The organism is Massilia sp., from assembly GCF_032106685.1.
Taxonomy (GTDB): domain Bacteria; phylum Pseudomonadota; class Gammaproteobacteria; order Burkholderiales; family Burkholderiaceae_D; genus Telluria.
In genome coordinates this window covers 1-57,671 of record NZ_DAMCPG010000034.1, presented here as the reverse complement: position 1 = coordinate 57,671, position 57,671 = coordinate 1, and the positions used below count along the sequence as shown (strand labels likewise).

Annotated in this window: 47 protein-coding genes and 1 tRNA gene (1 of these 48 running past the window's edge); 15 read left to right on the top strand and 33 right to left on the bottom strand. The window is 64.0% G+C overall.

The window, feature by feature from the left end:
* Nucleotides 1-2,442, top strand: partial view of a glycosyltransferase gene (locus RT688_RS17475; RefSeq protein WP_313706120.1) — the 3' portion only. Its footprint begins 2,391 nt before the window's first position; the window shows 2,442 of its 4,833 coding nt (coding positions 2,392-4,833); the start codon falls outside the window, past its left edge; it ends in the stop codon at nucleotides 2,440-2,442.
* Between the two features lie 46 nt (nucleotides 2,443-2,488).
* Here the strand turns inward: RT688_RS17475 and RT688_RS17470 are convergent, their stop codons facing one another.
* From RT688_RS17470 to rfbG, 11 genes are all read right to left on the bottom strand, one after another.
* The gene (locus tag RT688_RS17470) at nucleotides 2,489-4,360 is read right to left on the bottom strand and encodes a hypothetical protein (protein ID WP_313706119.1); all 1,872 of its coding nucleotides are present in this window, start codon (nucleotides 4,358-4,360) and stop codon (nucleotides 2,489-2,491) included.
* A gap of 37 nt (nucleotides 4,361-4,397) precedes the next feature.
* A complete protein-coding gene (locus tag RT688_RS17465; RefSeq protein WP_313706118.1) occupies nucleotides 4,398-4,937 on the bottom strand; it encodes a hypothetical protein in 540 nt (179 codons plus the stop codon).
* A complete protein-coding gene (locus tag RT688_RS17460) occupies nucleotides 4,934-6,031 on the bottom strand; it encodes a hypothetical protein (protein WP_313706117.1) in 1,098 nt (365 codons plus the stop codon). Before RT688_RS17460 ends, RT688_RS17465 begins: the two co-directional genes overlap by 4 nt.
* Before the next feature lie 43 nt (nucleotides 6,032-6,074).
* On the bottom strand, nucleotides 6,075-8,033 hold the full coding sequence (locus RT688_RS17455) for a hypothetical protein (RefSeq protein WP_313706116.1): 1,959 nt from the start codon (nucleotides 8,031-8,033) through the stop codon (nucleotides 6,075-6,077).
* A gap of 73 nt (nucleotides 8,034-8,106) precedes the next feature.
* Nucleotides 8,107-9,621 (bottom strand): hypothetical protein, encoded by a 1,515-nt coding sequence (locus RT688_RS17450; RefSeq protein ID WP_313706115.1) that lies wholly within the window; start codon nucleotides 9,619-9,621, stop codon nucleotides 8,107-8,109.
* Between the two features lie 23 nt (nucleotides 9,622-9,644).
* Nucleotides 9,645-10,949 carry an NAD(P)/FAD-dependent oxidoreductase gene (locus RT688_RS17445; protein ID WP_313706114.1) on the bottom strand — a complete coding sequence of 435 codons (1,305 nt, stop codon included), beginning with the start codon at nucleotides 10,947-10,949 and terminating at the stop codon, nucleotides 9,645-9,647.
* A gap of 10 nt (nucleotides 10,950-10,959) precedes the next feature.
* Entirely contained in the window at nucleotides 10,960-11,979 is a 1,020-nt protein-coding gene (locus RT688_RS17440) for a lysylphosphatidylglycerol synthase transmembrane domain-containing protein (protein WP_313706113.1), read from the bottom strand.
* The gene (gene rfbF / locus RT688_RS17435; protein WP_313706112.1) at nucleotides 11,979-12,752 is read right to left on the bottom strand and encodes a glucose-1-phosphate cytidylyltransferase; all 774 of its coding nucleotides are present in this window, start codon (nucleotides 12,750-12,752) and stop codon (nucleotides 11,979-11,981) included. The genes RT688_RS17440 and rfbF overlap by 1 nt, the downstream gene beginning before the upstream one ends.
* A gap of 15 nt (nucleotides 12,753-12,767) precedes the next feature.
* On the bottom strand, nucleotides 12,768-13,712 hold the full coding sequence (locus RT688_RS17430; RefSeq protein ID WP_313706111.1) for a glycosyltransferase family 2 protein: 945 nt from the start codon (nucleotides 13,710-13,712) through the stop codon (nucleotides 12,768-12,770).
* 35 nt (nucleotides 13,713-13,747) lie between these two features.
* Nucleotides 13,748-14,581: an NAD(P)-dependent oxidoreductase gene (locus tag RT688_RS17425; protein ID WP_313706110.1), complete on the bottom strand. Its 834-nt coding sequence runs from the start codon at nucleotides 14,579-14,581 to the stop codon at nucleotides 13,748-13,750.
* The gene (rfbG, locus tag RT688_RS17420; RefSeq protein WP_313706109.1) at nucleotides 14,578-15,660 is read right to left on the bottom strand and encodes a CDP-glucose 4,6-dehydratase; all 1,083 of its coding nucleotides are present in this window, start codon (nucleotides 15,658-15,660) and stop codon (nucleotides 14,578-14,580) included. The genes RT688_RS17425 and rfbG overlap by 4 nt, the downstream gene beginning before the upstream one ends.
* Nucleotides 15,661-15,867: 207 nt before the next feature.
* Here rfbG and RT688_RS17415 point away from each other — a divergent pair, with 207 nt between their 5' ends.
* On the top strand, nucleotides 15,868-16,269 hold the full coding sequence (locus tag RT688_RS17415; protein WP_313706108.1) for a GtrA family protein: 402 nt from the start codon (nucleotides 15,868-15,870) through the stop codon (nucleotides 16,267-16,269).
* Between the two features lie 34 nt (nucleotides 16,270-16,303).
* Nucleotides 16,304-17,053, top strand: a complete 750-nt coding sequence (locus RT688_RS17410) for an SDR family NAD(P)-dependent oxidoreductase (RefSeq protein ID WP_313706107.1) — start codon at nucleotides 16,304-16,306, stop codon at nucleotides 17,051-17,053.
* A 210-nt stretch (nucleotides 17,054-17,263) separates the two neighbouring features.
* Here the strand turns inward: RT688_RS17410 and RT688_RS17405 are convergent, their stop codons facing one another.
* On the bottom strand, nucleotides 17,264-18,556 hold the full coding sequence (locus RT688_RS17405; protein ID WP_409521938.1) for an FAD-dependent oxidoreductase: 1,293 nt from the start codon (nucleotides 18,554-18,556) through the stop codon (nucleotides 17,264-17,266).
* Nucleotides 18,550-19,980, bottom strand: coding sequence for a UbiA family prenyltransferase (locus RT688_RS17400; protein ID WP_313706125.1), 1,431 nt, complete (start codon nucleotides 19,978-19,980; stop codon nucleotides 18,550-18,552). Before RT688_RS17400 ends, RT688_RS17405 begins: the two co-directional genes overlap by 7 nt.
* A 344-nt stretch (nucleotides 19,981-20,324) precedes the next feature.
* Between RT688_RS17400 and RT688_RS17395 the strand changes: the two genes are divergently transcribed.
* Nucleotides 20,325-21,998 (top strand): histidine kinase famiy protein, encoded by a 1,674-nt coding sequence (locus RT688_RS17395; RefSeq protein WP_313706105.1) that lies wholly within the window; start codon nucleotides 20,325-20,327, stop codon nucleotides 21,996-21,998.
* A gap of 131 nt (nucleotides 21,999-22,129) precedes the next feature.
* Here the strand turns inward: RT688_RS17395 and RT688_RS17390 are convergent, their stop codons facing one another.
* From RT688_RS17390 to RT688_RS17375, 4 genes are all read right to left on the bottom strand, one after another.
* Nucleotides 22,130-23,602, bottom strand: coding sequence for a DEAD/DEAH box helicase (locus RT688_RS17390; protein ID WP_409521937.1), 1,473 nt, complete (start codon nucleotides 23,600-23,602; stop codon nucleotides 22,130-22,132).
* 567 nt (nucleotides 23,603-24,169) lie between these two features.
* On the bottom strand, nucleotides 24,170-24,910 hold the full coding sequence (locus RT688_RS17385; protein WP_313706104.1) for a hypothetical protein: 741 nt from the start codon (nucleotides 24,908-24,910) through the stop codon (nucleotides 24,170-24,172).
* 7 nt (nucleotides 24,911-24,917) lie between these two features.
* Nucleotides 24,918-25,538 carry an LON peptidase substrate-binding domain-containing protein gene (locus RT688_RS17380; RefSeq protein ID WP_313706103.1) on the bottom strand — a complete coding sequence of 207 codons (621 nt, stop codon included), beginning with the start codon at nucleotides 25,536-25,538 and terminating at the stop codon, nucleotides 24,918-24,920.
* 55 nt (nucleotides 25,539-25,593) lie between these two features.
* Nucleotides 25,594-26,064: a hypothetical protein gene (locus RT688_RS17375; RefSeq protein WP_313706102.1), complete on the bottom strand. Its 471-nt coding sequence runs from the start codon at nucleotides 26,062-26,064 to the stop codon at nucleotides 25,594-25,596.
* Nucleotides 26,065-26,266: 202 nt separating this feature from the next.
* Between RT688_RS17375 and RT688_RS17370 the strand changes: the two genes are divergently transcribed.
* Nucleotides 26,267-28,561 (top strand): CHASE domain-containing protein, encoded by a 2,295-nt coding sequence (locus tag RT688_RS17370; RefSeq protein WP_313706101.1) that lies wholly within the window; start codon nucleotides 26,267-26,269, stop codon nucleotides 28,559-28,561.
* Nucleotides 28,562-28,676: 115 nt separating this feature from the next.
* On the opposite strand, the gene RT688_RS17365 is transcribed toward RT688_RS17370, so the two are convergent.
* Nucleotides 28,677-29,639 (bottom strand): homocysteine S-methyltransferase family protein, encoded by a 963-nt coding sequence (locus tag RT688_RS17365; protein WP_313706100.1) that lies wholly within the window; start codon nucleotides 29,637-29,639, stop codon nucleotides 28,677-28,679.
* Between the two features lie 503 nt (nucleotides 29,640-30,142).
* Between RT688_RS17365 and RT688_RS17360 the strand changes: the two genes are divergently transcribed.
* Nucleotides 30,143-31,429 (top strand): cytochrome P450, encoded by a 1,287-nt coding sequence (locus tag RT688_RS17360; protein WP_313706099.1) that lies wholly within the window; start codon nucleotides 30,143-30,145, stop codon nucleotides 31,427-31,429.
* A 15-nt stretch (nucleotides 31,430-31,444) separates the two neighbouring features.
* Here RT688_RS17360 and RT688_RS17355 read toward each other — a convergent pair whose 3' ends face one another.
* On the bottom strand, nucleotides 31,445-33,337 hold the full coding sequence (locus RT688_RS17355; RefSeq protein ID WP_313706098.1) for a diguanylate cyclase domain-containing protein: 1,893 nt from the start codon (nucleotides 33,335-33,337) through the stop codon (nucleotides 31,445-31,447).
* Between the two features lie 233 nt (nucleotides 33,338-33,570).
* Here RT688_RS17355 and RT688_RS17350 point away from each other — a divergent pair, with 233 nt between their 5' ends.
* Nucleotides 33,571-33,942 carry a YbaN family protein gene (locus RT688_RS17350; protein ID WP_313706097.1) on the top strand — a complete coding sequence of 124 codons (372 nt, stop codon included), beginning with the start codon at nucleotides 33,571-33,573 and terminating at the stop codon, nucleotides 33,940-33,942.
* A gap of 4 nt (nucleotides 33,943-33,946) precedes the next feature.
* Here RT688_RS17350 and RT688_RS17345 read toward each other — a convergent pair whose 3' ends face one another.
* Nucleotides 33,947-34,327: a hypothetical protein gene (locus RT688_RS17345; RefSeq protein WP_313706096.1), complete on the bottom strand. Its 381-nt coding sequence runs from the start codon at nucleotides 34,325-34,327 to the stop codon at nucleotides 33,947-33,949.
* Between the two features lie 102 nt (nucleotides 34,328-34,429).
* Between RT688_RS17345 and RT688_RS17340 the strand changes: the two genes are divergently transcribed.
* The 7 genes from RT688_RS17340 to RT688_RS17310 all read left to right on the top strand — a co-directional run bounded on the left by RT688_RS17340 (nucleotide 34,430) and on the right by RT688_RS17310 (nucleotide 40,712).
* On the top strand, nucleotides 34,430-35,377 hold the full coding sequence (locus tag RT688_RS17340) for a ribonuclease Z (protein ID WP_313706095.1): 948 nt from the start codon (nucleotides 34,430-34,432) through the stop codon (nucleotides 35,375-35,377).
* Nucleotides 35,378-35,596: 219 nt separating this feature from the next.
* Nucleotides 35,597-36,220 (top strand): c-type cytochrome, encoded by a 624-nt coding sequence (locus RT688_RS17335; protein ID WP_313706123.1) that lies wholly within the window; start codon nucleotides 35,597-35,599, stop codon nucleotides 36,218-36,220.
* Nucleotides 36,217-37,515: a c-type cytochrome gene (locus RT688_RS17330; RefSeq protein ID WP_313706094.1), complete on the top strand. Its 1,299-nt coding sequence runs from the start codon at nucleotides 36,217-36,219 to the stop codon at nucleotides 37,513-37,515. The genes RT688_RS17335 and RT688_RS17330 overlap by 4 nt, the downstream gene beginning before the upstream one ends.
* A gap of 49 nt (nucleotides 37,516-37,564) precedes the next feature.
* The gene (locus RT688_RS17325) at nucleotides 37,565-37,738 is read left to right on the top strand and encodes a hypothetical protein (RefSeq protein WP_313706093.1); all 174 of its coding nucleotides are present in this window, start codon (nucleotides 37,565-37,567) and stop codon (nucleotides 37,736-37,738) included.
* Nucleotide 37,739: 1 nt separating this feature from the next.
* A complete protein-coding gene (locus RT688_RS17320) occupies nucleotides 37,740-38,303 on the top strand; it encodes a cytochrome C oxidase subunit II (protein WP_313706092.1) in 564 nt (187 codons plus the stop codon).
* On the top strand, nucleotides 38,290-39,921 hold the full coding sequence (locus tag RT688_RS17315) for a b(o/a)3-type cytochrome-c oxidase subunit 1 (RefSeq protein WP_313706091.1): 1,632 nt from the start codon (nucleotides 38,290-38,292) through the stop codon (nucleotides 39,919-39,921). The genes RT688_RS17320 and RT688_RS17315 overlap by 14 nt, the downstream gene beginning before the upstream one ends.
* Nucleotides 39,918-40,712: a c-type cytochrome gene (locus tag RT688_RS17310; RefSeq protein WP_313706090.1), complete on the top strand. Its 795-nt coding sequence runs from the start codon at nucleotides 39,918-39,920 to the stop codon at nucleotides 40,710-40,712. The genes RT688_RS17315 and RT688_RS17310 overlap by 4 nt, the downstream gene beginning before the upstream one ends.
* A gap of 18 nt (nucleotides 40,713-40,730) precedes the next feature.
* Here the strand turns inward: RT688_RS17310 and RT688_RS17305 are convergent, their stop codons facing one another.
* The 9 genes from RT688_RS17305 to RT688_RS17265 form a co-directional block, all read right to left on the bottom strand.
* Entirely contained in the window at nucleotides 40,731-43,319 is a 2,589-nt protein-coding gene (locus RT688_RS17305; protein WP_313706089.1) for an EAL domain-containing protein, read from the bottom strand.
* Nucleotides 43,320-43,695: 376 nt separating this feature from the next.
* On the bottom strand, nucleotides 43,696-44,031 hold the full coding sequence (locus RT688_RS17300; RefSeq protein WP_313706088.1) for a hypothetical protein: 336 nt from the start codon (nucleotides 44,029-44,031) through the stop codon (nucleotides 43,696-43,698).
* Between the two features lie 413 nt (nucleotides 44,032-44,444).
* On the bottom strand, nucleotides 44,445-45,644 hold the full coding sequence (locus tag RT688_RS17295; protein WP_313706087.1) for a GIY-YIG nuclease family protein: 1,200 nt from the start codon (nucleotides 45,642-45,644) through the stop codon (nucleotides 44,445-44,447).
* Nucleotides 45,637-47,757, bottom strand: a complete 2,121-nt coding sequence (locus RT688_RS17290) for a DEAD/DEAH box helicase (RefSeq protein ID WP_313706086.1) — start codon at nucleotides 47,755-47,757, stop codon at nucleotides 45,637-45,639. The genes RT688_RS17295 and RT688_RS17290 overlap by 8 nt, the downstream gene beginning before the upstream one ends.
* A complete protein-coding gene (locus tag RT688_RS17285; RefSeq protein WP_313706085.1) occupies nucleotides 47,754-50,570 on the bottom strand; it encodes a DNA methyltransferase in 2,817 nt (938 codons plus the stop codon). The genes RT688_RS17290 and RT688_RS17285 overlap by 4 nt, the downstream gene beginning before the upstream one ends.
* A gap of 41 nt (nucleotides 50,571-50,611) precedes the next feature.
* Nucleotides 50,612-51,190, bottom strand: coding sequence for a recombinase family protein (locus tag RT688_RS17280; protein WP_313706084.1), 579 nt, complete (start codon nucleotides 51,188-51,190; stop codon nucleotides 50,612-50,614).
* A gap of 248 nt (nucleotides 51,191-51,438) precedes the next feature.
* Nucleotides 51,439-52,023, bottom strand: coding sequence for a hypothetical protein (locus RT688_RS17275; RefSeq protein WP_313706083.1), 585 nt, complete (start codon nucleotides 52,021-52,023; stop codon nucleotides 51,439-51,441).
* Nucleotides 52,024-52,844: 821 nt separating this feature from the next.
* On the bottom strand, nucleotides 52,845-53,660 hold the full coding sequence (gene trfA, locus RT688_RS17270; RefSeq protein WP_313706122.1) for a plasmid replication initiator TrfA: 816 nt from the start codon (nucleotides 53,658-53,660) through the stop codon (nucleotides 52,845-52,847).
* A 78-nt stretch (nucleotides 53,661-53,738) separates the two neighbouring features.
* Entirely contained in the window at nucleotides 53,739-53,969 is a 231-nt protein-coding gene (locus RT688_RS17265) for a DNA-binding protein (protein WP_313706082.1), read from the bottom strand.
* A gap of 81 nt (nucleotides 53,970-54,050) precedes the next feature.
* On the opposite strand from RT688_RS17265, the gene RT688_RS17260 reads away from it, so the two are divergent.
* A complete protein-coding gene (locus RT688_RS17260) occupies nucleotides 54,051-55,022 on the top strand; it encodes a helix-turn-helix domain-containing protein (protein WP_313706081.1) in 972 nt (323 codons plus the stop codon).
* A 23-nt stretch (nucleotides 55,023-55,045) separates the two neighbouring features.
* Here the strand turns inward: RT688_RS17260 and RT688_RS17255 are convergent, their stop codons facing one another.
* From RT688_RS17255 to RT688_RS17240, 4 genes are all read right to left on the bottom strand, one after another.
* On the bottom strand, nucleotides 55,046-55,582 hold the full coding sequence (locus tag RT688_RS17255; RefSeq protein ID WP_313706080.1) for a hypothetical protein: 537 nt from the start codon (nucleotides 55,580-55,582) through the stop codon (nucleotides 55,046-55,048).
* 62 nt (nucleotides 55,583-55,644) lie between these two features.
* Nucleotides 55,645-56,727 carry a site-specific integrase gene (locus RT688_RS17250; RefSeq protein WP_313706079.1) on the bottom strand — a complete coding sequence of 361 codons (1,083 nt, stop codon included), beginning with the start codon at nucleotides 56,725-56,727 and terminating at the stop codon, nucleotides 55,645-55,647.
* 106 nt (nucleotides 56,728-56,833) lie between these two features.
* Nucleotides 56,834-56,912 (bottom strand) — tRNA-Ile (locus RT688_RS17245).
* Between the two features lie 131 nt (nucleotides 56,913-57,043).
* Nucleotides 57,044-57,671, bottom strand: a 628-nt coding sequence (locus tag RT688_RS17240) for a sigma-70 family RNA polymerase sigma factor (RefSeq protein WP_313706078.1), incomplete at its 5' end; no start/stop codon positions are given.

Below are 57,671 nucleotides of genomic sequence, written 5' to 3'. Positions count from 1 at the left end.
GAGGTGGCGCGGGCACTGGGCGCCAACGCCCGCCCGCAGGGGCTGCGCCAGATGCTGGTCGATATCTCGGCCCTGGTACAGTCCGACTACAAGACCGGCATCCAGCGCGTGGTGCGCAGCGTCCTGCATGCCTTGCTGGAAGCGCCGCCGCCGGGCTGGCGCATCGAACCGGTCTACACCAGCGGCGCCGGTACGCCCTACCGCTACGCGCGCCGCTTCACCGCAGGCATGCTCGGCATTACAGACTGGCAGCTCGACGATGCGCCGATCGATGCCCTGCCGGGCGACATCTTCCTCGGCCTGGACCTGGCGACGCACTGGACTCGCCTGAACGAGGGCCGCCTGCGCCAGTTTCGCGAACGCGGCGTACAGGTGTATTTCGTGGTCTACGACATCCTGCCGATCCTGCGCCCCGACGTCTTCCTGCCGAACGCGGAGCACGACTTCAAGGCCTGGCTGCCGATGCTCGCGCGCGTCTCCGACGGCCTGCTGTGCATCTCGCGTGCGGTGGCCGACGAAGTCGCCGGCTACCTGGGCACCCTGCCGCCGCTCGATCGCCGCCCGCTCAAGCTCGGTTACTTCCACCTGGGCGCCGACATCCAGGCCAGCGCCCCGACCACCGGCCTGCCGCCCGGCGCCGACGAGATCCTGGCGCGGCTCGCGCAGCGCCCGAGTTTCCTGATCGTCGGCACGCTCGAACCCCGCAAGGGCCACCTGCAGGTGCTCGGCGCCTTCGAGCAGTTGTGGGCCGAGGGCCTGGACGTCAATCTCGTCATCGTGGGCAAGCGCGGTTGGATGGTTGAAACCCTGGCCGCGCGCCTGGAAGCGAGCCCGCAGCGCGGCGAACGCCTGTTCTGGTTCGAGAATGCCAGCGACGAGATGCTGCTCAAGCTGTATGCCGCCTCGGACGCGCTGCTGGCCGCATCCGAAGGCGAAGGCTTCGGCCTGCCGCTGATCGAGGCCGCCCAGCACGGGGTGCCGATCATCGCGCGCGCGCTCCCGGTCTTCCGCGAAGTGGCCGGCGAATTCGCCTACTACTTCGACGGCCCCGCGCCGGCCGACCTGGCGGCGGCCATCCGTGCCTGGCTGGCGCTGCAGGCTGAGGGCCGGGCGCCGGCATCGAAAGGCATGCCCTGGCTGAACTGGGCCGAGGCGACCGGGCAGCTGCTCGACTGCGTGCTCGGGCAGCGCTGGTACCGCAGCATGTACGAGTCCAGTGCGGCCGACGTGTCCGCCCTGAATACCCGCGCGTCGCGCCAGCTGCTGGTCGACGTTTCGACCATCGCGCGCAACGACCTGCGCACCGGCATCGAACGCGTGGTGCGGGCGCAGCTCTACGCCCTGCTCTGCAACCCGCCGCCGGGCGTGCGCGTCGAGCCGGTGTTCCTGAACCTGGAAGGCGGCCAATGGCGTTACCGCTATGCGCGCCAGTATGCCGACCGGCTGCTGGCCGGCGCCGGCGGCGCGCTCGACGAAGCCCCGGTCCAGGTGGCGCCCGGCGACTGGCTGTACTGCGCCGACTACAATCCGGACGCGGTCACCGGTGCGGCCGCGCAGGGCCTGTATGCGCAGTGGCGCCAGGCCGGGGTCAATATCAACTTCCTCGTCCACGACCTGCTGCCGGTGCTGCGCCCCGAGTTCTTCCCACCCGGCGCCGAGCAGGCCCACGGTCGCTGGCTGGCGGCGGTGGCTGCCAGCAGCGACCGCGTGATCTGCATCTCGCGCGCGGTGGCCGATGAGTTCCGCCAGTGGGTCCAGGGACGCGATGGCGCGGACGTAGAGCTGGCGGTCCTGCACCATGGCGCCGACCTTGGCGCCTCGGCGCCGAACGCGGGCCTGGCCGATGACGCCGAACAGGTACTGGCGCGCATCGGCGCCACGCCGAGCTTCCTGATGGTAGGCACCGTCGAGCCGCGCAAGGGGCACCTGCAGGCCCTGGCCGCCTTCGATGCCCTGTGGGCGGCCGGGAGCGAGGCGCAGCTGGTCGTCGTCGGCAAGGAAGGCTGGTCGGGGCTGCCCGACAGCCAGCGCCGTACCATCCCCCAGATCGTCGAACGCCTGCGCAAGCACCCCGAGCTGGGGCGGCGCCTGATCTGGCTGGAAGGGATCAGCGACGAGTACCTCGAACGCGTCTATGCGGCCGCGGCCTGTCTGCTGGTGCCGAGCGAAGGCGAAGGCTTTGGCCTGCCGCTGATCGAAGGCGCCGGTCATGGCCTGCCGATCCTGGCCAGGGACCTGCCGGTGTTCCGTGAAGTGGCCGGGGAACACGCCAGCTACTTCGCCGGCACCGGCGCGGACCAGCTGGCAGGGGCGATCCGGGAATGGCTGGCCCTGCACGCCGCCGGCAAGGCGCCGGCCTCGGCCGGCATGCGCTGGCGCTCCTGGGGCGACAACGCGCGCGACCTGGTCGATATCCTGGAAGGCAGGACGGCGCCGGCCTGAATCCGGCTGCTGTCCCCGGGCACGGCACGCGCCGTGCCTCGGGCCCTCATTCCCCGGCGCTGACCGCGCGCAGCCGCAGCGCGCGCAGCTGCACCTGGCCGCGCCCGCGGCTCCAGCCGCCCAGGCCGACGGCGATCCGGACCGGTTCTCCCTGCGTGCGGAAATACGTGGTCAGCTGCCTGCCGGCGGCGCGCGACGGGGCAATCCGTATCAAGGTGCGCCGCCCGTGCAGCGAGACATGCGCGGCATGCGTGCCCGCCTGCGCGGCCTGCACGTCCCAGTCGAGCGTCAGGTCGAGCCGGTACAGCCCGGCCGGCAAGGCGATTTCTTCCGACACCAGGGCGGCATCGGTATCGACCTCGGACGCGACCAGGCGCCGCGCTCGGTTGAAGTGGGCCGCGCCGAATTCCTCAAAGCCGAGGTTCGGCAGTTCGCGCACCGTCCGGTAGCCGAGCGGGCCGTTGTAACCCGGCACCAGGTACTGCCCTTCCAGCTTGCGGTAGGGGTGGCCGACGATGTCGGGAATCCCTATAGTCCGGCTGTCGGCCATGCGCGGCAGGATGAACGCTCGCACGATTTCCGAGGCCGGCGTCGCCAGCCCGGCGAGCAGGCACAAGGCGAACGGCAGCTTGCGCCAACCGTGCGGCGGCGCCGCCAGCGCCTGGCTGCCCACCAGGGCGAGCACCGCCAGGGCCGGACCCGAGCCGCGCATCAGGAGGTCGTTGTAGACGCCGACGCTGACCAGCGACAGCAGCAGCAGGAAGGCGCCGTTCGCCAGCACCAGGCTGCGGCTGGCCGGGCGCATCAGCAGCAGCGCCAGTACCGGCAGGACAAATTCCAATAGCACGAACTCGATCCACAGCGCGGCCGTGAAATCCTTCGTCTGCCAGACAAAGCTGGACGGAATGCGCTGCGCGGCGCCGCGCGTGAGGTACCAGGCGGCCGCGAGGAGCAATACCGGCCCGGCCAACAAATTGACCTTGCTCCACAGCGCACGCAGGCCGCGGCGTGCGATGCTCCACGCGAACAGCGGCGCCAGGCCGACGGCGCTGAATGGCGACCAGATCGCGACCGCCGCCAGCAGCACCGCCCCGCCCCGCAGGGCCTGCGCCGGATAGCGCAACAGCAGAAAAGCACCGATCCAGGCGGACAGCGCGTGCTGAGGCGTCCAGATCAGGCTGGTCGCGATGGAAGACAGCTGACCGAAGCCCGCCCACCATTCGAAATGCATAACGAGAGGATGTTTGCTGTCGTTAATCCAGGTGCCGACGATGTCGGCGCCGCTGAACAGCAGAAAGGCCAGGCAGGGGAACAGGCGCGCCGCCAGCCGGCCACGCCGCACGCCGAAGGCGAGCGTCAGCGCCAGCCAGGCGCCGAAGGCGGTCCAGGCGAAGATCGCGGGGCCGAGCCAGGCATGGCCGCCGAGCTTGGCCACCAGCGCCGGCACCACGTAGTAGCTCAGCGAATACCTGAGCGTGGCCAGTCCGTCGTCGGTCGGAATCGGCGGCGGCCAGCCCTGGCCGATCAGTTCATTGAACAGCGCATAGTGCTTGGCCCAGTCGAGGTTCTCGCCGAAAGGCGGCAGCGCGCCGGCGAACCAGACCAGGGCGGCGGCCAGCAGCGCATGCGGCCACGTTGCGCCCAGCGACGGCGCGGTCGTTCCGGCGGGGGCGCCTTGGCTGCCGCGCAGCATCCACCAGCTGGCGGCGGCGCCGGCGGCCAGCACCGGGATGGCGACGAAGGCGCGCTGGAAGTCCGCCAGCACGACCAACGTCGGCAGCAGCAGGTATAGCCATGCGAGACAGAAGATGGTGCGCGCGTGCCGCCCGAAGACGGCGGCCGGATCGCCGAAGCGCGCGTCGCCGGGGGGCGCCGGCGGCGTGCCGCACGTCGGCGTAGCGGCGGCCACCGTGGTCATTCGCGCGCTCTCGCCCCGGCGTCCGTCATGCCGTCCCCTATTCGATCCGCAGCGACTTGAAGGCGAGCGCCAGCAGGCGTGGATCGCCGCTGCCCGGGCTGTGCGCGCCGGGCAAGTCGATCTCGAGGATGTTTTCGCCCGCGCGCAGCAATCCCGGCTCGAACGCCAGGCGCAGTTCGGTTTCGCGGTCGAGCTCGCGTACGGCAAGTTGGCGCCCGTTCAGGCGCCAGGTGATCGCCTGCGTCCCCAACGGCGCGACGTGCAGCACCAGCGCGTGCGCGCCGGCGCCGGCGGCGTCCAGGCGAAAAATCAGCCGGACCCGCTTGCCGTTGCTCCAGCGGTGGCTCGGCTCGGGCGCGGACCAGCCGTCGAAGCCGAGCGCCGCTTCCTGGTGGCCATAGGCCCGGCCCGGCTGCAAGGGAGCCAGCCCCTGCCTTTGCGCAATCGACAAGTCGGTCGTCTTCAGGATGTAATAGTCGCGATATTCCTGGCTGACGCGCGGATTGGCGACGGCATACACGAGGAAAAGGTAGAACGCGGCGAGCAGTACGATCGCCGCCCGGACGATGGCTTTCATATGACGAATCCTTTACCGCCGAGCCAGGCGAGATACATGTGGGTCAGCCCGGCCGTCGCCCCGCCCAGGTAGACCACCCAGGCCAGCCGGTTCCGGAGCAGCATCGCCAGCGCCAGCAGGACCGGCGCTTGCCACCAGATATAGCGCGGCATGGCCCAGAGCCCGGTGGACAGGGGGATCAGCGTGCATCCGAGCGAGTACAGCGCCAGTTCGAAGCGCTTGCTCCAGGCGAAATAGAGCGGCACCAGCAGGGCCAGCGCCGTCATCACCGCCCAGTAGCGGTTCATGGCGTCGGCACGCAGGCCGGCCGCGATGTAGGCAAACGGATTGCCCGGCACGCGGTCCCAGGCGCGCTGGATGTGCGAGAACGCGAGAGCGTCGCCGCTGAGCCAGTACAGGAAGGCCATGAACAATCCCAGGCCGAGCGGCAACAGGAGCAGGCCGAGCAGGATGCGCTCGCGCGCCGCGGGCTCGCGCCGCCAGGCGCCGGCGGTGCGCACCAGGTAGGAAAACACGGCCAGCACCCCGACGACGCGCGCGGCGCTCAGTGCGCCGCCCATGATGCCTGCGATCACCAGGTTGCCGCGCCGGAGATGGTAGAAGAAGGCGCAGCTAAGGAGCAGGAACAGGGATTCGGTATAACCGACGTTGCCGTAGATCGCATACGGATTGAGCGCCGCGATGCTCGCCAGGGCGATCGGGTCGAGGCGCTCGTCATAGGCGCGTGCGAACTTCACGAAAGCGAAGATCGCCAGCAGGAAAAACAGCTTGGACGCCAGCACCAGCGAGAGCTGCGGCGCAAACCCGGAGAAAAAGGCGAGCGCGCGCGCAACCAGCGGCAACAGAGGAAAGAAGGCCCAGTTCGCGGCGTCGCCGCGCGCATGCCCATGGGGAGAGAGGTCGTAGCCGCTCTGGACGATGCCGGCATACCAGCTGCAATCCCAGTTGCACAATTTGTCGTAGCCCTGGCCGGAGAGCAGCACCGCGGTCCACTCGATGAACTGGTTGGCCGCGAACAGGGCCGCCGATACCAGCAGCAAGCCGGCGTTATTACGGAACCACGCTGTGTGGCGCAGCCTCTGGATGACATTCATGGATGATCCTGCCTCGTGTCTGTGTTGATGGCGCACAGGCGGCTCAGCCGGCCGTGATTTCCAGGCTGGCCAGGCCGACCCCGAGCTGGCGCGAGTCGCCCGACAGGCCCAGGCTGGCCGGCGACGCCGCACCAGGCAGCTTCAGCCGGATCTTGTAGCGTCCGGCGCGGCAATTCTCCGGCGGCACTGCAAAACGCACGACCTGCTCCGCTCCCTCGAGAGTGCCTTCCCATAATGTACCGCCGGAACCAATGATCGTCACCTCCTGGCGGCCGAAGGGCCGCAGCGCCAGCGCCAGCGTGAACTTGTGCTCCGGCTTGAAATACTGCTGCTCGTTGCAAGGCAACAGCAGGGCCGGCTGGGTGCCTTCGGACCACACGCCCCAGGATTCCGGCTGGTTCCAGCCACTGCCAAGGAAGACCGCGCCGTCGCCCCCCTGCCCCATGCCGTGCGGCCCCGGGGCCACGCGCATGCGCAGGCTGTCCGCCTGCTCGGCGGAGATACGGGCATAGGTTGTCTCTCCTCCCGTGCCGGCCATCAGCGCTTCGAAGGCGGGCGAGGCGGCAAAGGCGTCGAGTCTAGCCGCGTCCATCATGCATTCGGTCGGGGCCAGTGCGCCGTGCCGACCGGCGCCAGGTAGCAGCAGGATCTTGCGGCAATCCGGTCCCAGCAAGGCGCGTACGTTCTTCCCGTACACCGCCTCGCCGACGCCGGAATAGCGCTCCAGGAACACCTCGGCCGGCGGGCTGTAGAGGAATGGCAGTTTCGTCTGGATCAGCTCGGACAGCATCGACGGCGTGGCGTAACGCTCATGGCGGCGCGGATTGTTGACGCCCATCGACACGATCGTCAGCAGGACGAGGACGACGCCGGCGGCCAGCGTACGCTTCGAGCGCAGCGCGAAATGGCCGAACACCCACAGGAACACCGGGAAAGCCAGCGGGAGGTACCAGAGGGCGTAACGCGCCAGGCCAGGGGTGGCGCCGGAATTGAGATTGGTCGTGGACGAGTGCGCGAAGAAGTTGATGGCGCAGCAGGCGAGCACGAAGGCGGTCACGCGCCAGGTACCCGGGCCGGCCAGGGAGACCGGCTTGCGCAGGTAGGCAACCAGTGCGGCCAGCAGGACCAGCAGGCCGAGCGGCCAGTTGGGCAACAGGCCCAGGTCCGGATCGACGATCCAGACATAGAACGTCCAGATATTGCCGCCCAGCGCAGCGCCGCCGGCCAGCAACTGCGGGGTGACCACGCCGTAGCGGGCGAAATAATAGACCGGGTGCGCCAGCACCGCGACCACGACAGCCACCGCCATCGCGACCTCGAACAGGCTGTAGCGCCGCTCGCGCTGCAGCACGACCCGGTAGAACAAGGGAATGCAGGCCACCAGCGCGAAGCTCGGATTCTGGGTCGATGCCAGGGCGATGAACAGGGCGGCCGCGAGGTAGCGCTCGACCATGACCAGGATCACGGCCGACAGAACCAGGCACACCGTCATGAATTCGGTATGCACCTTGTCGACGAACCAGAACATCGGCGAGGCCAGCAGCATGACGACCGCTGCCAGCAGGCCGCGTCCGCCAAAGTGACGGTAGGCCAGGCCCAGGCTGACCGCGGCCAGCACGGCGTGCAGCGCGAGGAAGCTGCCGTGCGCGCCCAGCTGCAGGCCGACCAGGGCGGCCAGCTTGCCGCACAAGGCGGCCAGCAGGCTGTAGAACCAGAAATGGTTGAAATCCGAGGTCGGGCCAACGCGCAGGGCCGTGAACCAGTTCGCGAGCGCATCGGCCGGCACCATGTCGCGGATCGCACCGGACTGCACCAGCTGGCCATAGGCCTCGTAGGCGGGTGCGATCATCCAGGGCCGGTGGGTCAGCTCCCACGCATAGTACAGGGCGTAGTATTCGGAACCGTCGCCCACGCGCACTGGTTGCAGGCGGGCCAGCAGGACGAACAGGATCACGAGCGCCAGCACGATGGCGACATAGGGTTTGAGACGGGTGGATTTCACGATGGGAAGCATGGGCTGGGATGACTGTGTTAGGGAGGCGCGGGCGCGCCGGCGGCTGCCGCGCGCGGCCTGCTTACGGCCGCGGTTCCTGTGCCGCGAGCGGCGCCTGGTGCAGGCAGGCGGCATCGAGGACAAGCAAGGGACCGCCGGCGATCGTCGAGCAGTGCGCCCTGCCGGCGAACCGCGCGGCGTTGCGTGAAGTGACGATCAGGCCATAGCGCTCCAGCGGCCCCAGGGTGGCGCCGGTCATTTCCAGCCACGCCACGTTGCGCGGCGCGTGGGCCACGCCGATCGACAGCATGTAGCTGATCACCGACGGCAGTCCGTCGAGGTCGACCACCACGTTGCTCCTGTCCGGCGCCGGCGTGGACAGGACCGTGCCGCGCAGCGCGGCCACCTGGCGTTCGGCGGCAACGACGGCAGGCACGTCGAGCCGGTCGGCTGGGCGCTGCTTGATGCGCATCGCCGGCGTCAGCGCCAGGGCGAGAACCAGGAAGGCGACCGCGGGCCGGTCCAGCGCGCGCGCCAGCGCCGGCCGGGCCGCCAGGCGCCGCTCCGCCGCCGCGCCTGCCCAGAGGGCGATGCGCACGAACAGGAAGCTGCACAGGCCGGCCGCGTATTTCTTGACCGCGTAGTCCGAGCCCAGGCCGGCGTAGCGTAGCGCCATCTGCAACAGGCACAGGCCGGCGATCGCGGCGCCGTACAGCGCCAGGTACTTGTACATGCGGTAGCGCTGCGGGTCGCCATGCCAGGTACGCAGCAGCGAGGCCGCGCTGGCCAGCACCAGCAGGCAGACGATCCCAATGGCCCAGATCTTGCCGAGCGGGCCAAGCGACAGGCCGCCGTTGTGCTGCGAGATCTCGCGCATGGTGGCGAAGGTGGGATGCAGGACGATCAGCGCGATGCCGGCCGCTACCGCCACGAGCGCACGCACGGCCGCACCGCCGCGCTCTTCGCGCGGCGCCTTCCAGGTATCGAGCAGCGCCAGGCCGGCCAGCACGCCCAGCAGCTCGAGCGCGGGCAGCAGGTGCGCCTGGATGATGAGGCCGATCGCCGCGAGCAGGAAGACGTAGACCGCTGCCTTCGGCAAGCGCGCCTCGATCCGGATCGCGCAGGCGATCGCCAGCACGGCCAGGGCCTGCGCCAGCAGTTGCGCGAAATGGTAGTCGTGCGACAGCTCGGTGCCATGGATGCGTACCGCGCCATGGTTGATCCACATCAGCAGCGCCAGGACCAGCGCCGCGAGCATGCCGCTGCGCCCTGGGGCCGCATACAGGATCAGCAGGAAGCTGGCCCAGACCAGCGCCAGCGCGCCCAGCGCCACCAGGTGCAGGCCCATGAACGGCGAGTCCGCCAGCAAGCCGGCTCCGGCCGCGAGCGTATGGCCGAGGCGCGGATAGATGTTCATCTCGCCGAGCGAAGGATCGTTCGGCGCGAAGGCCCAGTTTTCGGTCAGCCGGAACACCAGCGCGTAATGGTGGGCCAGGTCGACCGACTGGCTCCAGAGCGTATCGGCATGCAGGGCAACCAGGATGGCGCCCACCGCAAGCAGCAGCAGGGCCTGGGCCGGAAACTGGAGAGAACGCATACCGGAGGTCTCCCGCCTGCCGCTTACGCCAGGCGGCGCGCGATGGCGCGGCCTTCGCGGATTGCGTAGTTGGTGCCGCGGTCTTCCGGATAGATCTGCGCCATGGTGGAGATGAAGGCGTTCTCGTACGGCGTTTCCTGGCCCGGGACGTAGTCGGAATAGTTACGCTCGGTGACCGGCTGCGCATACTCCGAGCGCCACACGGCGTATTCCTGCACCCAGGACTTGTCCATCTTCGGGAACATGCGCTTGAGGTGCTCGAGCGCGAACTCGAAGTACTGCTCGTCGTTGTAGGCCCAGACCGGGTCCTCGGTCGCCAGGTAGCGCGACAGGTAGGCGATGTGCGAACCCTTGTAGTTTTCCGGCTTGTCGAAGTTGGTGTGCTCGATCACGCCCACAAAAGGGAAACCCGGATCATTGACGTTGAGCCAGTAGGTTTCCGACAGGCTGTGCTTCAGGCGCAGTACCAGGCACATGTTGCCCAGGTATTTCACGCGGCGCAGCTTGGCCAGCCAGTCGCTCGGGGCCTTGCCCTCGAACATGTCGGCGATCAGGGGGAAGGACGGGGTGAACAGGAACTTGTCGCTCGCCACCTCGCCGTTCACGGTGCGCACCGCGGTGATGCGTTTGCCTTCGGTTTCCATGCCGGTCACGGCCGCGCCGTAGCGCACGTCGCCGCCGTTGGCGCGGATCGCCGCCGCCAGCGCTTCGGCCAGGCGGCCGAAACCGCCCTTGAAGTAGGCCAGCTCCTCGCCGCCCTTGTCGTTGCGGGTGCTGCCGCGCAGGACCAGCTTCTTCCACATCCAGACCGCGTTCACGGCTTCGGCGTACACCGAGAACTTGGAAGTGATCAGCGGTTCCCATACGATCTTGTACACGCTCTTGCCGGCCAGGCTTTCGAGCCACTCGCGGATGCTCAGGTGCTCGATGGTCTTCCAGTCCTTGATGCGGCGCACCTGGAAGACCAGCAGGCCCAGGCGGATGCGGTCGACCAGCGACAGCGCCTTGAAGCGCAGCAGGTCGAGCGGGGTCGACAGCTTCCACATGCGGCCGTTGAAATACATGCCGGTGCGGGTCGGCAACAGGATGACATCGCCGTCCATGCCCAGTTCCTTGACCAGCTCGGGCACGAAGACGTCGTTGTTGAACCAGTGGTGGTAAAACTTCTCGAGCGTGACGCCGTCGCCGAATTCGAAGGTGCCGGCCAGGCCGCCCGGGGTCTTGTCGGCTTCCAGCACGCAGACGCGCTTGCCCTGCTTCGACAGCACATAGGCGGCGGTCAAGCCGGTGAAGCCGCCGCCTACCACTACTACATCGTATTTATTCATCGTTCGTAACTCAGTTAATGGGTACTTCGGACCGCTTGGCGCCGCGTGCGACGCGGAACAGTTCGGGCCGGAACAGGATTGCGATGGCGCCGGCCAGCGTGGTCGGCAGCCACAGGGCCAGGTGGCACAGGACGGCGAAACTGCCGGCCTGGGCCGCGCTGCCGCCGACCAGCGAAATGGCGGTGAAGGCGGCGAGGTGGAATGGACCGACGTAGCCGGGCGAGGACGGCACCAGCGTCGACAGGGTCGCGATCGCCATGACCAGCAGGGCCATCGGCGGCGACGCGTCGAGGCCGCAGCCGCGCATCATGAAATAGAACAGGCCGGACTCGCCGACCCAGACCAGCATCGAGATCAGGAGCGCCGAGACCAGCACGCGCAGGCGCGACATGGCCTCGAAACCACGCAGCAGGCCGGCCACCGTGGCCAGCACGCCCGCCAGGCGCTTGCCCGCCGGCTGGCCGGCAGCCGCCTTTTCCAGCGCACGCGCCAGCGCACCGCTGAACAGGAAGGTCAGCACCAGCGCCAGGCCGCCCAGCACCGCCAGCGTCAGGGCCGACTCGGAAATCATCGCCGGCACCTGGGCGGTGCGGATCGCGAACAGGCCGATCGCCAGGCAGCACAGCAGCGTCATCAGGTCGATCAGGCGCTCCATGACCAGGCTGCTGGTGGCGGTGGTCTTCGGCACGCCCATGGCTGCCGGGAACACGAAGGCGCGCACCAGGTCGCCCAGGCGCAGCGGCAGCACGTTGTTCAGCGCGATCGAGCCCAGGAACGGCGCCAGGCAGTTGCCGAAGCGGACAGGCGCACCGGTGGCGCCCAGCAGCAGCGACCAGCGCAGCACGCGCAGGGAATAGCCGAACGCCAGGAAGGCGACGCCGAATACCAGGTAGGGCCAGTCGAAATGGCGGATCGCGGCCAGCACCTCGTCCAGCTTGACCTGGCGGGCGATGACGACGACGCAGGCAACGGTGATGAAGGCGCCGGCGGCATGCTTCAGCCAGCCTCCGGACTTCTTGCTTTCAGTCATTAACGGTCCCACACGCGCCATGGCGCGCTGTCGGCCCACAGGGCTTCGAGTTCACGCTTGTCGCGCAGGGTATCGCAGGGCTGCCAGAAACCGGTGTGCTGGAAGGCGGCCAGTTGCCCGTCCTTGGCCAGGTTGGCCAGCGGCGCGCGCTCCCACGAGGTGCTGTCGTCGTCGATGTAGGAAATGACCTGGGGCTCGAGCACGAAGAAGCCGCCGTTAATCCAGCCGATTTCGTCGCTCGGCTTTTCCTCGAATGCGCTGACGCCCATCCGGTCGTCGATGTTCAGCACGCCAAAACGGCCCGGCGGCTGCACCGCCGCAACCGTCGCCAGCTTGCCGTGGCCGCGGTGGAAGGCCAGTTCGGCGCCGATGTCGATGTCCGACAGGCCGTCGCCGTAGGTCATGCAGAAGGTCTCGTTGTCGAGGTAGGGAGCGACGCGTTTCAGGCGTCCGCCGGTCATCGTTTCCGGGCCGGTGTCGACCAGGGTAATGCGCCAGTCTTCCGAGTGACTGTTGAGGATGGTGTGCTCGCCGGTCTTCAGGTCGATGCGCATGTCCGACAAGTGGCGGTAGTAATTGAAGAAGAATTCCTTGATTACATAGCCCTTGTAGCCGAGGCAGATCACGAAGTCGTTGATGCCATGGTGGGCATAGTTCTTCATGATGTGCCACAGCAGAGGCTTACCGCCGATTTCCACCATGGGTTTCGGTTTGGTATCGGATTCTTCGGAAATACGCGTGCCCAGACCGCCGGCAAGGATGACTGCTTTCATGAGTATGTCGCCTACTTACAATTTGAGTTCGGAAGCGGAAAAATTCAGGCTCTGGTGGACGATCGCCACCGGGTCCGCGCGCACTACGAGATAGATGCGCAACAGGTATTCGCCAATAATTCCGAGGAAGAAGGAATTCAGTCCGATGCCGAACAGGACCAGGATGTGCATGCTGGCCAGTCCGCGCGGCAGCTCGGGATGGAACAGGCGCAGCACCACATAGTAGATCGCGCCGATCAGGCTGATGCTCAGGATGATCAAGCCCAGGAAGGAAGCGGCGCGCAGCGGCACCACCGAATGGTTGAACACGGCGGTCAGGCCCAGCTGCACCAGGCGCGAGACGTTGAACTTGCTCTCCCCGGCGGTGCGGGCGTCGCGGTCGTAGACAACACCGGTCTGCCTGAAGCCGAGGCCGGCGATGATGCCGCGCAGGTAGGGATTGGAGGTCCGGACCTTGGCCACGGCCTCGATCACCTTGCGGTCGACGAGGCGGAAGTCGCCGACGTCGCGCGGGATCGGGTGCTCGCTGACCTTGTCGATGGCCCAGTAGCCCAGACGGCGGAAATTGCGCAACAGCCAGGATTCCGGACGTTTGCGGCGGATGCCGTACACCACCTGGTAGCCCTGCTGCCATTTTTCGAAAAAGGCTTCGAGCATTTCCGGCGGGTCCTGCAGGTCGGCGTCGATCTGCATCACGGCGTCGCCGCGGGTGTGCAGGTAATTGGCCAGGATCGAGCGCTGAAAGCCGACGTTCTTCGAGAAGCGGATCGCGCGCACTCGCGTATCCCTGGCGGCCAGCTCGGTCAACATCGGCCAGGTGGCATCGTCCGAGCAGTTGTCGGAGAAAATGAACTCGAGGTCGCAGCGGTCGCGCATCTTTTCGCCGAGCGCATGCAGGCGCGCATACAGCGCGTCGATATTGCCGGCCTCGTTGAGTACCGGTACGGTAATGGAGATCAAGGGCTTCCTTGTCCCTTGCATCGGTTCGGCTCCTGTCATTGCCCAGTCTTTCGCTTGATACCGCACTCCTCCAGGTAGGCAACGAGCGCGGGCAGCGTGTCACGGAAGGAAGCCCGCTCCAGCATCGGATGGCGTGCGAATACGGTGTTGTAATTTTCTTCGCCCGGTTCGGGCAGCGTGCCGACCTGCAGCTGGCCAGCTGCGCCGAAGGTTTCGAACACGGCGCCAGCCAGTTCGCGCAGGCTGAGCGGCGCGCCGTGGCTGAGGTCCAGCACGCCGTTCACGCCGGTTTCGGCAAGCATGCGAATGGCGCAGGCGTCGTCGTCGACATGGTGGTATTCGCGCAGCTGCTTGCCCTGGGTCATGCGGAACGGCGCACCGTTGTCGAGGGCGTCCAGTATCTGGCCCAGGAACATGAAGCGGCTGGGCAGGCCGCCGCCATACAAGGTGTGCACGCGCACATGGGTAACCGGCGCACCCTCGGCGGCGCGCGCGGCGGCGAATTCGCCGAGTGCCGCCTTACTGTTCACGTAGGGATTGCGCGCCGCCAGCAGGGCTTCCATGACGGTGCCGAACGTGATCACGCGCAGGCCAAGCGCAGCGGCGCCTTCGATGATATTGCGGGGAAGCTCAACATTGACCTGCCACAGGGCTCCGGCGGGCAGCTTCGGGTCGAGCAGGCCGGACGTCACGAAAATCGTGGCGCCCGTACCGGCCCAGGGCGCGAAATACGCGGCAACGTCGGCCTGCGCGCCGGGCCCGGCCCAGTGCTGGTACACCTCGCGCTCGAGACTGACGATGTCGTCGGCTGCATATTGCCGCGCGATCGCCTGGCCGAGGCGCCCGCGCCCGCCGATCAGGAAGTTCATGCGCCGATGCCCTTGCGCCAAGCGTCGATCTGCCGCAGGGTCAGCGCACGCGCCGACGCGGGATCGTTGTAGTAGTCGCGGTACCAGGCCGCGGTCTCGGTGACCACGCGCGCCGTATCCCAGGCCGGCAGCCAGCCCAGCTGGTTGCGCGCCAGGGAACTGTCGAGCGCGAGCGCGCCGGCTTCCGGCAACGGGTTATCCATGAAGTCAAGTGCGGGACGCTGCCAATGCGCGCTCATCAGTTCAAGGACCTCGCGCACCGAATAATGCTTCAGGTCCTGCGGGCCGAGGTTCCAGGCACGGGCATAGCGGCCGGGATCGTCCGACACCAGGCCGGCCAACAGCATCAGGTAGCCATGCACCAGGGCCAGCACGTGCTGCCAGGGACGGGTCGCGTCTGGATAGCGCAACGTCATTGCACGCCCATCCACCACGGACCGTACGAAGTCGGGAACCAGGCGGTCTTCCGACCAGTCGCCGCCACCGATGATGTTGCCGCCGCGGGCGATCGCGATCGCGGGCCCCTTGCCTTCCTGCCAGGGATACGACGCCGCGTAGCTCTGGATCACCATTTCCGCCGCAGCCTTCGAGGCGCTGTAGGGGTCCTTGCCGCCCAGCGGATCGTTCTCGCGGTAGGGCCAGGCCCATTCATTGTTCTTGTAGACCTTGTCGGTCGTGATGCAAACCACGCCGCGAACGCTGTCGACGTGGCGCGCGGCCTCCAGCACATGGGCGGTGCCCTGGGCGTTCACGGCGAAGGTCGATACGGGCTCACGGTAGGAACGCCGCACCAGCGGCTGCGCAGCCAGGTGCAGGATCAGGTCGGGCCGGTAGGCCTGCACTGCCTCGGCGAACACCTCGGCGTCGCGAATATCGCCGATCACGGTCGGGAAATCGTCCTTCAGCGACAGCGCCTCGAACAGCGACGGCGAGGTGTCCGGCGCCAGCGAGAAGCCCCGCACGTCGGCGCCGATCGCCTTCAGCCACAAGCAGGCCCAGCCGCCGGTGAATCCCGTGGAGCCAGTCACGAGCACCTTCTTGCCGACGAGGGCCTGTTCGAATTGAAGCGTGGGAATCATGAGACTGGGAAGGAAGAAAATTTAACTAGATGTTAATGATATCAGATGAACCTCATCAGCGCACATGTGATGATTGTAAGCAATTTTAACAATTCTGTATCTTTTATGATGTCCGCGACACACTTGTGCGCCGTAAGTAAATTGCCTAAATGTTCAGGTACAATGCACGGCACCTCACTAGTTGCATTAATGCAACAACCACCGATCATGAAGTTAGCCCTCGTTTACGCATTGCTCGCGCTGGTCGCGACCGCCTTCAATATTGCCACCCAGGACCTGGTCGTCCGGATTTATTCCGGGCCGTTTCCGGTTGCCGTCGCCCTGATCGTGGGAACCGGCGTCGGCCTGGTAGTCAAGTATGTGCTGGACAAGCGTTACATTTTCCGTTTTCGGGCACGTAATGCTGTGCACGACAGCCAGACTTTTGCGCTCTATACCGCCATGGGACTGGCGACGACCTGCATTTTCTGGGGTTTCGAACTCGGTTTCGACTACCTGTTCGAAACCAAGACGATGCGCTATGCGGGCGGCGTCATCGGCCTCGTGATCGGCTATTTCGCCAAGTATTATCTCGACAAGCGCTACGTCTTCCGTACCGACAACGCATGAGGGCGGGAGCCGCCCTCGAACTGGAGCCATCATCTTGAACAGTACCCGACGCATCATCATCATCGGCGCCACCTCCGCCATCGCGGAGCATTGCGCCCGCCTCTGGGCGCAGGCCGGACCGGTCGAGCTGGTCCTCGTCGCGCGCGACGTCGGGCGTACCGAACGGATCGCCGCCGATTTGCGCGTGCGTGGCCCGCAGGCTCGCGTCAGCGTGCTGGCCAGCGACTTCGAGGATCCGGCCGCCATCGAGCGCACCGTCGAAGCCGCGTTCGGCGAGCGCGCCGACCTGGTGCTGATCGCGCATGGCATGCTGCCCGACCAGGGCGCGTGCGAACAGGACATCCATGCCTGCCGCCAGGCCCTCGAGATCAATGCGATTTCTCCGGTGCTGTTCGCCGAAGCCTGCGCGCGGCGCATGGCGGCGCGTAACCATGGCACCATCGCGCTGATCGGCTCGGTCGCGGGCGACCGCGGCCGCAAATCGAACTATGTCTATGGCGCCGCCAAGGGCCTGGTCGACCGCTACGCCCAGGGCATGCGCCACCGTTTCGCCGGCAGCGGCGTCAAGGTGGTCCTGATCAAGCCGGGCCCGACAGACACGCCGATGACCGCCCACCTCAAGGGACGCGGCGCCAAGCTTGCGCCGGTGGAGGCCGTGGCGGCCAGCATCGTGCGCGGCATCGACGCCGGCCAGGCCGTTCTCTACGTGCCGGGCAAGTGGCGCGTGATCATGCTCATCATTCGCCACCTGCCGGCCTTCGTCTTCAACAAGATGAACATCTGAGGCGCCGCGCTCCTGGCCCATCGGAACCCGGCGTCCCGCTTCCCGTTAGCGGCGCGGCCGGCACGTCATTTCAACAACAGGTGGCCGAGCGAATAGGAACGGTCGCCGTCCAGCGCGGTCACGCGGATCCTGCTGGCCCCCACCACTTCCTTGTCCAGCGCGATCTGGTGCCGCGTCATTCCCACGCGGCTGGTCGCGGTCCGTGCGGTGTCAAGCACCCATCAGTCGCCGCGATAACGCCGAGCTGATGCCCGGGTCGCGGTAACCGAGGAACTCATGCAGGCGGGGATAGCCCGCTTCGAACAGCGCGCGCGGCATGCGCGCATCCTTGGCCATGTAGATCCGCCCGCCGGCCTCGCGCACGACTGCGTCGAGCCGCTCGAACAGCGCGTGGGTACGCTCGCCGTGGTTGGGAAAATCGAGCGCCAGTGTGACCCCGGGTTGCGCAAAGCTGAGCATGCCCGGCGAGGCCCGATCGCCGAAGGTCTTGAGCACGGCCAGGAAGGAGCCGTCGCCGCTGCGTGCAATTTCCTTCAGCATGGCTTGCACCGCATCCCTGCCGGCCGCGCGCGGGACGACGCTCTGGTACTGGTAAAAACCCTTCGGCCCATACATGCGGTTCCATTCGAGCAGGTTGTCGAGCGGATAGAAGAAGCTTTCGTAATGCGCCAGCGCACGGCCATCCCGCTTGTGCGCCTGGAAATATGCGGTATTGAACAGGCGTAGCGACAAGCCATTGACCAGCGAGACCGGCGGCGTAAACGGCATCGTGCGCGCACGCGCCTTCGGTTCGGGACGGGTGCCGGCCGCGGCGGCGTTGGCGCGCATGAACAGCCCGCGTCCCTTGCCGGACAGGCAGTCGATCCATGAGACCGTGTATTCCCATTCGGCTTCGGACGCATCGGCCAGCGCGAAGAATTCGTCGAGGTTCGCGTAAGGAATGGTCTCCGTGTCCAGCCAGGGCCCGGCAACGCGCCGCAACTGGATCTCCGCGCAGGTGATGACGCCAGTAAGCCCCAGGCCGCCGACGGTGGCGGCAAACCATTGCGGCGCCAGGTCCGGGCCGCATTCGATGACGCTGCCGTCGGTACGCACCAGGCTCAGGCGCCGCACATGGTCGCCGAAGGAGCCGACCGCATGGTGGTTCTTGCCGTGCACGTCGTTGGCGATCGCGCCGCCCACGGTCACCATCTGCGTGCCGGGCGTCACCGGCAGGATCCAGCCGCGCGGGATTGCCATGCGCTGGATATCGCGCAGGCGCATGCCGGCGTCGCACACCAGCCGCCCGGTCGCCTCATCGAAGGCAAGGAAACGGTCCAGCGCCGTGGTCTGCCACAGCACCCCGCCCGGGTTCAGGCAGACGTCGCCATAGCTGCGGCCAAGACCGCGCGCCAGTCCCGGCGTTCCCGAACGAAGCTGGGCGGCGAAGGGAGCGGCGTCGGACAGGAAGCGCACCTCATGCTCGTCCCGGCTCAGGCGCCCCCATGAAGATACCGCTACCATGAAAAACCGATCGCGCCGGCGGCCAGCACGGCGCCGAAAGCCAGTCCGGCCGCCAGGCTTGCCCGGTCTTTCACCGCGAACACCAGCGGATCGTCATGCATATGGCCGCGATGCGCCTGCATCCAGATCCAGCTGACCCAGAACAGGATCACGGGCACCGCGCCCCAGACGATTTCCGGCTGGCGGTACAGCGCCAGCACGGCGTCGCTGTTCAGGTACAGCGACAACACCACCACCGCGGCGTAGCCGGCGGTAATGCCGAGCATCTGCACCAGCGGCGCGTCGCTCGTCAGGTAGCCGCGACCATGCGCCTTCTGCTTGCCGGCCAGGATTTGCACCTGCAGCTCGGCGTAGCGCTTGACGAAGGCCAGCGACAGGAACAGGAACACCGAAAAGGCCAGCAGCCAGAACGACAGTACGATGCCGGCGGCGGCGGCGCCGGCGACGATGCGCAGGGTGTACAGCATGGCCAGGGTCAGGCAATCGACCAGGATCAGGCGCTTGAGCCACCACGAATACGCACAGGTGACCGCGAAATAGAACAGCAACCAGGGCAGGAAATCGCCGCCGACGCGCGCGCCGAGCAACAGGCTGACGAACAGCAGCACCGGCGCCAGCACCACGCCCATCCATGCCGGCACCAGGCCGGACGCGAACGGGCGGCTGCGCTTGCGCGGATGCTGGCGGTCGCTCTCCAGGTCGAGCAGGTCGTTGGCGATATAGACCGTCGAGGCGCACAGGCTGAAGGAAACGAACGCCAGCGCGAGCGCCAGCCAGGGCTCGATGCCGCCGAACTGGTGACCAGCCAGCAGCGGAACGAACAGCAGCAGGTTCTTCAGCCACTGATGCACCCGCAGCACCCGGGCCAGCGCGCGCAGGCCGAGCTCGGCACGCGGGAACACATGCTCGACGTCGAACAGCTGGCGCGCCTTGTTCACGATGCTGTTCGAGGCGTTGACGACGATGGCGCGGCGCGCCAGGGCCCAGACCGCGAGGTCGGCGCTGGAATTGCCCACGTAGTCGAAGCCGCCTTCGCCGAAACGCTCCTGGAGCGCGGCCGCTTTGTTGCGGCCGGCCAGGTTGACCTGCCCGTCGCTGGCCATGACTTCGTCGAACACGCCGAGGTGGTTCGCAATAGCGTGCGCAATGGCATGGTCGGACGCCGTGCACAGGATCAGCTTGCGCCCCGCGGCCCGTTGCTGCGCCAGCCAAGCCAGCAAGTGCTCGTTATAAGGCAGGGATGCGGGCTGGAACGTCGCGCGGCCGGCAAGCTCGCGCTTGAGCACGGCCTTGCCGCTCATCAGCCAGCCGGGAATACGCAGTACGTCCAGCGGTTTATCGCGCAGCATCCACAAGGCCGACTCGTGCAGCATGTCGGTATGGATCAACGTACCATCTAAATCAACAACGATAGGCGGGGAAATTTCTTACTCCACGGGGCAAGCTAAGAATGTGGCATCGCCGCCCTGACGCCATCGCCGGCAGCGACATCGTGGGTTCGGTTGATACCTGCAAAATGTGCACGATTATATCCCACGCCTGAGCAGGGCCGGCCGGGATGCTGGCCATTTTCACAACTGATGAGTGCGACTGGCGTGGGCGGCACACTGCCGAGCCAGGCGGTCCCGCGGCCCATGAACGCGGCGTCCGGCCGCGCTTCCACGCCGCTTGCGTGAAACCACGCACAGTCGACCTGCCCCGCCCCGGTTAGCATCGAGCATCCCCGGCTTTTTGCCTGGGCGCGTCTTGGGCACCTAGGAAAATCACAATGGCAACCGGATCACACCGCGAAGACGACGACAAGAAAGACCTCGACCTGCAGGGCGACGGCCAGAGCGTCGGCGTGCCGGCCGACGGCCAGCTCGAAGGTTCGGCCTACAATCCGCTGGGTAATCCCGGCATGCGCCACTGGCAGGCCAGCTACATCGACAAGGCGGGCCTGGAAGACCGCGGCAACATCTTCTTCGCCGCCGTCGAGATGACGCGCATGCCGATGGTCGTGACCGATCCGCGCCAGCCGGACAACCCGATCGTCTTCGTCAACCGCGCCTTCCTCGACCTGACCCTGTACGACGAGCAGGACGTCATCGGCCGCAACTGCCGCATGCTGCAGGGGCCGCAGACCGACCCGGCCACGGTCGCCGAGATCCGCAAGGCGATTGCCGAGGAGCGCGCCGTCGCCCACGACATCCTGAACTACAAGGCCGACGGGACGCCGTTCTGGAATGCCCTCTACCTGGGCCCGATCTTCGACCAGGAAGGACACCTGCTGTACTTCTTCGCCTCGCAGATGGACGTGACCGAACGCCGCGCCACCGAGCAGTCCTCGATGCAGGCCCAGAAGATGGAGGCGATCGGCCAGTTGACGGCGGGGATGGCGCACGACTTCAACAACCTGCTGCAAGTCATCAACGGCAACCTGGAGCTGGCCCTGCTCGGCATCGGCGGCAACCCGAACGCCGGCGAACCGATCCGGCGCGCCCAGCGCGCCGCCATGAAAGCCGGCAGGCTCACCCAGCAATTGCTGACCTTCGCGCGCAAGCAGCGCCTCGAGCCGCGCCGCGTCAATTTGAATTCGCTGCTGGTCGAGTTCTCGGAAATGCTGGTGCGCACCCTCGGCGACAAGGTCGAGCTGCATCTCGACCTGAAGCCCGGCCTGCCCTATTGCACGCTCGACCCCACCCACCTGGAAATGGCCCTGCTCAACGTCCTGATCAACGCGCGCGACGCAATGTCGCAAGGTGGCAAGGTCAAGGTCGGCACCTCCCTGCTGCGCGACGGCGACGGGGGCGGCAGCCACGTGGTCATTTGCGTGATCGACCAGGGCGAAGGCATGACGCCGGAGGTGATGCGGCGCGCGACCGAACCCTTCTTCACGACCAAGGGCCCGGGAACCGGACTCGGCCTGGCCATGGTGCACGGCTTCGTCCAGCAGTCGCGCGGCCGGCTCGAGATCGACAGCGTACCCGGCGAGGGAACCACGGTGCGCATGGTATTCCCGGTCGCCGACGGCGCCGCCGACGCCCCCGGCAACGCGTCTGCGCCGGCGGCCACGGCGGAAGAGGAAGCGGCCCGGCCGCGCATCCTCGTGGTCGAGGACAACGAGGACGTGCGCGAGCTGGCCGAAACCATGCTCGGGGCGGCCGGCTATGCGGTGGTCTCGGCTTCCAGCGGCGAGCGCGCGCTGGAACTGCTGGACGGGGGCAAGAAGATCGACCTGCTGTTCACCGACGTGATCATGCCAGGCGGCATGAACGGCCTGCAACTGGCGGAACAGGTGCGCGAACGGCGTCCGGAAACGCCGATCCTGATCACCACCGGCTACATGGAAGAACTGCCCTCGCCCACGGGACGCACCCAGCCGCTCGACGTCCTCAGCAAGCCCTACCGCCAGGAAGAACTGCTGTCGCGCGTGCGGGCGATCCTGCCGGGGGTGTCGTGAACAGCTGCACGGAGCCGGTCGAACCGGTCCCGTTCAACCCGTAGGGTCGACGGCTCCACCCGGGAATCGACATGATGCGGTGCATGCGCCGTCCACACGTTCAAACCACGCATGCAACGGCGCGGCCGGTCTTACGGCTTCGGCACCCCGCCGAGCAGGAAGGCGATCTTCTGCTTGGATTTGGCCGGCGCGGCCGGGGCGGCCTGGGCGCTGTCGCGGCTTGGCGCGTTCGACGGCTCGTAGGGCTTGAGGAACCAGGGGTCGACCCTTTCGCGGCGCGGCAAGGGGCCGGCGCCGTAGCTGCGCGCGGGGCGTTCGCCGCGCGCCGGCTCGGCCTCGCGGCGGGGGCGGCGCTCGCCGCGTTCGGCATCGCGATCCCGGCTGCGCGCGCGCGGCATGAAGCCGGTCAACTCGCCGCGGGTGATGGCCTGCTTGATCAGCTTCTCGATGTCGGCCAGCAGGCGCTCGTCCTTCTCGGCATACACCGAGATCGCGTCGCCCGAGGCGCCGGCGCGGCCGGTGCGGCCGATGCGGTGCACGTAGTCCTCGGCGTTGTACGGCAGGTCGAAGTTGATCACGCACGGCAGGTCGGAGATGTCGAGACCGCGCGCGGCGACGTCGGTGGCGACCAGCACCTCGATCTCGCCCTTCTTGAAGGCCTCCAGGGCTGCCATGCGCTCCTGCTGGGTTTTATCTCCGTGGATCGCCGAGGCCTTGATGCCGCACTGCTCGAGGTGGCGCGACAGGCGCGAGGCGCCGATCTTGGTGTTCGAGAACACGATCACCTGCTTCAGCGCGCGCTGGCGGATCAGGTATTCGACTACGTCGCGCTTCTGCTCCTCGTCGACCTTGTAGACGACTTGCGTGACTTTCTCGGCGGTGGCATTGCTGCGCGCCACTTCGATCAGCACCGGCTGGTCCAGGAAGCTGTTGGCCAGCTTCTTGATCTCGGGCGAGAAGGTGGCCGAGAACATCAGGTTCTGACGCTTCTTCGGCAGCAGGTTGATGATGCGCTGCAGGTCGGGCAGGAAACCCATGTCGAGCATGCGGTCGGCTTCGTCCATGACCAGCATCTGCACCTGCGCCAGGCTGATGTTCTTCTGCTCGACGTGGTCGAGCAGGCGGCCCGGGGTCGCGATCACGATCTCGACGCCGCGGCGCAGGGTCTCGGTCTGCGGCTTCATGTCCATGCCGCCGAACACGACGGTCGAACGCAACGGGGTGTGCTGGGCGTAGGCCCTGACGTTGTCGGCCACCTGCACCGCCAGCTCGCGGGTCGGGCACAGGACCAGGGCGCGCACCGGATGGCGCGCCGGCGACATGCTGCTGTTGGCATGCGCCATCAGCAGCTGGATGATCGGCAGCGAGAAGCCGGCGGTCTTGCCGGTGCCGGTCTGGGCCGCGCCCATGACGTCGCGGCCCTGCAGCACGACCGGGATGGCCTGGGCCTGGATCGGGGTCGGATGGACGTAGCCCTGGTCGGCGAGGGCTCGCTGGATTTCCGGCGCCAGGCCGAAATCGGCAAAGCGCACGCCCGGGGTGGGTGCCGGCGCCGCGGCGCCCGGCGTTGCCCCAGCCTCGTTGTTCATCGGTGTTTCAGACATTATTCTTTCCAGGCATTTAATCGTTCCGCTCTACGGCCGCTTCGCTTCGGCGCCTCGGTGGCGTGCAAGCGCGCAGAACGTTGGATGGGCGGGCTTGCCGCCGCTGGTGCGCGGCCCGCGGCCGGCTCGGTAGGCACGTTGCGCCGCCAAAAACGAGGGCGCGGACGTAGAGACACTATGTAGCGCCCTCAAGGTTACCTTAAAACCACGGGAGTGTATATGAAATCGTGTGCGCTCCCGGGTGCGCGAATTGCCGTTTTTACAAATTCGCCTCTTGTCATCCTGCCCGCCCTTGCGTCCTTGCGGGGCCGAACTACCCGAAGGATATCTCGCCGCGGGTCATACCGCCGTAGGGTGGGCGGCTCTCCCCGAAACGACGTGTTCACGCAGCCGCTGCGCCGCCCACGCGTTCAGCCCCGGCATGCATCCACGCGATGGATATGCATAGGCCGGTTGGACGCGTGGGCGGCGGCAAGGCCGCAAGTCGTTTTCATTCCCGGGGTGCAGCCGCCCACCCTACGGGTCATGCAGGGCCGCAGGGCGGACAGCCCCGCGCCGGGAATCAAGTCAGCGCCAGCCACGCGCCTGCGCGGCGCGCTCGGCCGCCGAGCTGAGCGGCGTGCCCTCGATGCGCTGGTCGATGGCGTCGAGCACGGCCGGGGGCAGCACCGTTCCGTCCATCCAGGCGGCGCCCGCCGGGCCCTGGGCCAGCACGGGAATCTTCCATTGCCCGTTCTCGCGGCAGGCCAGGCCGGCGGTGGTGTCCATCACGAAGCTGCGGCAATAGGTGCCGTTCTTTGCCAGGAAGCTGATGCCGATGCGCACCCGCCCCGAGGGACCGGGACTGGCCAGCTGGCCGGTCAGCGCCGCGGCCAGGTTGCCTTGCGCCACCAGCGCCCCGCCCGCGCCGCTGAGCGAAGCCAGTTCGGCTTCGTCCTGCAGGACGTGCCAGCCGCCGGCGCCGGCCAGCGCGCCGACGAGCAGCGCCGCGGCCAGCGCGCCCCAGTGGCGCGGCGTCCACTGCGGCTCGGGCGGCGGCGGTGGCGCCAGCGGCCCGAGGCGGGCGGCGCGGATGCTGTCGAGCTGGACCACCTTGGCGCCGCCGTGGCAGCCGGAAGCATGGGCATGGCCGCCGCTGTCGCGCCCGCCGGCGACGACGCCGTAGACGCGGCTGCGCCTGGCCCGGTGCTGGGCGACGCGTGCGGCAATCGCCGGATCGGCCCGGATCGCGCGTTCGACGGCGGCGCGTGCCGGTTCGGCCAGCTCGCCGTTGACGAATGCAACCAGGAGTTCATCCGAAAATTTCATGGCGGCGCTAGGAGGTAATCAATCCATGTTCGTCCAGCACGTCGTGCAGCAGCTCGAGACGAATCACCGGATTGTCGAGCATGAGCATGTTTTGTTTTTGCGAATTGGGCAGCGGCAGCAACTCGCACCAGCGGTTCGCGACCCAGCCGCAGTCGTCGAGCCGGAACGGCGGCTGCACCGGCCAGCGTTCCTGCGGCACGTCGTGCAGCGAAGCGAGCACCCTGTCGAGCGCATCGGCCGCCCCTTGCAGCTCGGACGGAATGCGCACCGCCTGGTCGCCCTCTACCAGTTCGACCTCCGCCATCCACAAACCGTTCAATTTTTGTTGCGAGGATTTCACTTCGAAGCGGGTGCCGCCGCGGCAGACGATCTGCAGCAGGCCCGGCGACGTGGCGGCGGTCTCGCACACCGTGGCGAGCGTGCCGCCTTCGACGAAACGCTCGGGCTGGCCGCCGCGCTCGCGCACTTCGTGGCCCTGGGTCAGCAACACGACGCCGAAGGGCGCGTCCTCGGTCAGGCAACGGCTGACCATGTCGAGGTAGCGCGCCTCGAACACCTGCAGCGGCAGCACACCGTCTGGAAACAACACGGTGCTCAGCGGGAACAAGGGAAGGGAAATCGTCGCCATGCCCCATCATGACAGAATCGTCCGCCAGACCGCAGCACGATTGCCGCCGCCAGGTTCAGTCCTGGGGCGGGATCAGGGGCAGGTGGCGCAGCCTGTCGGCCAGGCTTCCGAGGCGCCAGCGCAGGCGGTCCCAGCCCGGGTCGGGCTGGCGCACTACCTGTACCAGCAATTCTCCGCCAGCAACGGCCGGGCAGGCATACCGGTAGTCGCCCGGGTGCTCGAAGGGCAGCCGGAATTCCTGTCCCGGGCGCAATTGGAGCGGGCCGAACACGTGGCCGACGCGGTCGTGGTTGCGCAGCAGCAGCACGTCCTGCACGCCGAGCGTCAACCGCAGCGTGCGCGGCAGCGCGGGGCGCCGGGTGCCGGGGGCCGGGTCGAGCGCATGGCGCGGGATGTCGAACACGCGCTCGTGGCTGGGATAGCGCAGCGGCGCGAGCGCACCCCACAGGAGCGCCAGCAGCACGGCGCCGGTCATCAGCCACAGCGGCGAGTAGCGGCGAAAGGCGGGGCGAAAGGCGGGATGCATGGTGTTCCTTCAGGAAACGGGCCGGCGGCACGGCGGCCGATTTTATACCGCGAATATTGATTCCTGTAAAATCGTGGCCTCGGAAAGCTAGCCGTGCCCGCCCCTCCTGTGCGCCCCGGCGACGATGAGATGCGTATGCTTGCGGCATCGAGAAGCCCCCTATTTCACTTCGTCCAGGCGGACGCACGGCACCCGACCCTACATGCAGCGTTCAGACCCCGACCAGAGCAGCCCCCTCCCCCACGCCACGGTGCGGCGGGGATGGGGGCCCCTGCTGCTGGCCGCGCTGGTGTTCGCGATTTCGCTGCTGGTCACCTGGGTCGCCTGGAACGGCGCCCGGCGCGTCGTCGCCGCCGACCTGGAGGCCCAGTTCGACTACCGTGCGCGCGATCTCGCCACCGGCACCGTGCGCCGCATGGCGGTCTACGAGCAGGTGCTGCGCGGCCTGCGCGGCTTCATGCGCGGCACCGTCGAGATCGAGCGCCGCGATTTCGCCGAATATTTCCGCGTCCAGAACCTGCAGGAGCATTTTCCCGGCATCGAGGCGCTCGGCATCGCCAGCATCGTCCCGCCGCGCCGGATCGCCGCCCACGAGGCGGCGATCCGCGCCCACGGCTTTCCCGGCTATAGCGTGCATCCCGCGGGCGAACGCCCGATCGTGACCTCGATCACCCACATCGAGCCATTTACGGGACGTAACCTGCGCGCCTTCGGCTACGACATGTACAGCGAACCGGTGCGGCAACGCGCGATGGCCGCCGCCCGCGACACCGGCACCGCGGCGATGTCGGGCAAGGTGGTGCTGGTGCAGGAGGGCAGCAACCCGCAGCCCGGCTTCCTGATGTACCTGCCGATCTACCGCGCGGGCATGCCGTCCACCACCCTCGACGAGCGCCGCGCCGCCATCGTCGGCTGGGCCTACGCCCCCTTCCGCATGAACGACCTGATGCGCGGGGTCGGCGGCGCCCATGCCTCCGACCTCGACGTGACGATCTACGACGGCACGCGCGCCGAGCCGGAGGCCCTGCTGTTCCGCTCGCAACCGACGCCGTCCTGGCGCTCGCCGCTGCTGCGGCGCACCCTGTCGGCGACGATCTCGGGCCGGCCGTGGACGCTCGAGATCGCCTCCTCGCCCTCCTTCGAGGCCCGGCTCGACGACACGCGTCCGCGCGTGATCGCCGGCACCGGCATCGGCCTGGGCTTCCTGCTGTCCCTGGTGGTGTGGCTGCTGGCCAGCGAGCGGCGCCGCGCGCTGCAGCTGGCGCGCGCGATGACGCTCGAACTGCGCCAGTCCTACGAGCGCATCGCGGCCGAACGCGCGCGCATGAACGTCATCCTGCACAACGCCCACGACGCCTTCGTCGCGGTCGACGCCAACGGCCGCATCACCGACTGGAACGCCCAGGCGGCGCGCCTGTTCGGCTGGAGCGCCCAGGAGGCGCTGGAACGCGATGCCGGCGAGCTGCTGCTGGCGCCGCAGGACGCCGTGCCCGGCGCCCGGGGCTTCGCGCGCCTGCGCGCGCACGACGGCGCGCCCATCGTTCCCGGCGAGCCGGCCGAACTGGCGCTGCGGGGACGCGACGGACGCGTCCTGCCGGTCGAGATCGTGGTGGCCCTGCTGCCGGCCGAGGTCGGCAGGGGCGCGAGCGCCTTCATGCGCGACCTGCGTCCGCGCAAGCAGTTCGAGGAACGCGAACGTCTGCGCCAGCAAGGCCTGGACGAGGCGCGCGCGGCGCTGGCGCGCTCGCAGAAGCTGGAAGCGGTCGGCAAGCTGACCGGCGGCGTCGTCCACGATTTCAACAATATCCTGCACATCGTCAGCGCCAACGTCCAGTTGATGCTGAAGTCGGGCAAGAACAGCGAGAAGCGCCTGCACGGCATCCTCGACGCCGTCGACCGCGGCGCGAAGCTGGCTTCGCAACTGCTGGCCTTTGCCCGGCGCCAGCCGCTGCACCCGAGCGTGGTGAACGTCGCCCAATTGCTCGACCGCATGGACAGCCTGCTGCACCGCGCCGCCGGCGACTCGGTCGAGATCGCGCGCAGCGCTCCCGAAGGGCTGTGGCACACGCTGGTCGACCCGAATCAGCTGGAAAACGTGCTGCTCAACCTGGTCATCAACGCGCGCGACGCGATGGAAGGCCGCGGCAAGGTGACGATCCGCCTCGACAACGCCCGCATCGAGCATGCCGATGCCGACGCCGAGATCCTGCCCGGCGACTACGTGCTGGTCGCGGTCGCCGACACCGGCCAGGGCATGCCGCCGGACGTCATGGAGCGCGCCTTCGAGCCCTTCTTCACGACCAAGCCCGAAGGCAAGGGAACCGGGCTCGGGCTGTCGATGGCGCACGGCTTCGTCAAGCAGAGCGGCGGCCACATCCGCCTGGAAAGCAGGCTGGGGGCGGGCACGACGGTCAGCATCTACCTGCCGCGCTGCGAAGCGGAAGCGGAGCGGATGCCGGCTAGCCCCGGCCCCAGCCATACCATGCAAGGTTCCTGAACCGCGGCGGGCCGCCTCACGCCGTTGCGGCATGCCGGCGTGCGCTGGACGCGTGGGCGGGAAAAACCGCCTCGCGTGGCCCGGCCCACCCTACGGGTAGGTGCCGGCCGGCGCCTCAATGCGCCGCTCGCGGCCCGGCACGCGCGAGGCTGCGCGCGATCGCGTCCACGTGACGCTCGTCGGTGCCGCAGCAGCCACCGACGACGTTCATCTGCGGCAGCAGCGTGCGCAGTTCCAGGTACTCCTCGCCCAGCTCTTCCGGATTGCCGTCGTCGAGTTCGGCCGATTCGTCGAGCTCGGCATGGCTGCGGCGCGAGGCGTTCGCGCGCAGGCCGCGGATGCGCGCGCGCCAGGGACCGTCTTCCTCGAGCGCGTGGCCGATATGGCTCGGGTGGGCGCAATTGATCATGTAATAGGCGCAATAAGCGCCGGTCTCGGCGTCGGTGCGCAGGATGGCCTCGGACAAGGCATCGCCCGACGGCAGGCGGCCGTCTGTTTCCACAGTGAACGAAATCGCCACCGGCATGTCGCAGGAGGCGGCGGCGTCGACCACGCCGATCGCCTCGTCCGGATACGTCATGGTGAAGGCGGCGACCATGTCGGCCTCGGTCCCGGCGAAGGTGGCGACCTGGGCCAGGTGGTAGTCGCGCGCGTCGGCCGCGCGCATGCGGCGATTGGCGCGGTAGCCGTCGCCGCGCGGGCCGAGGTTGCCGCTGATGACGACCGGGTTGGCCGGGCCGTCCCAGCGTTCGCGCACCTCGGCCAGCAGCGCCGCCGCGGCCCGGTTCGCCTCGGCCAGCGCCAGCGCGTTGTAGCCGAGGCCGCGTGCCCAGTCCGGGTTGGCGCGCCAGGTCGGCGTTTCCAGCACGGCCCCCGTGCCGTGCTCGTGGGCCATGCGCGCGAACGTCTCGAAATAGCTCGCCAGCGCCTGCCGGCCGCGCTCCTCGCGCAGCAGCACGAAGGAGGCGAACGAGGGCAAGACAAAACCTTGCTGGAAGCTCAGCATCGTTTCCAGCCCGGCGTCGGACAGGAAGATCCGTCCGCCCAGCTGGGGCAGGCGCTTGCGGTAGCGGCTCATCGTGCCTCCTGAAAGAAGGGAGCGTCGGATGCTTGGAACGCGCCGGCGCCGGCGCGGTTCCCGGCCGCGTATGCAGCACCGCTGACCTTGCGCAAGACGATGCCTGCGGTGCGAATTCATGCGCGCGACCGCATCGCATGCCGCAAAGCCGTAGGGTGGGTACTTGTACCCACGCGTGAAGCCTGCGTCGTGTTGACGTTCAATGCAGCGCCGCGTCTGCTCATCGTTTAGGCGTGGGTACGAGTACCCACCCTACGCCAGTCGCATCGCGTCTGCTCATCGTTTACGCGTGGGTACGAGTACCCACCCTACGCCAGTCGCATCGCGTCTGCTCATCGTTCACGCGTGGGTACGAGTACCCACCCTACGCCAGCCACATCGCGGCGGCGGCCGGTTCCAGCGCGCCAAACCGTTGCGCATTTCCGTCAGACGCGGCGGTAAGGGCGCTGGCGCACATTGTGTGCACGCGGCCTCTGGCACACTCGGCACGAAAGGAGAACGCCATGAACGACCTTCGCCAGCCCGCCCTGCCGGTCCATCGCGCCATTCCCGAGGCGCCCGGCTTCGACAACACCTATGCCCTGCTGAGCGAGGGCTACCGCTTCATCGGCAACCGCTGCGACGCCCTCAATTCCGACATCTTCTCGACGCGCCTGATGCTCAAGCGCGTGGTCTGCGTGCGCGGCGAGGCGGCCGCGCGCATGTTCTACCAGCCGGGGCGCTTCACGCGGCGCCGCGCGATTCCGCCGACCACGCTGGCGCTGCTGCAGGACCACGGCAGCACCCAGGTCCTGGACGGCGAGATGCACCGCCTGCGCAAGGAATTGATGCTGGCGCTGCAGTCGCCGCAGCAGCGCGCGCGCCTGGTGGCGCTGGCCGAGGCCGAATGGCGCCGGCAGTTCGCGCTGTGGGCGCGCCGGCGCCAGGTGGTGCTGATCCAGGAAGCGCAGGCGGTGCTGTGCCGCGCCGCCTGCGCCTGGGCCGGGGTGCCGCTGGCGAACGCCGACGAGGCCGTGCTGCGCACCGCCGAGTTCTCGGCCATGATCGACGGCGCCGGCGCCGTGGGCCCGCGCAACTGGCTCGGCCAGTCGCTGCGCCGCCATACCGAGCAATGGGCGCGCGAGCGCATCAACGCGATCCGCATGGACGGCCCGCTCGACCCCGACAGCCCGGCGGCGCGGATCGCCTACCACGTCGACGCCGACGGCGAAGTGCTGTCGGGCGAACACGCGGCCGTCGAGCTGATCAACATCCTGCGCCCGGTGGTCGCGGTGGCGCGCTACATCGTGTTCGGCGCGCTGGCGCTGCATGAATTCCCCGAGTGGCGCGAGCGCCTGGCGGGTGGCGACGATGCCGCGCTCGACATGTTCGTGCAGGAGGTGCGGCGCTACTACCCGTTCTTCCCGGCGGTGGGCGGGCGCGCGCTGGAAGACTTCGAATGGCAGGGCCTGCGCTTCGCGAAGAGCGACTGGGTGCTGCTCGACCTCTACGGCACCAACCGCCACCCGGGCAGCTGGGGCGGCGACGGCGAGCATTTCCGTCCGGGGCGCTTCGAGGGCCGCCAGGGCAGCGGCTTCGACCTCGTCTCCCACGGCGCCGGCGACTACGCCGGCGGCCACCGCTGCCCCGGCGAGATGGTGACGGTGGAACTGACGAAGTCGGCCCTGCGCCTGCTGGCGTCCGAGGTGGCCTACGAGGTGCCGCCGCAGGACCTGGCGATCGACCTGGCGCGCATGCCGACCTTGCCGGCCAGCGGCTTCGTGATGGAAAGCTTGCGGTTGCGGCGCTGAAAGCCCGGGGTTGAATTAAGCGACGAGCCGTTCGGCGACGCGCCCGCGTCCACCCAGCTTGGCTTCGTACATGGCCAGGTCGGCGTGGTGCAGCAAGGCCTCGGCGTCCGTGGCCGAGTCCGGGTACACGGCCACGCCGAGGCTGCCCGAGATATGCAGGGTCGCCGCATCGAGTGCGAAGGGACGGTTCAGCGCCGCCAGGATCTCCTCGGCGACGCGGCGGGCATCGGTCGCGGCGGCGATGCGCGGCAGCAGCACGACGAACTCGTCGCCGCCGAGGCGCGCCAGGGTGTCGGAGGCGCGCAGGGCGCCGCGCACCCGCGTCGCGACCTGTTGCAGCAGCACGTCGCCGACCGCGTGGCCATAGGTGTCGTTGACCGGCTTGAACTTGTCGAGATCGAAGAAGATGACCGCCAGCTTGTGCTTTTCGCGCTGGGCGGTCAACAGGGCCTGGGCCAGGCGGTCGCCGAACAGCAGGCGGTTCGGCAGGCCGGTCAGCATGTCGTGGTAGGCCTGGTGGCGGATCTCGTCTTCCTGCAGCTTGCGGGTGTCGATGTCGGCGACGGTGCCGACGATGCGCAGTGGGCGCCCGCCCGGCCCGCGCTCGACCACCCGGCCGCGCGCCAGGATCCAGCGCCAGTTGCCATTGCCCAGCCGGGTACGGTACTGGCCCTGGTAATGCGCGGTAACGCCGTGCAGGTGCTCGTCGAGTCCGCTCAGCACGGCGTCGACGTCCTCGGGATGGGCCATCGCGCGGAAGGCGTTGCGATCGAAAGGCAGCAGGCTGCCGGAGGCGTCGACGATGCCCCGGGCGCTCGGCGACAGCGTGATCATGCCGCTGGCGAAGCTGTAGTCCCAGACGCCCTCGCCGGCGGCATTCAGCGCCAGCTTCCAGCGCATCTCGGCGGCGGCCAGCGCGGCCACGGCGTGGCGCCGGCTGTCGGCCGCGGTGAACGCGGCCCAGCCGCCCAGCACCAGCAGCAGCGATACCGCGCAGCCGGTGGCGACCAGCAGCGAACGCTGGCCCGCGTAGCGCGCCTGGGCATCCGCCACGGCCTGGCCGACCGTCACCACCAGCCCGTATTCGGGCAGGGTGCGCCAGCCGTAGTAGCGCTCGATGCCGTCCATGCGGCTGACACGGTGGAAGGTGCCCCAGGGGCCGCTGCCCGGGATATACGGTGCACCGGACAGCGTGCGGCCGCTGTCGCGGGTCACTTCCCCGCGTGTGGTGCGCGCCACGACGATGCCACCGTCGCGCACCAGGGCGATCGAGGCATTCTCGCCGAGGTCGATGGTGTCGTAGAAGCGCGAGAAGTAGGAGGGGGCGACGGCGGCGATGATCACGCCGGCCAGGCTGCCGTCCTCGCGGTAGATCGGGCGCGTGAACTGGACCGACCACAGGCCGGAGACGCGGCCCTTGAGCGGCCGGCCGATCACGAGCCGGTCGCTGCCGCCGGCATCGAGCTGGGCGCGCACGTGGGCGCGATCGCTCAGGTCGATCCGGCGCGAAACGTCGCCGACGCTGGAAAACACGGCGATGCCCTTGTCGTCGGTGACGATCATGTTGACCAGCAGATGGCCCTGCAAATGGGTGTTGAGTTCGTTGACGATGGCGCGGAACTGGTCCGGGTTGCGCAGCCAGCTCAGGCGCAACTGGCTCAGCGACAGGTCGATCGAGGTGACGGTCGAGCGCACTTCCTCGGCAAAGGCATGCGCCAGGTTCTGGACGTTGCGGTTGCTTTCGTCACGCGCGGTGGCGTGCAATTCGACCTGGGCGCGGGCGATCAGCAGCCAGACCACCGGCAACGCGACCAGCAGGAAAAGCGCCAGGCGCAGCAGCACGGCGCGCCGAAAGTAAGGGCGCGCGGCGCGGACGAAACGCAGCGAAGTGTCGATCTGATGGGGCATGGCCGGGAACGACCCGGCAGCATGAGGGTCGGCTGAATGACAGTTGACGAAAAATTACCTATAAATTGTATAGTCGACGTATCTTTGCGGCAAGTCAAACCGGGTGAAGTGTTGTTTCAATGCACATTTAATGTCCGCGCGGAATGAAATATTCTTTCATTTTATTTCCCTGATGAAATTATCTTTCATGGACATGCGCTCGTGCATAATGCAGGTTCACCTCTCCCAAGCCGATGAAACTCCTCCTTAACATCGCTGGCGTGCTGGCCCTTGTGCTCGCGATCCTCGGCCTGTTCCTGCCGCTGCTGCCGACCACGCCCTTCCTGCTGCTGGCCTCGGCCTGCTTCGCGCGCGGCTCGGATCGCCTGCACGGCTGGCTGGTCAATCACCGCGTGTTCGGCGTCTACCTGCGCAATTTCGAGGCGGGCAACGGGATTCCGCTGCGGGCCAAGATCGTCGCCTCGGTCATGATGTGGAGTTCGCTCGTGGTGGCGGTCATCCGCTTCGAGCACCTGGGGCTGCGCATCGCCCTGGTAGCGGTCGGGTGCAGCGTCAGCCTGTACCTGTGGCGGTACTTGCCGACGCTGCGCACCGTCGCGCGCTGAAGCCCTACCGGCGTGCGCCGGCGTCGTCGGCGATCGACTGCGCCACGCCCTCCTCGACGTCGATCAGGAAGCGCGCCCCGGCCCCGGACAAGGCCAGGCTCGGCGCCGCCAGCTCCAGCAAACACGCCAGCATCGGCCGGAACCAGCCGGTATCGCTGCCGAGCTCGGGATGGGCATGGGTGTCGGACAGGTAGATCACCGCGCGCGTCACCATGTTGGGGTCGCGCCCGAGCAGCTCCACGTACTCGGCATGCTGGGTGGCCTCCTGCGCCAGCCGGTGGGTGACGGTCTCGAGAATATCCTGGGAGGCGCCCTGGGTCCGGGCCAGCAGGATGCGCGCCAGTGCGGCGCAGGCGTCGTCGAGTTCTTGGGTAAGCAGGTGCATGATTCCTTCGTGGTGGGTTCGAGTCGTGACGCTCGGCACGACTATGCCGGGTTCAGCCCTTTGACCGATAATCGTAAGCGATATCCACGACCGGCGAACAGCATGGAATTTCAATTTCTCGGCACCTCGGCAGGCACCCCGACCCGCGCCCGCAACGTCACCGGCCTGGCGCTGCGCGCGCCCGGCGGCAAGGCATGGTACCTGGTCGACTGCGGCGAGGCCACCCAGCACCGCATCCTGCGCACCGGCTATTCGCTGATGACGCTGGGCGCGGTCTTCGTCACCCACATCCACGGCGACCACTGCTACGGCCTGCCCGGCCTGCTCGCCAGCGCCGGCATGCTGGGTCGCACCGCGCCGCTCCTGATCGTCGCTCCGCCCTCGGTGCGGCGCTTCGTGCAGGCCGTGTGCGAGACGAGCGAGCTGACGCTTCCCTACCCGCTCGAATTCGTCGACGTCGAGGAAGCGATGGACATCGACCGCCTGCCCGACGTGCACGTGCGCGCCACCGCGCTGTCGCACCGCGTGCCGACCTTCGCCTACAGTTTCACCGAAAAACAGATCGAGCGGCGTCTGGATGTGGACAAGCTGCGCCGCGACGGCATCGCTTCCGGTCCCGGCTGGGGGCGCCTGCAGGCGGGCGAGGACATCGTACTGCCCGACGGCACGCTTGTCCGCAGCGCCGACTACCTGCTGCGGCCGCGCGCGGCGCGCAAGCTCATCGTCGCCGGCGACAACGACACCCCGTCCCTGCTGGCGGCGCAGGCATCGAACGCCGACGTGCTGGTCCACGAAGCCACCTACACCCAGGCGGTCCTGGAAAAGATCGGGCCGGGACCGCAGCACAGCTCGGCGCAGATGGTTGCCGCCTTTGCCCGCGAAGCGAAGCTGCCGAACCTGGTGCTGACCCACTTCAGCCCGCGCTACCACGACCTGGGCGAGATCGAGGCGGAAGCACGCAGCGAGTACGAAGGCAGGCTGTTCCTGGCGCGCGACCTGCAGCGTTATGCGCTGGACCGGCACGGGGCACTCGCGCTCGTTCCCGACTGAACCGCTCTCGCCGGCCGCCGCGTTACCGCTGCGTGCGCCATGTTCATGACCGATGTGCTAACTTTCTTGCCAATCCTTCCCAAACCGGGCCGAACAATGTAGAAGACGCTGCGGGAGTGTCCCTTGAAGATTTCCCCTGGTTCACTTTTATTGGTTCTATTGGCATCGCCGCTCGCTGCCCTGGCGCAGAACACGGCGGCCGACCGTATCCCCGACACCATGGAAGCGCGGGTGGCGGCCTGCGTCGGCTGCCACGGCGTCGCCGGGCGCGGCGTCGAAAACGTCTATTTTCCCCGCCTTGCCGGCAAGCCCGCCGGCTACCTCTACAACCAGCTGGTCGCCTTCCGCGATGGGCGCCGCAAGTACGTTCCCATGAACTACCTGCTGGCCTACCTGCCCGACGCCTACCTGTTCAAGATGGCCGAGCACTTCGCGGCCCAGAACCCGCCGCCGCTGGCCCAGCCGCCGGTGAAGGCCTCGGCCCAGCAACTCGGCGAAGGCCAGCGCATCGTCACGCAGGGGGTGCCGGGCAAGCGCCTGCCGGCCTGCGCCGCCTGCCACGGCGCCGACCTGGCCGGGCGCGAACCCGGCATCCCGGGCCTGCTGGGCCTGCGCGCCGACTACGTCAGCGCCCAGCTCGGCGCCTGGCGCTACGGCGTGCGCACCGCCCTCGCCCCCGACTGCATGCAGGTGGTCGCCTCGACCCTGAGCGAGGCCGAGGTGGCGGCGGTGGCGGCCTACCTGGCCTCGCTGCCGGTGACGAATGTCCGCCCCGCCAAGGCCAGCGCAGCCCGCCTGCCGCTCGCCTGCGGCAGCCAGCCCCTGCAGGAGGCGCGCCGATGAACCCGATCCGACTCTTCAAGCTTGTCGCCGGCTGGCTGGCGCCGCTGTTGCTGCTGGCGGCGGCGCAGACGCCCTCGCTGGCGCAACAGGCGGCAAAGCCTGCTGCCCAGCCCACGCGCAATGCCCAGCAGGCGCTGATCGAGCGCGGCAAGTACCTGGCCCAGGCCGGCGACTGCATCGCCTGCCACACCGTCCCCGGCGGCAAGATCTTCGCCGGCAACCGGGCCATGCCCACGCCTTTCGGTACCCTGTACGCGCCGAACATCACGCCCGACCCGGAAACCGGCATCGGCAAGTGGAGCGCCGACGACTTCTTCAAGATGATGCGCACCGGCCGCTCGCGCAACGGCGACCTGCTCTACCCGGCCATGCCCTTCGCCAGCTACACCAAGGTCACGCGCGCCGACACCGACGCCATCTACGCCTACCTGCGCTCGGTGCCGGCGGTGCGCCAGGCCTCGCGCCAGCACGACCTGCGCTTCCCCTACAACAACCGGGCCCTGCTGATCGGCTGGCGCACCCTGTATTTCAAGGAAGGCGAATACGTCCCCGACAAGACCAAGTCGGCCGAATGGAACCGCGGCGCCTACCTGGTCGAGGGCCTGGGCCACTGCGCGATGTGCCATACCCCGATCAACGCGCTCGGCGGCTCTTCGCAGGAACGCGCCTTCCAGGGTGGCCTGATCCCGATGCAGAACTGGTACGCGCCCTCGCTCACCTCGAACAAGGAAGCGGGCCTGGGCAACTGGGAAATCCAGGACATCATCGACCTGCTGCAAAAGGGCGTGTCGAACCGCGGCACGGTCTATGGTCCGATGGCCGAGGTCACTTTCAACAGCCTGCAATTCCTGACCACCGAGGACGTGCGCGCGATGGCGGTCTACCTGAAGAGCCTGCCGGCCGACCAGCCGCTCGCCACCGACCCGGCGGCGGCGCCGGCGCGCGCCAACGTCACCCAGCAGTTCACACAGGGCAAGCGCATCTACGACGCCCAGTGCGCGAACTGCCATGGCGCCCAGGGACGCGGCAAGCTGCCGCACTACCCGCCGCTGGCCGCCAACCAGTCGATCACGATGACGTCCGCCGTCAACCCGATCCGCATGGTGCTCAACGGCGGCTATCCGCCCGGCACCCGGCGCAACCCGATGCCCTATGGAATGCCGCCGTTCGCCCATTCGCTGTCCGATGACGACATCGCGGCGGTGGTCACTTACATCCGCACCGCCTGGGGCAACCGCGGCGCGCCGGTGAGCGTGCGCGAAGTGAACGACTTGCGTGCGGCGACAGTGGAATAAGGCGGTTGGATACAAGGCTTGAACAAGTCAACGTGATCGAGGAGCGTGCATGATTCTGGAACCGATGGAGCGGGATGCCAGCCACGACCAGGCGCGGGTCGACGCCGTGGTGGCACGGGGCCCGGGTGGCGCCTTTGCGGTGGCGGGCCTGGCGGTGGCCATCGTGCTGGCGATCTGGGTCGCCTTCTACGTCCTGGTGTACCTGGCGCGCGGAGGCGACTGAGATGGCGACCCACCCCTCTTCCGCCGGCGCGGCGGTTGCCCACGCGGCCGAATCGCGCTGGGCGATCCTGGTCGGCCTGATCATCGCCTTTTTGGTCGGCATGATCGCCTACATGAGCGTGCACTGGGCCGCGATGCCGCCGGTGCGCACCGAGACCATCGACCCCGGCACCCTGCACATCTCGGGCGAATTCATCGAGACCAACCTGGGTTCGGTGGCCGAAGCCGACGGCACGGTGACGGTGCGGGTGCTGGCCAACCAGTATTCGTTCACGCCCTCCTGCCTGCTGGTGCCGAAGGACACGCCGATCCACATCCGCGGCACCGCGGCCGACGTCGTGCACGGCTTCTCCATGGGCCAGAGCAACGTCAACCTGATGCTCGTCCCCGGCTACATCTCGAACTTCCGCACCAAATTCGAGAACACCGGCGAGCACATGATGCCCTGCCACGAATACTGCGGCGTCGGCCACGCCGCAATGTGGGCGCGCGTGAAGATCATCGAGAAGGCCGAGTTCATGCGCCAGGCCGCCGGCGGAAGGAGGTTGAGCTGTGCTGAACAATGACACCAAACGCCTCATCCTGGCGCATTTCTGGATTGCCTTCATCGCCTTCTTCGTCGCCTTGCTGCTGGGCGAATGGCAGATGTACATCCGCAGCCCGCTGCGCGACTGGATCGGCAACCCCGAACTGTACTACCGCGCCGTCACCGCCCACGGCTCGGCCATGGGCTACGTGTTCCCGACCCTGGTCGCCATGGGCTTCGGCTACGCCATCGTCGAGCTTGCCCTGAAACAAAGCCTGGTCGGGCGGCGCTGGGCCTGGATCGGCTTCTTCCTGGTCGTGATCGGCACGGTCACGGCCATGGTGCCGGTCTCGATGGGCCTGGCCACCGTGCTCTACACCTTCTATCCGCCCCTGATCGGCAATGCCTTCTACTACATCGGCGTGGTGCTGGTGGTGGTCGGCTCCTGGATCTGGGTGGCGCTGATGTCGGTCAACCTGCGCGTCTGGAAGCGGGCCAACCCGGGCGCTTCGGTGCCGCTGCCGATGTTCGCCAACCTTGCCGGCGCCTACTTGTGGGCCTGGACCTCGCTCGGCGCCGCGATCGAGATCCTGTTCATGATCCTGCCGGTGGCGCTCGGCTTCAAGTCGACCATCGACGCCGGCCTGGCGCGGGTGTTCTTCTCCTGGACCCTGCACGCCATCGTCTACTTCTGGCTGATGCCAGCCTACATCGCCTTCTACACCCTGGTGCCGCGCGCGATCGGCGGGCGCCTGTACAGCGACAGGATGGCGCGCATCTCGTTCATCCTGTTCCTGGTGTTCTCGATGCCGATCGGCGTGCACCACCTGTTCCAGGACCCGCAGGTCGGCTCCGGCGTGAAATTCCTGCACGCCGTATTCACCGGCATGGTCTCGGTGCCGACTTTACTCACCATCTTCACCATCACGGCATCCGTCGAGATCGCCGGACGCCTGCGCGGCGGCAAGGGCGCCTTCGGCTGGGTCAAGGCCCTGCCCTGGCAGAACCCGATGATGCTGGCGGTGGCCTTTTCCTTCATCCTGCTCGGCTTCGGCGGCGCGGGCGGCCTGATCAACATGAGCTACCAGCTCGACTTCGCCGTGCACAACACCCAATGGATCACCGGCCACTTCCACCTGATCTTCGGCGGCGCCATCGTCATCATGTACTTCGCGCTGGCCTACGATTTGTGGCCGCACCTGACCGGCAAGCAGCTCGCCAGCGGCCGCCTGATGCGCACCCAACTGTGGCTATGGTTCATCGGCATGATCGTGCTCACCTTCCCGTGGCACGTGGTCGGCATCCTCGGCATGCCGCGCAGGATGGCCTATTTCGACTACAGCAATCCGGAAATCGCACCGCAGGCGCTGGCCGTGATCATCACCTTCGTCGGCGGCCTGATCCTGGTGATTTCCGGCCTGCTGTTCCTGTTGGTGCTGCTCGGCGGGCACCGCGGCCTGCGCATCGAACTGCCGGACTTCCGCTTCAGCCAGGCGGCCCATAACGAAGGCCGGCTGCCGGCGGCACTCAACAGCTACGCACTGTGGCTGGCCTTGATGATCGGCCTGTCGATCGTGAACTACGGCTACCCGATCAGCCAGCTGATGGCGCTCAAGCAAACCTCGGTGCCGGCCGTGCCGGTGGGGAGCCAGCCATGACCACGGAGAAAACGTTTTCGTTCAGGAACCGCTGGTTCACCGTCAGCGTCGGCATCCTGGCCCTCATCGCCCTGCTCGCCGCGCTGGTCGGCTTCGTCTGGCTGCCCAAGGCGCACGCGCGCAACGCCATGGCCAGCCTGTGGGAAGCCATCTGCAGCGCCGCCGGCGCTCCCGCACCCTTCCAGGGCGCAGGCTTGCCGGCCGAGCAGCAGCGCTTTCCGACCAGCGTGATCGTCAACGCGAACATGATGGACGTGAACGGCGGCGCCTCGATCGGCAAGGGCGCCACGCTGGCGATGGCCTGCACCATGTGCCACGGCGCGCGCGGCACCAGCCCGGCCGGCACGCCGCACCTGGCGGGGCAGCCGGCCTCGGCCACCTACAAGCAGCTGCGCGACTTCGCTTCCGGCCACCGGCCGAGCGCCATCATGCGCCCGCTGGTCATGGAACTGAGCGACCAGGACATGCGCGACCTGGCCGCTTATTACGCGTCGCTCGAGCGCGAACGCATCGCCGACATCGCACCCTCGGTCCACGAAACGCCGCGCCTGGTGCGCAACGGCGATCCGATGCGCAGCATCGGCGCCTGCTCGTCCTGCCACAGCCCGCATGCGCGGCGCCCGGCCACGCCGGTGCTGGAGGGGATCTCGGAAACCTACCTGCGCGACCAGCTGCATGCCTTCCGCGATGGCCGCCGCGCCAACGACATCAACCGGCAAATGCGCAACGCCGTGCGCAAGCTGAGCGACGCCGAGATCGCGGAGCTGGCGAAGTACTACGCGGCGCGCTGAACGGGGTCGGTCGCAGGCTCATGCGAACAGCGCCGGCCTCGCGTCGATCCTTTGCTCGATCGCATTGCGCAGCTGTCCGGCGCTCACCGGCGGACTGAAGAAATACCCCTGGAACTGGTCGCAGCGGTGTTCGCGCAGGAAGGCCAGCTGCTCCTCGGTTTCGACGCCTTCGGCGATCACCTTCAACTGCATCGTGTGCGCCAGCGCGATCACGGCGCAGACGATCGCCGCGTCGTCGGCGTCGGTGGTCAGGTCGCGCACGAACGAGCGGTCGATCTTCAGTGCGTGGATCGGGAAGCGCTTCAGGTAGCTCAGGCTGGAGTGGCCGGTGCCGAAGTCGTCGATCGACAGGCTGACGCCCATGTCGCTCAGCTCCTGCAAGGTGGCGGTGGCGCCGGCCGGGTCGGCCATGACGACGCTTTCCGTGATCTCGAGTTCGAGCTGGGCCGCGTCGCAACCGGTCTCGGCCAGGATCTGGCCGACCAGCTGCACCAGGTTTTGCTGGTGGAACTGGCGCGCCGACAGGTTCACGGCCACGGTCATGGGCGGAAGGCCGGCATTGCGCCAAGCGACGATCTGCTCGCAGGCGGCGCGCAGCACCCAGGCGCCGATCTGGACGATCAGCCCGGTCTCCTCCGCGATCGGGATGAACTCGGCCGGCCCGACCGGTTCGCCGCCCGGCGGTTTCCAGCGCAGCAGCGCCTCGACGCCGACCTGCTCGCCGGTGGCCAGGTCGATCTGCGGCTGGTAGTGCAGTTCGAACTCGTGCCGCTCCAGCGCACGGCGCAGGCCGCTCTCCATGCACAGGCGTTCGAGCGTGCGCGCGTTCATTTCCTCGGTATAAAACTGGAAATTGCCCCGGCCCAGTTCCTTGGCGCGGTACATGGCCGCGTCGGCATTCTTCAGCAAGGCATTGCTGTCGACACCGTCGCGCGGATAGATGCTGATGCCGATGCTGCCGACCGGCGAGAACTCGTGGCCGAGCACGTTCATCGGCAGCAGCAGGGCCTCCAGCAGCTTGGCCGACAGCACCGCCGCGCCGTCGGCGTCTTCCAGGTCGGGCATCAGGACCACGAATTCGTCGCCGCCGAGCCGGGCCACGGTATCGCCTTCGCGCACGATGCCGGACAAGCGCCGGCCGGCCTCGACGATCACGTGGTCGCCGGCTTCGTGGCCGAGGCTGTCGTTGATGGTTTTAAAACGGTCGAGGTCGATGAACAGGATCGCCACCTGGTGGCCGCTGCGGTGCGCCATCGCCAGCGCCTGGTCGAGCCGGTCCATCAGCAGGCTGCGGTTGGCCAAACCCGTGAGCACGTCGTGGCTGGCCAGGTGGCGCAGCTCGTGCTCGTACTGCTTGCGGCGAGCGATGTCCTCGATCACGATCATCAGGTTGACGTCGCCGCGGCTGGAGACCATGCGCGACACCGCCACGTTGACCCAGACCGGCTGCCCGTCCTTGCGCACGTAGCGCTTCTCGATCGCGTAGCTCGGTATCGCGCCCGAGAGCAGCATGCGCAGCGGCGCCTCGCTGGCCGGCAGTTCCTGGTCGAGCGACATCTGGCGGAAGTTCATTGCCTTCAGCTCCTCCTCGCTATAGCCGACGATGTCCTGGAACTTGCGGTTGGCGCGCAGCCAGCGTCCATCCGGCGCCGCCTGGGCCAGGCCGACCGCGGCGTGGTCAAAAGCGATGCGGAAGCGCTCCTCGCTGTCGTGCAGGGCGGCCTTGGCGCGCATCGGCGCAGTCAGGTCTTCGGCGATCAGGAGCAGCAAGTCTTCGCCGTCGAGCCAGACGCGCGACAGCGCGCAGCGCAGGTAGCGCGGCTGGCCGTCCGGCGCCTCGGGCTCCAGCGTCAGCATCAACTCCTCGCGGTGGTACGGCGCCAGCAGCGCGACCTCGATGGCCGCGCGCAGTTCGGGCTGGGGCAGGAAATCGATGTCCACGCTGGGCGGCACGGCCACGCCCAGCATCGTGCACATCGCGGGGTTGATGGTGCGGACCTGGCGCGTGGCGTCGACCACCATCACGCCCGAAGGCAGGCTGGTGAGCACCTGCTCGGCGTAGTTCTTCAGCCCGGACAACTCGATGCGCCCGGCCTGCTCGTAGGTGTCGAGCGCCAGGCTCATGTCCAGGCAGATCAGTTTCAGCAAGGCGTCGTAGGTCGGCTGGTATTTCTCGGGCGTGCCCGCCAGCGCCTGGCGCAGCACCGGCGCCAACTCGGCGAGATACTTGCGGTAGGCGCCGATGTACCAGCGGATCTCCAGCCCGACGTGCTGGTGCACCAGGCCGACCCGCACCCGGTTGCGTTCATAGTCCTCGTCGTAATCGCCGACGGTGAGGGTATCGAAGTAGGCGGCCTGCAGGTGCTTCAGGCGGGCAAAGGTATGGCAGTCGTCGAGCAGCGACTGCAGGCGCGGAAAGCGCAGCAGGTGGTCGTAGAAGGACACGACCACCTCGGACTGGTGGGCTTGCAGGTAGGGATGGACCTCGCGCAGGAGTTGGGCGTCTTGGTCGGTGAATTCGAGGTAGTCGCGGTACTGGCGGGAAGTCTCGGGGTCGGGCGCCATCAGGTCGGTCATGGCGTCGATGTCGAATTTTTTTCTTTTCATTGCTAGCTGAGGGCGCCGGAGCGACGCGATTGGATTACGCGGACGCAAGGATGACCCAGGCCCCGATGGCCAGTCCTTGCGGTAGATCAAACAATTTCCTATGAACTACGAAAGTTGAATCCAGGTATTTACGCGCCGATAGCGTGGCCGAGCGAATCGGGCACTGGACAATGCGAGCAAGTCCCGCGTCGCAGCTCTTCCTGTGCAAATACGCCCGCGCCTGCGTCTGCCATGCATTGTGCAGCCCCAAGCCAGCTCGGCCGGGATGGCGTACTGTGACTGACGGCTCGCCGGATTGCTCCGTCATGCAAATACCTCATCGCATTTCCCTGCTCCTGCTGTCGCTGAGCCTGACCGCGGCACACGCCGCCCCTGCTTATCCAGAATCCCGGGTCACCGTGTCATTGCGCGCAGAACATTCGCCGGTGCTCGCGCTCGCGGTATCGGAACGCGTCGACGCGGCGACAGCGCCGGCCGGCAAGACGCGCGGGATCGCAAACAGAAAGCCCATGAGCATGCCGCTGACACAAAAACCGAAACCCCAGAGCAAGGCGACAGCGACGTGAAACTTTGGCGCGAGCACGCCACCGGCGATCACGACGACCATGCCGATTGCGAAGATGTTCAGCAATACACGGGGAACGTGGCTGCGCTCATGGGAGCGGCGCTCGTCCTCTTCCTTAGCGGTGAGCTTGGTAAGCGGGTTGCGCATGACTTCGCCGGCACAGTATCGGCACGGAGGATTGATCGCAGGAGGAGCGCACAAGTTCCTCGGCCAAGGCAGTCTCGGCACATTGGCCGGCGCACATGCAAAAGCCCAGCCGATGAGGGCTGGGCCGGATGATCATGTAGTGGTAGGCCTCCCCGGAGTCGAACCGGGCACCAACGGATTATGAGTTTGCTAGCAAAACTACGTCCGTAGGTAAATCGAGGTCAAGTAAGCGAAGGTTGGTGAAGGCGATAGTATACAACGAATCAATGAGTTAGCGAAATTTACGTAAAATCAGGGAAAGGTACGGTTGTACCGCTGGTGTACCGTAGTACCTTAGTTCCTTAACACCTACTCAAACAAGTGACCAGTACGGCCAACATCGACAGAGCTGCCAGTACAACATCCGTGCACCCCTAGGGCAATGGTCGAGACAGGCGCGCATTTTTAGGGTCATACACTAAATCTGTGATTGACCCATCACGGATGTGCCGAACCGCTTCATCAATGACATGAAGGGGCACGAGAAACCACTCCCTCGGGTTGACTGACTGTCCGAAGCGGTCTTCGATGGTCAAGTAGATCTGCGCTGCACCGAACAGGCGATGGAAAATATTTTCCAGCTTCGTTCTATTCAGGTTGTGCAGCTTGTAGGTAGCAACAATTTCGACGCCTGCCAGTAGGTAAGTAGCATCCTTATCAGCGCCTGCTATGCGGGTCTCAACACTGCCGCCGGTCACGCCGATCTTGTGGATCAGCTCGCGATGCTCTGCAACGAATGGATGGTTGGAGAGGCTGCGCAGCACATAGATGGTGCCCGTTTCGATGTCGTCAGGTTCCGCCGCGCTACCAAACAGCGGCCCGTCGTCTTTGCGAATGAGACGGCGACCCACCGGCGTGTCGCCATCAGGGTAAAGCGAGCGGGACAGCGAGCGCAGCAATAAGTCGCTCTCCGTTTGATTGTCAAAAATCACACGCAGGCGAGGATTGTCGCGCCCGTCCTTCGTCTTGCCGCCTTCATGCATTTCGGCGACGTAGGCGATCTGGCCGCCAATGATGAAGAAATCGCCTACCTCGATACTGGCGTTTTTCATGAACGGTTTCGTCATCCAGGCAGCGTTTTTGAGGCCGTCTTTGGCTTCATCGAACATCCGCTTGAAGCGATCAAAATCCTTGCAAAGCGTACGGTTGGCGATCTCCTCCGCCGCCTTGATTTCGACGTAAGGGCGCACATTGCGAAGCACAGTAATGTCGTTATCGCTAGCAGCGGCGCCCCCCACTCCCAGTTCGGCCAGTAGGGCGTCCTCGTCCAGCGCATTTACATCGATCTGATTCGCAGTCGTTCCAGCCAAAAGTCCGGGGCTATCCATCAGCCCCAGCAGTGTCCGCGCCTCGGGTAACTTGCGAACTTGGTCCAGACGCACTGCATACAGACGCTCGAATACGTCGCGTTCTTCGCCATGCTGTGGAATACGGCCGTGCGTCTGATAGAAGCGCAGAATGTCCTCGAACCCTGCGATGATGCGCTCCTCACGCGGCGTACGGCCAGAAGTCTTCAGCGGGGCAACCTCTACGCCCAACGCATCCAGTAGTTCGTCATCGTCCATTTCAGCCATTGGTCGGCTCCCCTTGTGCCTGTGCCGCCTTGGCTTGCGCCCGGTAACGTGCCAATGCCGCGACACCTTCAGCCATACGCTTTTCCCACAGGTCGGCGGAATTAATGTCTGGCAGGCGACCGCGCTCCTGCTTGAACAGCAGGGCGCGCTTAGCTAGCTCGCGCGCTTCATCTTCAGGAATGCTGACTTTCTTCGCCGCGATGCTGGCCTGTACCTGGCGCAAGGACTTTTCATCCATCGCCTTTGCTAGCACGGCATAGGCCGCGTCGAATGGGTTGATGCGATCAATCAGGTCAATATCCAAGTCGCGCACATTGACGAACTTGCGCACGCCATCAAGTAAAGCAGTATTGCCCTGTGCGGCTCCGCTGCCATTGGCGTCCGCCTGGGCCAATGCCAGTTTAGCTTGCTGGGTGATATTCATGGCGGCGATGGCGTGCTGGCGAATCGCTTCCTGGTCGGCCTCGCTCAACTCCGGATAACGCTCGCGCACGATTTTCCCCATGCGTAGCTGGGTGAGTTCTTCAGGGAGGGTATTTTCCTTATCGAACAAACCGCGCTCCAACACGGTTTTATCCTGTAAGAAATTGGTGACGACTTCGTTCAAGTCTTCCTTGCAGATGCGCGTGGCCTCAGCGCTTTTCGGCGTTGCCAGTCCATTGATTTCGATATGAATCTGCCCAGTTTCTTTGTTGACGCCGATGTTGTGACCGCCTTCTTTGTATCCGTCCTCTCCGTAGTCAAAGCCGTCCTTTTTGCCGGCATCTTTGGGCGTGAACTCATAGCGCGGCGCCAGTACCTGCTCCATCAACAAACTAGCCGAAATGGCCTTCAGCATGTCGTTCACGGCCTCGGCAACAGCGCTTTGCTCGGCCGTGGGTTCAGCAATCAGGTTGGTAAAGCGTGCCTGCTCTTTACCTTTTGCGTCGCGGGTAGCACGACCAATGATCTGTACGATTTCGGTCAGGCTGCTGCGGTAGCCGACGGTCAATGCGTGTTCACACCAGATCCAGTCGAAGCCTTCCTTTGCCATGCCTAAGGCAATAATGACATCCACATGATCGCGATTGTCTTTCTGCGCCGGGTCTTTCAATGCAGCGAGCACCTTAGAACGCTTGGCCGGATCGCTATCGTCCACCAGATCCGCCACCTTCAGGGTGCGGCCGTCATGTCCCTGCACCAGGTGAAAGCCCGTAGCCGAATCAACACCTTTCCACTCGCCCAATGCGTGCATGATGCGATCTACCTCGCCCTGCTTATCCTTGAGGCTTTCGCGTGCATTCACGTTCGGAATATGAACGATAGTTTTCAATGCCGGGTCCAGCACCTTGGCGATGGCGTCGACGTAAGGGCCAGTGTAGAAAAAGTAACCGATGTTGAGGCACTTGAGCCAGTGATAGCCGTTGAGCTGTTCATAGTAGGTGTAGGTGACCGTCTCGAATTTCGCCTCATCCACCGGCTCCAGAACTGCCTCACTGTCACCACGGAAGTAAGAGCCGGTCATGGCGACCAAATGCACCTTGTCGCGGGCGATGAACGCGCCTAGCTGACTACCCAGCTTGTTATCCGGATTGCTGGAGACATGGTGGAACTCGTCAATGGCGATTAGGCGATTGTCGAAAGCCTGCACCCCCAGCTCTTCCACCGCAAAGCGGAAGGTGGCATGGGTGCAGACCAGCACCTTGTCTGCACTCTCCAAAAATTTGCGCACGGCCTCCACCTTGGACTTGGCTACGCGGGGCTCATCCATGCCCGGCGCATTGCACAGGTTCCACTGCGGCGCCACCTGCCAGTCCCAGTAAAAACCGTGCTGACTCAGCGGCTCGTCGGCAAAGCTGCTGCCGATGGAGCGCTCCGGCACTACGATGATGGCCTGCTGTAAGTCTTGGTTGTTGAGCTTGTCTAGTGCAATGAACATCAGCGCCCGGGATTTACCCGAGGCTGGAGGCGATTTAATTAATAGGTATTGCTCGCCGCGCTTGGCGTAGGCTCGCTCCTGCATCGTACGCATACCAAATTCGTTGGCTTTGCTAGAGGCCCCGGTGCGCGTCGTGGCAATGGATACCGATGGAATGGTGTAGGCATTGGTCGGATTGCCGGCTTGTTCGCTCATGCTGCTTTCTTTCCTCTAGTAGTTTTAGTGACAGGCTTACCCTTGGCTGCACCGGCCGTCATTTTCGTATATAACTCAAACAGTTTTTCCAATCGCTCGGTATCGTTCTTGAATCGGCGGCCGATGTAGATACGTTCCAATACCTCGTCGTTACGCTCGTGGGCGCGACGCAAATTTTCGGGCATCGTGTCTGGGTCATACAAGTCCGCAATGGTGGCCGGGAAGTGCGCCTCTCGGGCCAAGAGAATGTCTTCTGCGCAGCGCGACAGGTCCGCTTTCATCGTCTCCGTCAGCGTTGGTACAGGAAAGGTGTTCCACCCGAGAGTGTTTGAATACGAAAAATCGGTGCGCATCCGCACGCAAACAGTGCCAATCCAGACCCAGTGGAGACGCGAGGCGATCAGGGCCATGTTCCAAAGGGGAGCATCGTATATGGCAAAGTTTCGATCACCGATTACAGCTCCTGAACTCATAAGCCCGACCGGCAAATAAGGTCGGTTTTCCGAACTTACACGGGGTGTGACGATAACGCATTTATTTGCTAGACGAGGCGTCTTAAACTGATGGGACCTAGCCGCAAGACTTCTTGCATAAGCATCTTTACTGTTGAGACGGGCATTTCGAACTAACTCGATTTGTTTTACCAAAGCAGGTTCTTCTTGAGCTTCAGCAAGGTAGTCGTCAGCAATCCAGATGCAGTAACGCGTTTCACCATTGATGAATTCTTTTGATCCATAAAATTGCTTAATGAATTTCTCGCGAGACCTTTCCGAGAGCTTCATACCTTCAATTTGGTAAGGCAAAAGTGTCAGATGACCACCATCATCTGCTTTGTTTCCAAAGTCCATTACGCTAACCTCAGTCAGCGGCCTCATTGCTTTGTCTACAATAATATTTGGCCCGGCAACAAGATATGCGTTGATATTCGCCACGTCCTTAGCAATAGACTTCCCGTCATCGGTTATTGAATACAGCTTACGAATTTGCCCCAGTTGACTTGAAATGCCTACGATAACTACGGTGACTCCTGCTTTATGACTTGCTAAATTTGACCACTTAAAACTAGTATGGGCGAACGAAATTTCATATCCTGTCTCAAATATCAACGGCCAAAGAAAAGGGACTTGCTGGCCCTGGCAAATCGAATTAGTCGATACAAACGCAGCCGTAACTTTACTCTTGGTGCCATAGTCGGCTGCCTTCATAAACCAACCTGCAACGTAGTCTAATGACTTCCAATTTGTGGTGCGGGACGCAAAGACGCTTCCCAAATCCGCTTTTTGTTCATCGGTCTGCCAAGTAGAGCCGAGATAGGGCGGATTGCCGCAAATGTATGTCTCGCCGCCGTCGTTATCGAAGTCGATCTCTGCTTGATTCAATGGGGAACCAAACAAATCGTCCGCAACCAACTTAACGCCAGTCCCAGTCGGTGGGCAGATGCTTAACCAATCCAGTTTCAGTGCATTGCCGCAAACGATCCAGTTCTGCGCATCTAGCGGTAAAAACTCCGCTAGCGCATCCTTTTGCCCGCGATATAGCACATCGCACTGGAATTCGGTAATGATGAGAGCCAAGCGCGCAATCTCCGCCGGAAACTCGCGCAGCTCGATGCCGCGAAAATTAGTCAGTGGTATCGAGCTGTTAAGATGGGCTTCGCCCCGACGGCGGTTGATTTCCGCCTCGATCTCGCGCATTTGCTTGTAAGCGATGACCAAAAAGTTGCCCGATCCGCAGGCTGGGTCGAACACTCGAATGTGCGCCATACGCTTGCGTAGATTCAGTAACTTGATCTTGTTGTCGCCCGCTTCTGCCAGCTGCGCGCGCAATTCATCCAAGAATAATGGGTTCAGCACTTTCAGTATGTTGGGCACGCTGGTGTAGTGCATACCCAATGCGCCGCGCTCATTGTCATCAGCCACGGCCTGAATCATGCTACCGAAGATGTCGGGATTGATTTCCTTCCAGCTAAGGTTTCCGGCATGCAGCAGATAGGTGCGCGCCATGCGGGTAAAGCGCGGTACCTCGGTGCTTCCTGAAAATAGGCCGCCGTTCACATAAGGGAATTGGTCTGCCCAGCTACGGATATTTTCGGCTTCGCGGTGTCGATTATCCAACTTGCCATCGTGCCGCGTAGGAGTATTCATAGCGCGGAATATCTCGGACAGAACCGTAGAGGTGTTGCTGCCGTCGCGCTCAGTCATCTGCTCCACTGTCTTGGTGAACAAGCCAGTGCCGTTAAAGATGTCCGTATCCTCGGCAAAGAAGCAGAAGATCAAGCGCGCCATAAAGTGGTTCATGTCGGCGCGACGCTCATCAGTCGCCCAATCCGGATTCTCGCGCAGGAGCTCGACGTACAGCTTGTTTAGACGCCCAGTAGCGCGCACGTCGATAGGGTTGTCCTTAATCTCCTTGATAGTGGAGATTCCCGCCAGCGGTAGGAAGAAACCAAAGTGATTCGGAAAATCCTGATACGCAGACGAGATGGTCTCACCGTTAGCGATTTCTTCCGCCTCAAGCGTCTGGCCATCGGTAGCCAGAATGAATTTCGCCTTAGCTTTTATCGTGGCAGGGCTCGCCTTTAATTCCTTGAAAGTGTCACCCACGGCGCCGGCTTCGCAGACCGCGATATGAATGTGATTGCGAAGAAGCACTCCATTAGGCAAATCGGAAGCATTATTGTTGCCCGTCCGTAGCCGCTTGAGGGTGATGTCCTTATGGCCGAAGGCGGCTAGGAACGTAAAGGGGAATTCCGAGGCGTTGAATGGCTCATCAGCCAGTTCCGATATAGCCTGTTCAATTTCTACTGCGTTCATGGAGCGTCTTGCCTATCTGATGTTTTTTCCCGCGTGTCCGACTATGACTCATGGGATGATGTTGTGCTGCGCGCAGACACCTTGTAGATGGTTGTTCGCGAAACCTTGTAGCGTTCTGCAATCTGACTGATCGGGATAGTGGGATCAGACATGAGCCGCTTGATCTCGCGAATTTGTCGAGTATCAAGTTTCGGCTTGCGCCCACCAGCCCGGCCGCGCGTACGCGCAGCGGCCAGGCCGGCTCGCGTACGCTCCCGAATCAGGTTACGCTCAAATTCTGCCAGCGCGGCGAACACATGAAAGATCAACTTCCCAGCCGCACTGGTTGTCTCGATCTTTTCAGTGATGCTCTCGAAGCCAATCCCTTTGGCTTCCAGCTCGGCGATAATATGCACCAAGTCAGGCAGACTACGGCCAAGCCGATCCAGCCGCCAGACAACGAGGGCATCACCAGCACGTAAAGCCTTGAGACAATGATCCAGCTCGGGGCGGTCGCCTGATTTTCCGCTCGCTTTTTCTTCATAGATCGACTCGACCCTTGCAAGCCGCAGTGCATCACGCTGCAAGTCCAGGTTCTGGTCATCTGTGGAAACTCTGGCGTAGCCAATACGTTGATTCATGAACAGTAGCCGGACGTTGAAAAATTGACGGGAATTTTAACAGCCAACGGCTGATTCCGACAGTCATTATTGGCATAACGTCAGTGTCCCGAAAACCACCGTTTTCTGAACATAGAACAGGAAAATTGCATCAACGGTAAGGCCGCTGTGCCAGCAGTCGAAAACGGCCACACATACATACCGGTCATGCACCAAGTCTCAGAGCCAGCCCTGCTTATCTCTTAGCCTTCACTTACAAGATTGTCTTTTTAGCCACCGATGTCGGCGCTTGATAGCACCGGCTGGCCGCTGAGGTCACTGAAGGTCGCCTCGCACTTCGGCGATGCGTTTCGGTTTGTGCAGTACCAAAACTTCCCATGCCGCCCTTCCTTTGGCATAAGTGATCCTGTTCCGCAGCTAGGACATGACTGTGCTGTCTGATTTTTTGTTTCCATATACGTTGTGACCTTGGCCTTCGCGCTTGAAGTGAACTGCAACGGCAACCTTTCTAGGAAAATTCTGTTGCGCTCACGCATAAGACGGTTAGCCTCACCTATGTCGGCTGGTACTGGCAACGTGAATGCCAACCACTCCCGTAAGTAGTCGAGAACTCCAATAACCATTTGCTGCTCAGCACGGTCTTTCTCAACCTGGCGACCAAGTCGGTTAATCGCAGTCGAAATTCGCGCCTCAACTTCAGACAGATAGTCAATTTCCTCCTGTTGTCGCAGGAAGTCCGTAATTGCTGAGCGTATCAGATGCCCTGTTGGCAATCCGATTGCCTCGGCCCGCTTCTCGATCTGTTCCCTTTGATCGTTGTCTAATCGTACAGAATAAGTTCGTTTGACAGCCATGTAGGCTCCTATGATCTGTATTGCTATCGCGTCCTGCAATTGCAACACGTTAACGAAAAATGCAATACGCACCTAAGCTACGTATAGCGATGGATAAGCTCAAAAATCATCTCAAACGCAATACCCCTTTATGTTCCACTAGAAAAAAACAAATATTTTTTGAAATACGAGAGACTGTAAACCAGAGTTGCCGTTTAGATACGAAGTAGTGAAGGTTACAAAGTAGGCTACAAGCGGGCTACATATAGACTACAAGCAGGCTACACATTGATACTAGTGGCCCCTTACCGAGCCTATGAAGCATCATGTTGCTTCTGAACACATGGCAAGAAAGCATCACGAAGTTCCCAAGTATCATAAAAGTACCAAAGAGATATCAAGAAGATAGCAACGGGATACCAAGAAGATAGCAATGGGTACCAAGAAGATAGCAAATTGGTACCAAGAAGATAGCATTGGAATACCAAGGGATAGCAAGGGGATACCATACCGGCACCATTTGGCGTCATTGAGAGTCATTCTAGTTAGGTGACCGGATGTTTCTATCTACAAGAAAAACTGGCACTCACAGAAGTCCTGCCTCCGGCTTGTCGGTGCTCTTCAGCCAGGTTTAAATATATGGTTAAGACTGGTTAATGAAATCATTAACTTCCGCGAAACGCAGGCCTAGTGCAGGATCCGGCAAATTCCCCGTACCTCATAGGGCGTTAAATTTGTACTCCAAAGATCCCTCTCACGAACTTCATAGGGCGCCCATCCGTACTTCAAAGGTCGGTACTGTGTACTCCAAAGGTCGGTAGCAGAGAGTCCACTATGAATGATCACCGTCTTCGCACGTGTACTAAGTCATTAATAATTTCCCAATCATCAAGAAATCCGACACTTTTTAGTTCAATCAAAGCCGTCGTCATCAGCTGCTTGAATTTCCTTGGGGTGTCAGTAGTACAGCCAGCTCCTTTATGGAGAGTGCTCAACTTGATGGGCAACGGATCGCGATGCGACGCTAAGTAGCCGTGCATCCATGTCGCAAGGCCGGACGGCAACGCTAGCCGCTGAGCCCACTGCAGATGGGTAAAATGCACGTCTCCGAATAGCTCAACCAACTCAGGTGCCACCCAGGCCCGCCACTTCTTCAGTCGTGATCCTGTGGCTTCGTTCTGCCATTCAAATTTCGGTATCATCGACAGGCTCACGCCTCGCATTAGGCGCTTGGAGTACACTGAAAGCGAATTTGCTTGCAAACGGCGGAGACTATCTAACAGCCGTACGACATGCTGATGATTGGGCTTTGATTTTGTCCGTCTCAGAGCCTGGACCATACTGTACGCAGTGAACTCAACTGGACTGCCTAATGGTACAGCTCTCGCTAAGTGAATTAGTTGCAGCCAGACGAGCTCATCGTTTTGCCGTAGTTCCTTTCCTGTGTACGTGACGCGCGCAGACCGTCCAATCACCGCTATTTCTTCGTTTTCATAATATCGTCGTGGCTGGTTTCGGTTTCTTGCATTGAACAATGCGGAACGTAGCAATTCGTTAGGCATACACCGAAGTTCCTCGCCCCATGAAGGGAGCTGACGGTCAACAGAAAAGTCTGGTGCCTGCGAAGTACGAGGACGACTTTTCGAACGCTCTTCCATACCTCGGACTATGGCCAGCAAGTCATCCGTGCGTTTAGTTGCAACGTCCCCGATCAAACGTGAACTCATGAGTCAGTTTCAGTTCTGAAGAGAAGATCCGCCATCAAGCAGGCGAGCCACTTCCGTTGTCCTGAAATACAGTCGCCGCCCAATCTTCAACTTAGCCATATTGATTTGCTGTGCGAACTCTCCGTTCGAGCGCAGGTACATGCGGACCGCTTCGGGCGACCGATTAAGAATGTCGGCGAGTCCTGCCAATGGCATGAGAGGTCCAAAACGTCCAACTAGGTTTTCTTCGATTGTCATCATTTAGCGTCATCCTTTACGTAAATTACGCTTGCATGATGCCGCTGAGAAAAGATACCATGTGGCAAATTTGTTAGAATCTAGTTGACGATGCCTTACCAAAATGCGCGCGTAGTCGCGAACAAACAGCCCGGATCTGAATTTGCAACCGTCGCGCGGACTTCGACTGTCACTGCACAAAGGATGAACAGTGGACATCCTTATCTGTGGTGTTTTTGCAAATTCTGCGGCCAGCAAACTGAATATGCCATAGCCCGTGAAGCAGTTAAGGTATTTAGGAAGATTAGTAATGGCGCAATAGAGGTCCAAGTATCGGACGATATGTTGGCCAATGCCGAGACATCAGCGAACGATCTAGCTGCCATCTATGAAAAACTACTCAATGACACCGAAGAAATTTACGCCGCTGGGAAAATGCTATTGGATTATTGCGACGTTCGTGAAATGGGTGGAGACTTTTCAGTCGAGTCATTTCGCGATCAGGTAAGGTCTTATTGCCTATTGGTGGAGTGGGCTAGACATGGGGACATAGCTGGAGCCGCTCGACTTCCAGGCAAGACAAAAGGTGCTCAGAGGCCCAGCAAGCTATATTGCGAATTGCACTACCCTGGGCGCAGCGATGACGCACGACGTGCGTATCAAAGAGATCGCAGATTCGTCGCCGATTATGAGGAACTGATACGGATCATCTGGGCACAATATGCCGGCCGCTTGCGGCAATGGAACATTGATGATCACACCATGGTTCGAAATGCTGCCTATCACCAACTAAGATTGATGAAGGCGCCCACGCGAATACTCGATGACTGCTTCAAAACAAAAGAACTCAAAAGTCGATGCATTGCCCCAACAGCAACCGTCAAGCCGATGGAAGACTATTATTCAGTAGCCCGAACTGCTTTTGAGAAGATACGAAGCCTGGCAGAAGAAAAGGACTGGATTAACGAAATGAAGGATCACAGGATCGTTAACCAATCCGAAATTGCCCGTCGACTTGGCATAAATCGCCAGGCCGTGTCAGCGGCAATAAAAAAACGCAATCTTCAAATAAGTTAACTGTTTTAGAAATTTTATGAGAACTACTTCTTGGCGGCCTCTCCTTCCCGATCCCACTCATCTTCTGGATATGCGACGATGTGCGTAAATGGTGAGGCAGATCGAAGTGCGAGCGGCCAGCCGCTCTCATTGTCTGAGAGAATAAAATCTCGAGCGCTAACCGGAGATCCTTCAAGAAGCTGCTTCCATATCGGGCTATACATTCCATTTAGCCCTTTGTTTTCCCACAACTGAATCATCTCCATAGCTTTACGCATAATGAAGTGTGCGGGTTGCCCACCCTCTGCAAGTAGATCGAATACTTTGCGGTGAAACTCAAGGGTTGCATTATCCCGTTCAGCCTTCTCTGCCCGAGCCTCACGCCTTAGCCTCAACAGTTCATCTCGCGACTTCGACTGCTCATCCCTAAACGCGTTTAGTTTCGAAAAGGCAGGCTCATACGCGGGCGGTAGACCAGCTGCATCCGCTAGTGACACAGATTCTTTTACGGACTTACTTATCCTGTCTAAAGAATCAGAACCTAACAGCAAGTTTTCTAAGCTACAGTGTCGCTTTTCCATCAGATGTTCCTTTCGGTGGCAATTTCTATCTAATGCTGCGTTAGCAAAATCATTCCTAAAAGTTAACTTTGCAACGACCGCTTAACACTGTCGAGCTTTTCAACTAAGTCCTCCGCTCGCAGATGGGTATATCGACGCAGCATTTGCATCGACTTGTGCCCACTGATGGATGCGACTTCTTGATCGCTTAACCCTGCCTCAACTAGCCGACTAACGGCCTCATGGCGAAGGTCATGAAACTTGAAATCACTTACGCCCACAGCTTTTTTGATATCGCCCCATGCTTTGTTGAAATTATAAGACCTGCGCTTCCCATCTTTGCCTGGTTCTCCGAAAAAGACGAGCTCAGTACTATCCGGGCGCGCTGGATTATTTAGCGCGAATCTGAAATTCTCAGTGGCGTTTTTGGAAAGCGGAACCGTACGCGGCAACGTATTCTTCGTCTCGATCAGGCGCACGATACGACGGTCGAGGTCAACTTGCGAACAACGTAATGTAGCGATCTCTGATGAGCGCATTCCCGTCTCAATGGCTATACGAACGATCCATCCCAGCATTGGATTTGAATACGCATCTATCGCTGCTAACAAGCGTATTTCTTCATTAGCGCTCAGCCGGCGGTTGCGGCCAGGTCCAGGTGAAGGACGGCGCAAGTTCAGCATGGGGTTAAAGGGCAGACCAAGCCCCCACTCTTTCACGGCTACGGTAAATAGGTGCCCCATCAATGCTAATTCTAAGCGCACAGTATTTGTTGAACGGGGCTGAGGCTTCCCATCCTTCATCCGGTCTTTACCCGCAAGGCGTAAGTCACGATACTCTGCAATCAGCTCAGTTGTGATTGCGGCAAGGGAATATTTACCGAAAAAAGCAACAAGTGGGGTAGCACGCGGCCTTTCCGCGTTTTGTGTAAGCGGCCGCTTAGTCGGCGTTACTTCGGCTAGATAGCGCTTCATAGCCGCCTCAAAGGTCATCCGTTCGGATGGGCTGCGCTGAATGAACAGCCCGCGCACCATCTCATCCTCGGTCCGCCGAGACCAGTCTTCCGCGTCCTTTTTTAGTCGGAAGGTTTTGGCCGTTGTCGGCCACCCAGCCTTCCGAATGACTGCCTTCCACGTTCCTGATGGGGTCTTAACGATCGTTGCCACGTAGGTTTAGTACTCTCAAAATTTGCTTACCGTACCGAGATTGTACCGACATGCCTAGCGGAAAGTAAAAAAGGACTTAGGTTTTCACCTAAGTCCTTGATTATATTGGTAGGCCTCCCCGGAGTCGAACCGGGCACCAACGGATTATGAGTCCGCTGCTCTAACCAGGCATGAGCTAGAGGCCCAGAAATCGGGACAGTGGCTAGAAGAGATCTCGCCACCCGCACCAGCGGCGCGGAACCGTGAAGCAGAGTGGCGAGAGGATATTGCTTTTACACTAGAGCCGTCAAGCTTTCAATGGGTTTCAGCCGAACAATCAGCTGCTGCCCTCGAGGAAGCTCTTCAGCTTGTCGGAACGCGACGGGTGGCGCAACTTGCGCAGGGCCTTGGCTTCGATCTGGCGGATGCGCTCGCGGGTGACGTCGAACTGCTTGCCGACCTCTTCCAGCGTGTGATCCGTGGACATCTCGATGCCGAAGCGCATGCGCAGCACCTTGGCTTCGCGCGGGGTCAGCGAGTCCAGCACGTCCTTCACCACGCCGCGCATCGAGGCGTGCAGGGCCGCGTCGGACGGGGCCAGCGTGTTGTTGTCCTCGATGAAGTCGCCCAGGTGCGAATCGTCGTCGTCGCCGATCGGGGTTTCCATCGAAATCGGCTCTTTCGCGATCTTCATGATCTTCCGGATTTTGTCTTCCGGCATTTCCATCTTGATCGCCAGCGTCGCCGGGTCCGGCTCGGCGCCCGTCTCCTGCAGGATCTGGCGCGAGATGCGGTTCATCTTGTTGATGGTCTCGATCATGTGCACCGGGATACGGATGGTGCGCGCCTGGTCAGCGATCGAGCGAGTGATGGCCTGGCGGATCCACCACGTCGCATAGGTCGAGAATTTATAACCGCGGCGGTATTCGAACTTGTCCACCGCCTTCATCAGGCCGATGTTGCCT

Excerpts from the sequence above, each read along its gene's own strand:
- RT688_RS17370 (WP_313706101.1), top strand. The coding sequence starts at position 26,267 with ATGCAGCGTTCAGACCCCGACCAGAGCAGCCCCCTCCCCCACGCCACG.
- trfA (WP_313706122.1), bottom strand. The coding sequence starts at position 53,660 with ATGGAAGAGCGTTCGAAAAGTCGTCCTCGTACTTCGCAGGCACCAGAC.
- RT688_RS17350 (WP_313706097.1), top strand. The coding sequence starts at position 33,571 with ATGAAACTCCTCCTTAACATCGCTGGCGTGCTGGCCCTTGTGCTCGCG.
- RT688_RS17325 (WP_313706093.1), top strand. The coding sequence starts at position 37,565 with ATGATTCTGGAACCGATGGAGCGGGATGCCAGCCACGACCAGGCGCGG.
- RT688_RS17335 (WP_313706123.1), top strand. The coding sequence starts at position 35,597 with ATGGAAGCGCGGGTGGCGGCCTGCGTCGGCTGCCACGGCGTCGCCGGG.
- RT688_RS17460 (WP_313706117.1), bottom strand. The coding sequence starts at position 6,031 with ATGAATGTCATCCAGAGGCTGCGCCACACAGCGTGGTTCCGTAATAAC.
- RT688_RS17360 (WP_313706099.1), top strand. The coding sequence starts at position 30,143 with ATGAACGACCTTCGCCAGCCCGCCCTGCCGGTCCATCGCGCCATTCCC.
- RT688_RS17310 (WP_313706090.1), top strand. The coding sequence starts at position 39,918 with ATGACCACGGAGAAAACGTTTTCGTTCAGGAACCGCTGGTTCACCGTC.
- RT688_RS17320 (WP_313706092.1), top strand. The coding sequence starts at position 37,740 with ATGGCGACCCACCCCTCTTCCGCCGGCGCGGCGGTTGCCCACGCGGCC.
- RT688_RS17275 (WP_313706083.1), bottom strand. The coding sequence starts at position 52,023 with ATGGCTGTCAAACGAACTTATTCTGTACGATTAGACAACGATCAAAGG.
- RT688_RS17345 (WP_313706096.1), bottom strand. The coding sequence starts at position 34,327 with ATGCACCTGCTTACCCAAGAACTCGACGACGCCTGCGCCGCACTGGCG.
- RT688_RS17395 (WP_313706105.1), top strand. The coding sequence starts at position 20,325 with ATGGCAACCGGATCACACCGCGAAGACGACGACAAGAAAGACCTCGAC.
- RT688_RS17450 (WP_313706115.1), bottom strand. The coding sequence starts at position 9,621 with ATGCGTTCTCTCCAGTTTCCGGCCCAGGCCCTGCTGCTGCTTGCGGTG.
- RT688_RS17305 (WP_313706089.1), bottom strand. The coding sequence starts at position 43,319 with ATGAAAAGAAAAAAATTCGACATCGACGCCATGACCGACCTGATGGCG.
- RT688_RS17425 (WP_313706110.1), bottom strand. The coding sequence starts at position 14,581 with ATGAACTTCCTGATCGGCGGGCGCGGGCGCCTCGGCCAGGCGATCGCG.
- RT688_RS17375 (WP_313706102.1), bottom strand. The coding sequence starts at position 26,064 with ATGCATCCCGCCTTTCGCCCCGCCTTTCGCCGCTACTCGCCGCTGTGG.
- RT688_RS17285 (WP_313706085.1), bottom strand. The coding sequence starts at position 50,570 with ATGAACGCAGTAGAAATTGAACAGGCTATATCGGAACTGGCTGATGAG.
- RT688_RS17470 (WP_313706119.1), bottom strand. The coding sequence starts at position 4,360 with ATGACCACGGTGGCCGCCGCTACGCCGACGTGCGGCACGCCGCCGGCG.
- RT688_RS17290 (WP_313706086.1), bottom strand. The coding sequence starts at position 47,757 with ATGAGCGAACAAGCCGGCAATCCGACCAATGCCTACACCATTCCATCG.
- RT688_RS17295 (WP_313706087.1), bottom strand. The coding sequence starts at position 45,644 with ATGGCTGAAATGGACGATGACGAACTACTGGATGCGTTGGGCGTAGAG.
- rfbG (WP_313706109.1), bottom strand. The coding sequence starts at position 15,660 with ATGATTCCCACGCTTCAATTCGAACAGGCCCTCGTCGGCAAGAAGGTG.
- RT688_RS17330 (WP_313706094.1), top strand. The coding sequence starts at position 36,217 with ATGAACCCGATCCGACTCTTCAAGCTTGTCGCCGGCTGGCTGGCGCCG.
- RT688_RS17465 (WP_313706118.1), bottom strand. The coding sequence starts at position 4,937 with ATGAAAGCCATCGTCCGGGCGGCGATCGTACTGCTCGCCGCGTTCTAC.
- RT688_RS17265 (WP_313706082.1), bottom strand. The coding sequence starts at position 53,969 with ATGATGACAATCGAAGAAAACCTAGTTGGACGTTTTGGACCTCTCATG.
- rfbF (WP_313706112.1), bottom strand. The coding sequence starts at position 12,752 with ATGAAAGCAGTCATCCTTGCCGGCGGTCTGGGCACGCGTATTTCCGAA.
- RT688_RS17380 (WP_313706103.1), bottom strand. The coding sequence starts at position 25,538 with ATGGCGACGATTTCCCTTCCCTTGTTCCCGCTGAGCACCGTGTTGTTT.
- RT688_RS17385 (WP_313706104.1), bottom strand. The coding sequence starts at position 24,910 with ATGAAATTTTCGGATGAACTCCTGGTTGCATTCGTCAACGGCGAGCTG.
- RT688_RS17440 (WP_313706113.1), bottom strand. The coding sequence starts at position 11,979 with ATGACTGAAAGCAAGAAGTCCGGAGGCTGGCTGAAGCATGCCGCCGGC.
- RT688_RS17280 (WP_313706084.1), bottom strand. The coding sequence starts at position 51,190 with ATGAATCAACGTATTGGCTACGCCAGAGTTTCCACAGATGACCAGAAC.
- RT688_RS17365 (WP_313706100.1), bottom strand. The coding sequence starts at position 29,639 with ATGAGCCGCTACCGCAAGCGCCTGCCCCAGCTGGGCGGACGGATCTTC.
- RT688_RS17445 (WP_313706114.1), bottom strand. The coding sequence starts at position 10,949 with ATGAATAAATACGATGTAGTAGTGGTAGGCGGCGGCTTCACCGGCTTG.
- RT688_RS17390 (WP_409521937.1), bottom strand. The coding sequence starts at position 23,602 with ATGTCTGAAACACCGATGAACAACGAGGCTGGGGCAACGCCGGGCGCC.
- RT688_RS17255 (WP_313706080.1), bottom strand. The coding sequence starts at position 55,582 with ATGGAAAAGCGACACTGTAGCTTAGAAAACTTGCTGTTAGGTTCTGAT.
- RT688_RS17355 (WP_313706098.1), bottom strand. The coding sequence starts at position 33,337 with ATGCCCCATCAGATCGACACTTCGCTGCGTTTCGTCCGCGCCGCGCGC.
- RT688_RS17340 (WP_313706095.1), top strand. The coding sequence starts at position 34,430 with ATGGAATTTCAATTTCTCGGCACCTCGGCAGGCACCCCGACCCGCGCC.
- RT688_RS17300 (WP_313706088.1), bottom strand. The coding sequence starts at position 44,031 with ATGCGCAACCCGCTTACCAAGCTCACCGCTAAGGAAGAGGACGAGCGC.
- RT688_RS17415 (WP_313706108.1), top strand. The coding sequence starts at position 15,868 with ATGAAGTTAGCCCTCGTTTACGCATTGCTCGCGCTGGTCGCGACCGCC.
- RT688_RS17405 (WP_409521938.1), bottom strand. The coding sequence starts at position 18,556 with ATGGTAGCGGTATCTTCATGGGGGCGCCTGAGCCGGGACGAGCATGAG.